51 protein-coding genes, 1 tRNA gene and 1 pseudogene (1 of these 53 only partly in view) are annotated in these 55408 nt (G+C 68.4%); 22 read left to right on the plus strand and 31 right to left on the minus strand.

Translation table 11 applies throughout. From position 1 onward, the window contains the following. Positions 1-4: 4 nt before the first annotated feature. The 7 genes from ABL843_RS26885 to ABL843_RS26915 all read right to left on the minus strand — a co-directional run bounded on the left by ABL843_RS26885 (position 5) and on the right by ABL843_RS26915 (position 8363). Complete coding sequence (locus tag ABL843_RS26885) at positions 5-973, minus strand: MBL fold metallo-hydrolase (RefSeq protein ID WP_019656255.1); 969 nt, start codon at positions 971-973, stop codon at positions 5-7. A 29-nt stretch (positions 974-1002) separates the two neighbouring features. Next, entirely contained in the window at positions 1003-1713 is a 711-nt protein-coding gene (locus ABL843_RS26890) for an ABC transporter ATP-binding protein (RefSeq protein ID WP_126023612.1), read from the minus strand. 20 nt (positions 1714-1733) lie between these two features. Further along, positions 1734-3524, minus strand: coding sequence for an ABC transporter permease subunit (locus tag ABL843_RS26895; protein WP_418117944.1), 1791 nt, complete (start codon positions 3522-3524; stop codon positions 1734-1736). Next, positions 3521-4444, minus strand: a complete 924-nt coding sequence (locus ABL843_RS26900; RefSeq protein WP_126023614.1) for a branched-chain amino acid ABC transporter permease — start codon at positions 4442-4444, stop codon at positions 3521-3523. The genes ABL843_RS26895 and ABL843_RS26900 overlap by 4 nt, the downstream gene beginning before the upstream one ends. Positions 4445-4523: 79 nt before the next feature. Then, positions 4524-5732 (minus strand): ABC transporter substrate-binding protein, encoded by a 1209-nt coding sequence (locus ABL843_RS26905; RefSeq protein WP_369660790.1) that lies wholly within the window; start codon positions 5730-5732, stop codon positions 4524-4526. 52 nt (positions 5733-5784) lie between these two features. Beyond that, positions 5785-6561, minus strand: coding sequence for an SDR family NAD(P)-dependent oxidoreductase (locus ABL843_RS26910; RefSeq protein WP_126023616.1), 777 nt, complete (start codon positions 6559-6561; stop codon positions 5785-5787). A 41-nt stretch (positions 6562-6602) separates the two neighbouring features. After that, entirely contained in the window at positions 6603-8363 is a 1761-nt protein-coding gene (locus ABL843_RS26915; protein WP_418117945.1) for an FAD-dependent oxidoreductase, read from the minus strand. A gap of 186 nt (positions 8364-8549) precedes the next feature. Between ABL843_RS26915 and ABL843_RS26920 the strand changes: the two genes are divergently transcribed. Further along, positions 8550-9347, plus strand: a complete 798-nt coding sequence (locus tag ABL843_RS26920; RefSeq protein ID WP_126023618.1) for an IclR family transcriptional regulator — start codon at positions 8550-8552, stop codon at positions 9345-9347. Positions 9348-9424: 77 nt separating this feature from the next. Here the strand turns inward: ABL843_RS26920 and ABL843_RS26925 are convergent, their stop codons facing one another. From ABL843_RS26925 to ABL843_RS26950, 6 genes are all read right to left on the minus strand, one after another. Further along, a complete protein-coding gene (locus tag ABL843_RS26925) occupies positions 9425-10171 on the minus strand; it encodes a lysophospholipid acyltransferase family protein (protein ID WP_126023619.1) in 747 nt (248 codons plus the stop codon). 17 nt (positions 10172-10188) lie between these two features. Beyond that, positions 10189-11475, minus strand: coding sequence for a dihydroorotase (locus ABL843_RS26930; protein WP_418117946.1), 1287 nt, complete (start codon positions 11473-11475; stop codon positions 10189-10191). A gap of 139 nt (positions 11476-11614) precedes the next feature. Next, positions 11615-12577 (minus strand): aspartate carbamoyltransferase catalytic subunit, encoded by a 963-nt coding sequence (locus ABL843_RS26935; protein WP_019656265.1) that lies wholly within the window; start codon positions 12575-12577, stop codon positions 11615-11617. Then, positions 12578-13078, minus strand: coding sequence for a bifunctional pyr operon transcriptional regulator/uracil phosphoribosyltransferase PyrR (gene pyrR / locus ABL843_RS26940; RefSeq protein ID WP_126023621.1), 501 nt, complete (start codon positions 13076-13078; stop codon positions 12578-12580). A gap of 139 nt (positions 13079-13217) precedes the next feature. Next, the gene (ruvX, locus tag ABL843_RS26945; protein WP_418117947.1) at positions 13218-13649 is read right to left on the minus strand and encodes a Holliday junction resolvase RuvX; all 432 of its coding nucleotides are present in this window, start codon (positions 13647-13649) and stop codon (positions 13218-13220) included. 124 nt (positions 13650-13773) lie between these two features. Then, positions 13774-14373: a YqgE/AlgH family protein gene (locus ABL843_RS26950; protein ID WP_301506141.1), complete on the minus strand. Its 600-nt coding sequence runs from the start codon at positions 14371-14373 to the stop codon at positions 13774-13776. On the opposite strand from ABL843_RS26950, the gene ABL843_RS26955 reads away from it, so the two are divergent. Continuing rightward, on the plus strand, positions 14374-15873 hold the full coding sequence (locus tag ABL843_RS26955; RefSeq protein ID WP_418117948.1) for a cryptochrome/photolyase family protein: 1500 nt from the start codon (positions 14374-14376) through the stop codon (positions 15871-15873). A 68-nt stretch (positions 15874-15941) separates the two neighbouring features. Here ABL843_RS26955 and ABL843_RS26960 read toward each other — a convergent pair whose 3' ends face one another. The 6 genes from ABL843_RS26960 to ABL843_RS26985 all read right to left on the minus strand — a co-directional run bounded on the left by ABL843_RS26960 (position 15942) and on the right by ABL843_RS26985 (position 26289). Further along, on the minus strand, positions 15942-22181 hold the full coding sequence (locus ABL843_RS26960) for an Hpt domain-containing protein (RefSeq protein WP_418117949.1): 6240 nt from the start codon (positions 22179-22181) through the stop codon (positions 15942-15944). Between the two features lie 184 nt (positions 22182-22365). Continuing rightward, positions 22366-24675 (minus strand): methyl-accepting chemotaxis protein, encoded by a 2310-nt coding sequence (locus ABL843_RS26965; protein ID WP_418117950.1) that lies wholly within the window; start codon positions 24673-24675, stop codon positions 22366-22368. Between the two features lie 42 nt (positions 24676-24717). Then, positions 24718-25251, minus strand: a complete 534-nt coding sequence (locus ABL843_RS26970) for a chemotaxis protein CheW (protein ID WP_126023626.1) — start codon at positions 25249-25251, stop codon at positions 24718-24720. 19 nt (positions 25252-25270) lie between these two features. Then, positions 25271-25636 (minus strand): response regulator, encoded by a 366-nt coding sequence (locus ABL843_RS26975; protein ID WP_093304503.1) that lies wholly within the window; start codon positions 25634-25636, stop codon positions 25271-25273. Continuing rightward, positions 25636-26034, minus strand: a complete 399-nt coding sequence (locus ABL843_RS26980; protein WP_093205631.1) for a response regulator — start codon at positions 26032-26034, stop codon at positions 25636-25638. The genes ABL843_RS26975 and ABL843_RS26980 overlap by 1 nt, the downstream gene beginning before the upstream one ends. An 84-nt stretch (positions 26035-26118) precedes the next feature. After that, positions 26119-26289: a rubredoxin gene (locus ABL843_RS26985; RefSeq protein WP_007838397.1), complete on the minus strand. Its 171-nt coding sequence runs from the start codon at positions 26287-26289 to the stop codon at positions 26119-26121. 111 nt (positions 26290-26400) lie between these two features. Here ABL843_RS26985 and thiD point away from each other — a divergent pair, with 111 nt between their 5' ends. The 3 genes from thiD (at position 26401) to ABL843_RS27000 (ending at position 29243) form a co-directional block, all read left to right on the plus strand. Continuing rightward, positions 26401-27363: a bifunctional hydroxymethylpyrimidine kinase/phosphomethylpyrimidine kinase gene (thiD, locus tag ABL843_RS26990; RefSeq protein ID WP_126023627.1), complete on the plus strand. Its 963-nt coding sequence runs from the start codon at positions 26401-26403 to the stop codon at positions 27361-27363. Positions 27364-27465: 102 nt separating this feature from the next. After that, positions 27466-28752 carry a glutamate-1-semialdehyde 2,1-aminomutase gene (gene hemL, locus ABL843_RS26995; protein WP_418117951.1) on the plus strand — a complete coding sequence of 429 codons (1287 nt, stop codon included), beginning with the start codon at positions 27466-27468 and terminating at the stop codon, positions 28750-28752. A gap of 5 nt (positions 28753-28757) precedes the next feature. After that, a complete protein-coding gene (locus tag ABL843_RS27000) occupies positions 28758-29243 on the plus strand; it encodes a hypothetical protein (RefSeq protein ID WP_126023629.1) in 486 nt (161 codons plus the stop codon). Positions 29244-29341: 98 nt separating this feature from the next. Here ABL843_RS27000 and purH read toward each other — a convergent pair whose 3' ends face one another. The 3 genes from purH to dusB are packed head-to-tail and all read right to left on the minus strand — an operon-like array spanning position 29342 to position 32286. After that, on the minus strand, positions 29342-30949 hold the full coding sequence (gene purH / locus ABL843_RS27005; RefSeq protein WP_418117952.1) for a bifunctional phosphoribosylaminoimidazolecarboxamide formyltransferase/IMP cyclohydrolase: 1608 nt from the start codon (positions 30947-30949) through the stop codon (positions 29342-29344). Positions 30950-30965: 16 nt separating this feature from the next. Continuing rightward, entirely contained in the window at positions 30966-31202 is a 237-nt protein-coding gene (locus ABL843_RS27010) for a Fis family transcriptional regulator (protein ID WP_007838304.1), read from the minus strand. Between the two features lie 19 nt (positions 31203-31221). After that, positions 31222-32286 carry a tRNA dihydrouridine synthase DusB gene (dusB, locus tag ABL843_RS27015; protein ID WP_184640821.1) on the minus strand — a complete coding sequence of 355 codons (1065 nt, stop codon included), beginning with the start codon at positions 32284-32286 and terminating at the stop codon, positions 31222-31224. A gap of 174 nt (positions 32287-32460) precedes the next feature. Here dusB and ABL843_RS27020 point away from each other — a divergent pair, with 174 nt between their 5' ends. Beyond that, complete coding sequence (locus ABL843_RS27020; RefSeq protein WP_126023632.1) at positions 32461-32931, plus strand: YqaA family protein; 471 nt, start codon at positions 32461-32463, stop codon at positions 32929-32931. Between the two features lie 15 nt (positions 32932-32946). On the opposite strand, the gene ABL843_RS27025 is transcribed toward ABL843_RS27020, so the two are convergent. The 4 genes and pseudogenes from ABL843_RS27025 to ychF all read right to left on the minus strand — a co-directional run bounded on the left by ABL843_RS27025 (position 32947) and on the right by ychF (position 35354). Continuing rightward, positions 32947-33621 (minus strand): glutathione S-transferase, encoded by a 675-nt coding sequence (locus ABL843_RS27025; protein ID WP_369660781.1) that lies wholly within the window; start codon positions 33619-33621, stop codon positions 32947-32949. Positions 33622-33683: 62 nt separating this feature from the next. After that, positions 33684-33869, minus strand: coding sequence for a hypothetical protein (locus tag ABL843_RS27030; RefSeq protein WP_126023634.1), 186 nt, complete (start codon positions 33867-33869; stop codon positions 33684-33686). After that, positions 33866-34236, minus strand: a pseudogene (locus ABL843_RS27035) (Zeta toxin family protein). The gene ABL843_RS27030 and the pseudogene ABL843_RS27035 overlap by 4 nt, the downstream one beginning before the upstream one ends. A 26-nt stretch (positions 34237-34262) precedes the next feature. Beyond that, positions 34263-35354, minus strand: a complete 1092-nt coding sequence (gene ychF / locus ABL843_RS27040; protein ID WP_126023635.1) for a redox-regulated ATPase YchF — start codon at positions 35352-35354, stop codon at positions 34263-34265. 209 nt (positions 35355-35563) lie between these two features. Between ychF and ABL843_RS27045 the strand changes: the two genes are divergently transcribed. The 6 genes from ABL843_RS27045 to rbsD are packed head-to-tail and all read left to right on the plus strand — an operon-like array spanning position 35564 to position 41635. Then, the gene (locus ABL843_RS27045) at positions 35564-36517 is read left to right on the plus strand and encodes a sugar ABC transporter substrate-binding protein (RefSeq protein ID WP_184640824.1); all 954 of its coding nucleotides are present in this window, start codon (positions 35564-35566) and stop codon (positions 36515-36517) included. Positions 36518-36555: 38 nt separating this feature from the next. Continuing rightward, the gene (locus tag ABL843_RS27050) at positions 36556-38154 is read left to right on the plus strand and encodes a sugar ABC transporter ATP-binding protein (protein WP_418117953.1); all 1599 of its coding nucleotides are present in this window, start codon (positions 36556-36558) and stop codon (positions 38152-38154) included. After that, positions 38151-39143 carry an ABC transporter permease gene (locus ABL843_RS27055; RefSeq protein ID WP_418117954.1) on the plus strand — a complete coding sequence of 331 codons (993 nt, stop codon included), beginning with the start codon at positions 38151-38153 and terminating at the stop codon, positions 39141-39143. The genes ABL843_RS27050 and ABL843_RS27055 overlap by 4 nt, the downstream gene beginning before the upstream one ends. Before the next feature lie 34 nt (positions 39144-39177). Further along, complete coding sequence (locus tag ABL843_RS27060; RefSeq protein ID WP_418117956.1) at positions 39178-40275, plus strand: LacI family DNA-binding transcriptional regulator; 1098 nt, start codon at positions 39178-39180, stop codon at positions 40273-40275. Then, positions 40272-41246 (plus strand): ribokinase, encoded by a 975-nt coding sequence (gene rbsK, locus ABL843_RS27065; RefSeq protein WP_418117957.1) that lies wholly within the window; start codon positions 40272-40274, stop codon positions 41244-41246. The genes ABL843_RS27060 and rbsK overlap by 4 nt, the downstream gene beginning before the upstream one ends. Next, positions 41243-41635, plus strand: coding sequence for a D-ribose pyranase (gene rbsD, locus ABL843_RS27070; protein WP_418117958.1), 393 nt, complete (start codon positions 41243-41245; stop codon positions 41633-41635). The genes rbsK and rbsD overlap by 4 nt, the downstream gene beginning before the upstream one ends. A 22-nt stretch (positions 41636-41657) precedes the next feature. Here the strand turns inward: rbsD and ABL843_RS27075 are convergent, their stop codons facing one another. Then, positions 41658-42545 carry an MOSC domain-containing protein gene (locus tag ABL843_RS27075; protein ID WP_418117959.1) on the minus strand — a complete coding sequence of 296 codons (888 nt, stop codon included), beginning with the start codon at positions 42543-42545 and terminating at the stop codon, positions 41658-41660. A 118-nt stretch (positions 42546-42663) separates the two neighbouring features. Here ABL843_RS27075 and ABL843_RS27080 point away from each other — a divergent pair, with 118 nt between their 5' ends. The 3 genes from ABL843_RS27080 to ABL843_RS27090 are packed head-to-tail and all read left to right on the plus strand — an operon-like array spanning position 42664 to position 46389. Continuing rightward, positions 42664-43791 carry an FAD-dependent monooxygenase gene (locus ABL843_RS27080; RefSeq protein WP_418117961.1) on the plus strand — a complete coding sequence of 376 codons (1128 nt, stop codon included), beginning with the start codon at positions 42664-42666 and terminating at the stop codon, positions 43789-43791. A 46-nt stretch (positions 43792-43837) separates the two neighbouring features. After that, positions 43838-44560: a DsbC family protein gene (locus ABL843_RS27085; RefSeq protein WP_184640831.1), complete on the plus strand. Its 723-nt coding sequence runs from the start codon at positions 43838-43840 to the stop codon at positions 44558-44560. After that, entirely contained in the window at positions 44560-46389 is a 1830-nt protein-coding gene (locus ABL843_RS27090; protein ID WP_418117962.1) for a M61 family metallopeptidase, read from the plus strand. Before ABL843_RS27085 ends, ABL843_RS27090 begins: the two co-directional genes overlap by 1 nt. Before the next feature lie 263 nt (positions 46390-46652). On the opposite strand, the gene ABL843_RS27095 is transcribed toward ABL843_RS27090, so the two are convergent. Then, positions 46653-47243 carry a DUF2325 domain-containing protein gene (locus tag ABL843_RS27095; protein ID WP_418117963.1) on the minus strand — a complete coding sequence of 197 codons (591 nt, stop codon included), beginning with the start codon at positions 47241-47243 and terminating at the stop codon, positions 46653-46655. Positions 47244-47379: 136 nt separating this feature from the next. Here ABL843_RS27095 and ABL843_RS27100 point away from each other — a divergent pair, with 136 nt between their 5' ends. Next, positions 47380-48159 carry an enoyl-CoA hydratase gene (locus ABL843_RS27100; protein WP_418117964.1) on the plus strand — a complete coding sequence of 260 codons (780 nt, stop codon included), beginning with the start codon at positions 47380-47382 and terminating at the stop codon, positions 48157-48159. 16 nt (positions 48160-48175) lie between these two features. Here ABL843_RS27100 and ABL843_RS27105 read toward each other — a convergent pair whose 3' ends face one another. Further along, positions 48176-49603, minus strand: a complete 1428-nt coding sequence (locus ABL843_RS27105) for a hypothetical protein (protein ID WP_418117965.1) — start codon at positions 49601-49603, stop codon at positions 48176-48178. Beyond that, positions 49600-50268, minus strand: a complete 669-nt coding sequence (locus tag ABL843_RS27110; protein ID WP_126023649.1) for a sigma-70 family RNA polymerase sigma factor — start codon at positions 50266-50268, stop codon at positions 49600-49602. Before ABL843_RS27110 ends, ABL843_RS27105 begins: the two co-directional genes overlap by 4 nt. 135 nt (positions 50269-50403) lie before the next feature. On the opposite strand from ABL843_RS27110, the gene ABL843_RS27115 reads away from it, so the two are divergent. The 6 genes from ABL843_RS27115 (at position 50404) to ABL843_RS27140 (ending at position 54604) form a co-directional block, all read left to right on the plus strand. Further along, on the plus strand, positions 50404-51936 hold the full coding sequence (locus ABL843_RS27115) for a VWA domain-containing protein (RefSeq protein ID WP_418117966.1): 1533 nt from the start codon (positions 50404-50406) through the stop codon (positions 51934-51936). A gap of 54 nt (positions 51937-51990) precedes the next feature. Continuing rightward, positions 51991-52067, plus strand: a tRNA-Met gene (locus ABL843_RS27120). A gap of 81 nt (positions 52068-52148) precedes the next feature. Then, positions 52149-52550, plus strand: a complete 402-nt coding sequence (locus ABL843_RS27125; RefSeq protein ID WP_165909670.1) for a DUF2946 family protein — start codon at positions 52149-52151, stop codon at positions 52548-52550. Between the two features lie 131 nt (positions 52551-52681). Beyond that, positions 52682-53299, plus strand: coding sequence for an SCO family protein (locus ABL843_RS27130; protein ID WP_418117967.1), 618 nt, complete (start codon positions 52682-52684; stop codon positions 53297-53299). Positions 53300-53345: 46 nt separating this feature from the next. Then, entirely contained in the window at positions 53346-53825 is a 480-nt protein-coding gene (locus ABL843_RS27135) for a copper chaperone PCu(A)C (RefSeq protein ID WP_418117969.1), read from the plus strand. 269 nt (positions 53826-54094) lie between these two features. After that, positions 54095-54604 (plus strand): hypothetical protein, encoded by a 510-nt coding sequence (locus ABL843_RS27140; RefSeq protein ID WP_418117970.1) that lies wholly within the window; start codon positions 54095-54097, stop codon positions 54602-54604. 231 nt (positions 54605-54835) lie between these two features. Here ABL843_RS27140 and ABL843_RS27145 read toward each other — a convergent pair whose 3' ends face one another. Continuing rightward, positions 54836-55408, minus strand: partial view of a long-chain-fatty-acid--CoA ligase gene (locus tag ABL843_RS27145; protein WP_418117971.1) — the 3' end only. It continues 1068 nt past the right edge of the window; only the last 573 of its 1641 coding nucleotides appear in the window; the start codon falls outside the window, past its right edge; its stop codon occupies positions 54836-54838.

The raw sequence follows: 55408 nt of genomic DNA on the forward strand, positions 1-55408 counted from the left end.
GAGGTCATCCCTCCAGCTCGTTCCACATTTCGATGTCGCGCTCGGCGGTCCAGATGCGGGGGTGGACGTGACCGGTGGCCTCGTCGTAGGCGCGCGTCACGTCGAACGGCATGCAGTGATCGAAGATCACCCAGTGGCCGTACGTGGGGCGCAGCGCCGCCACCGTCTCCTTGTAGATCGCGTTCAGCGTCTTGCCCTGCGCCACGCCGTTGTTGACCAGCGTGTACACGTCGGAGATGAAGGCGCGCGTGGAGGCGATGGCCTTGCGCACGTCGGCGGCGTTCTCCAGCGCGGCGCCGCGGCCGGGCACCAGCTTCTCGAAGCCGAAGCCCGCGAGGCGGTCGAGCGTGGCGGGCCAGTCGCGGAAGTAGCAGTCGCCTGCGTAGGCGGTGCTCTGGTACTCGACGAGGTCGCCCGCGAAGCAGATCTTCTGGTCTTCGAGGTAGGCGATGGTGTCGCCCTTGGTGTGGCCGCGGCCCACCTGCGCGATCTTCACTTCGAGCTTCTTGCCCAGCCACACGCTCATGGTGCCGTCGAAGGTCATGGTGGGCCAGGTCAGGCCCGGCGGCACCGACTCGACGTTGCGGAACAGGCGCGGGAAGCGGCCGATCTCGCTGGCCTTGTCCTGCTCGCCGCGCTCCACGATCAGGTCGTAGGTGTCGCGGCTGGCGATGATCTGCTCGGCGCCCTCCTTGAAGTAGGCCGAGGCACCCAGCACGCGCACCGCGTGGTAGTGCGACAGCAGCACGTACTTGATGGGCAGCGGCGTCACTTCGCGGATGCGGCGGATCACGTCCTGCGCCATCGCGGGCGTGGCCTGGGTGTCGACCACCATCACGGCCTCGTCGCCGATGAAGATGCCGGTGTTCGGGTCGCCCTCGGCGGTGTAGGCATAGGCGTTCTCCGAAAGCCGGGTGAACGAGACCTTCTTTTCCTCGAGGTCGGCGTGGCTGGCGAATTTCTTGGTGGTCATGGGCGTTCCTTTGAAATGAGCGATGCGAGTCAATGCGTGCCGAGGTACGCGGACTTCACCTTGGGGTTGTCGAGCAGCTCGCGGCCGGAGCCTTCGAGCGTGATGCAGCCGGTTTCGAGCACGTAGGCGCGGTCGGCCACGCCCAGCGCCTGCTTGGCCATCTGCTCGACCAGCAGGATCGTCAGGCCCGAGCTGCGCAGCTGGCGGATGGCGTCGAAGATGTCCTTGATGATGAGCGGCGCCAGGCCCAGCGAGGGCTCGTCCAGCAGCAGCAGGCGCGGCTCGCTCATGAGCGCTCGGGCAATGGCCAGCATCTGCTGCTCGCCGCCCGACAGCGTGCCCGAGGGCTGGTGCTGGCGCTCCTTCAGGCGCGGGAAGCGCGCGAACTCGCGCTCGATGCCGCGCTCCACGAAGGCCTTGTCGCCGCGGCGCGAGTAGGCGCCGAGCATCAGGTTCTCGCGCACCGTCTGGTCCGGGAACACGCCGCGCCCCTCGGGCGACAGCGCCACGCCCAGGCCCACGCGCCTGTGCGAGGGCACGTGCGTGCAGTCGTTGCCGTCGATCAGCACGCGGCCCTCGGCCACGGGCTCCAGGCCGACGATGCTCTTGAGCAGCGTGCTCTTGCCGGCGCCGTTGGCGCCGATGATGGTGACGACCTCGCCCGCGCGCACTTCCAGGCTCACGCCCTTGACAGCCTCGATGGCGCCGTACGAGACCTTCACCGATTCGATTTTCAGCATGATGGTTTCGGTCTTTCTGCTCAGGCGGGCATGGCCGTGGCCAGCGCCTCTTCTTCTTCGTCGTCCACGCCCAGGTAGGCCTCCACCACGCGCGGGTTGGCCTGAACCTCGGCGGGCCTGCCCTCGGCGATCTTGATGCCGTAGTCGAGCACGATCACGTGGTCCGAGATCGACATCACCAGGTCCATGTGGTGCTCCACCATCAGGATCGACACGCCGCACTTGCCGATGCGCAGCAGCAGCTCGCCGAGCTCGGCGGTCTCCTGCGGGTTGAGGCCCGCGGCCGGTTCGTCGAGCAGCAGCAACTGCGGCTCGGTGGCCAGCGCGCGCGCCAGCTCCACGCGGCGCTGCAGGCCGTAGGGCAGGCTGCCCGCGGGCCAGTGCGCGAGGTGGCCGAGGTCGACCAGGTCGAGCAGCTGCAGCGCGCGCTCGCGCGTCGCCTTCTCCTGCCGGTTCGCGGTGGGCCAGGCCACCAGCGACGACAGGAAGCCGTTGCTCATGCGGCTGTGGCGGCCGAGCATGACGTTGTCGAGCACCGAGAGATCCGCGAACAGGCGCAGGTTCTGGAAGGTGCGGCCCATGCCCATGCAGCAGATGGCATGAGCCGGCTCGCCCACGATGTTGCGGCCCAGGAAGCGGATCGAGCCCGCGTCGGGTTCGATCACGCCGGTGAGCATGTTGATCATGGTGCTCTTGCCCGCGCCGTTCGGCCCGATCAGCGCATGGATGTGGCCGCGCTGCAGGCGGAAGGACACGTCCTGCGCCGGCTTCACGCCGCCGTACGACTTGGTCACGCCCTGCACCACCAGCAGCTCGCCTTCGCCGCCGGGGCCGATCTGCCCCGGAACGCTGTTGCCGCCGGCGCCCTCGCCGCGATGGCGCGACTTCATGAACCATTTGTTGAAGAGGCCCACCACGCCGCCCGGCATCACGTACAGCGCGAACAGCAGCAGGAAACCGTAGAGGAAGTGCTGCGCCGAGGGCCAGCGCGCGAGCAGCGCGTCGGTCAGCGTGAGCAGCACCGCGCCCACCAGCGGGCCGTACATCGAGCCCGCGCCGCCGAACAGCACCAGCAGAAGGATGAAGATCGACAGGTGGAAGGTGATGAAGTCGGAGTTGATGTACTGGTTCTGCTGGGCCACCAGCGCACCCGCGATGCCGCAGGTGACGGCCGCGACCACGAAGGCCATGACCTTGGCGCGGTACACGCGCACGCCCACGGAAGACGAGGCGATCTCGTCCGCCTGCAGCGACAGCAGCGCACGGCCGAAGCGGCCGTTGAGCAGGTTGCGCAGCAGCAGGTGCAGCGCCGCGCACAGCACGATGCCCAGGATGACCCACTGCGTGGTATCCAGCGGCGCGCCCTTCCAGGTCAGCGGGCGGATGCCGTAGATGCCCTGGGCGCCGCCGAACACGTCGGTCCACTCGCCCACGAGCTTCTCCACCACGATGCCGAAGGCCAGCGTGACCATGGCCAGGTACGGCCCCTTCACGCGCAGCGAGGGCAGCGCGATCAGCACGCCGCACAGGCCCGAGATGACGGCGGCCAGCGCGAGCGCGAGCCATGGGTCCATGTCGGTGCGCGAGGTCAGCAGCGCCACGCCGTAGGCGCCTGCCGCGAACAGCCCGGCCTGGCCCAGCGATTTCTGCCCCGCGTAGCCCACCAGCACGTTCATGCCGGCGGCGCAGAGGTAGTAGACGCACATCATGAAGGCGATGCGCAGGTAGTAGTCGTTGCCCGACATCGAGACGATGCCGCAGAGCACCGCCGCGACCAGCACCACGGCGAGGGGATGGGCGAGGCGCTTCATACCTTCTCCACCGTCGAGCGGCCGAACAGACCCGTGGGGCGGAAGGCCAGCACCAGGATGACGAGCGCGAACACCGCCACCTCGCGCCACTGCGCCTGCCAGAGGTTGACCATCGACTCGAGCACGCCGAGCAGGAAGCCGCCGATCACGCAACCGCGCGGGTTGCTCAGGCCGCCGATCATCGCGCCCGAAAATCCTTTCAGGCCTACGGTCAGCCCCATGAAGAGCGAGGCCTGCGCGATGGGCGCGAGCAGGAAGCCCGAGAGCCCCGCCAGCGCCGAGCTGACGACGAAGGCGCCGATCATCATCGCGTTGGTGTTGATGCCCATCAGGCTGGCGACGTTGCCGTTCTGCGCGACGGCGCGCATGGCCTTGCCGATCATGGTGCGGTTCATCACGCGGTCGAAGCCGAACATCACGACCACCGCCACGCCCAGCGTGAGCAGCTCCTGCGGGCGCACGCCCACGCCGAACATGCGGATCACTGTGTCGCCCACCGGCGCGGGCACCACCACCGGCTTCGGGCCCCAGATGGCAAGCCCCACGCTCTGCAGGATCACGCCGAAGCCCAGCGTGCTCATCACCCACGCCATGCCGGGGCGGCCCGCGAAGGGGCGCACGCCCAGCACGTAGAGCAGCCAGCCCAAGAGGCCCATCACGCCGAGCGCGGCCAGCAGCGCGAACAGCTGCGCGCCCGCGCCGGGCACGGCGTCGCCGAAGGTGGTGGAGCTCAGCGGCTTGCCCAGCACCAGGAACAGGGCGCTCATGCCGATGAAGGCGCCGGCCGAGACGAACTCGCCGTGCGAGAAGTTCAGCGTCTTGGTGGTCGTGAACGTGATGCTGAATCCCAGCGCCACCAGCGCATAGGCACCGCCGACGGCGAGCCCGCTGATGAGCGCCTGCAGGAGCGCTTCAACCATGGTGTGTATCTCCGTTGCGAGACGGCGCCAGCTGCCGCGCGGGCACGCCGGTCGCTTCGCCTCTTCTTTTCTGTCTTGCTTACTGCTTGAAGTCGGCCGGCTTCAGGCCCTGGATCAGCGCGTCGGTGTAGGGCATCAGCTTGCCGTCCTTCCAGCGGATCCAGACCAGGTCCTTGGCGGTCAGCGCCTCGTGGTTGGTCTTGCTGAAGGGCTTGTCGTAGGTTTTGAGCACGCCCTGCACCGGCGTCTTCAGGTCTTCGAGCGCCGCGCGCACCGCCGCGCCGTCGGTGCTGTTGGCCTGCTTCATGGCTTGCGCCAGCAGCTGCATCGAGTCATAGCCGTGCAGCGCGAAAGAGAACGAGCCCGGCGCCTTCAGCTTGGCACCGATGCGGTCGAAGAGCTTCTGCTGCGCGGGCGTGCGGGTCTCGCTCACGGTGCGCATGAAGATCGGCTTCTCGGCGAGCTGCTTGCCGGCCGCGTCGTAGAAGGTGATGTTGTCGGCGGCCCAGGAGGTGAGCGTCAGGGGGAAGTAGTTGATCTTCTCCATGCTGCGCACCAGCTGCGCGATGGGCGTGCCCTGCGCCCACACCACCACGGTGTCGACGTTGGCGGCCTTCATCTTGCTCAGCTGCGAGGTCATGTCGGTGTCGCCGACGCCGAAGCGCTCGGTGGCGGCGATCTTGATGTCCTGCAGCTTGGCGATCTCCTCCATGTCCTTCAGGCCGCCCTGGCCGTAGCCGGTGGTCTCGGCCATCAGGCCCACCACCTTGGAGCCTGCGGTGTTCTTCTTCACGTAGGCCATGAGCGCGGCGACCTGCTCGCGGTCGACCATCGAGACGCGGAACATGTAGTTGTCGGCGCCGGGGCTCATCGGCTTGGTGATGTCGGTGCCCGAGCCCACGTTGCCCAGCACCGGAATCTTCTTCTGGTTGGCGATGTGCTTCCACGCCATCGCGTTGCCCGAGTTGGTGGGGCCGAAGACAGCAACCACCTTCTCGTTGTCGATCAGGTCGCTCATGTTCTGGATCGACTTCGGCGGCGCCGAGACGTCGTCGCGCGTGACCAGCGCCAGCTTCTTGCCGAGCACGCCGCCTGCGGCGTTGATGTCGGCGATGGCCGCTTCCATGCCCAGCACCGCGGCCTGGCCGCTCTGGGCCGAGGGCGACGCGGAGAGGTCGCCGTTGTAGCCGACCTTGATGTCCTGCGCCATGGCACCGGTAGCGCCGGCCGTGAAGGCGGCGAACGCGGCCGCGGCGAGCAGCGTCTTGTACAGACGGATGGTTTTCATTTTTTGTCTCCTGAGGTTGACGGACGGGGAAGCGGAAAAAACAAAAGGGGGCTCAGACGGCGAGGAAGCCGCCGTCCACCGGCAGCACGATGCCGGTGACGTAGCGCGACATGTCGCTGGCCAGGAAGATCACCGGGCCCACGAGGTCTTCGGTCTGGCCGACGCGGCCCATGGGGATGCGCGTCATGAACGACTCCAGGCGCTGCGGGTTCTCGCGGGTGGCGGCGGTCATGGGCGTCTCGATCACCCCGGGGGCCAGCGCGTTGACGCGCACGCCGGCGGGCGCCAGCTCCTGCGCGAGCGACTGCGTGAGCATCTTGATCGCGCCCTTCGACGGCGAGTAGCCCAGGCTCGCGCCCTGCCCCGCATAGGCGGCGATGGAGGCGATGTTGATGATCGAGCCCTTCGTCTGCTTGAGCACCGGGATGAAGGCCAGCGTGGTGTTGAAGGTGCCGTGCACGTTCACGTCGATGGTCTTCTTCCAGTTGGCAGCGGCGTTGGGGCTGCTGGTGTTCTCGCGGATGATGATGCCGGCGTTGTTGACCAGCAGGTCGACGTTGCCGATCTCCTTGCCCACGCGCTCGGCCAATGCCTGGCAGGCTTCGGGCGCGGTCACGTCGAGCACGAAGGACCAGGCCTCGCCGCCCGCGTCGCGCACCAGCTGCGCGGTTTCGCGCACGGTGGCGTCGTTCATGTCGGTGACGACCACGCGCGCACCGGCCTGCGCCAGGCCCAGCGCGAGCGCGCGGCCGTTGCCCTGGCCCGCGCCGGTGATGAAGGCCAGGCGGCCTTCGAGCAGGCGGGGTGCGACGGTGGATGGAAAGGCCATCGGTGTCTCCTTCTCTCTATATATGTGTGGGTGTATGACGCTCAGGCAGCTCGGCTGACCGGCACGGCCTCGCGCTGCTCCACCTTCAGCTGCGCCGCGGCCTTGGCTTCGGCCTGCGCGACCTGCAGGCCGGCGACATAGCCGAAGGTCAGCGCCGGGCCGAGGGTGATGCCGGCGCCGGGGTAGTTGCCGCCCATCACGCTGGCGGCGTCGTTGCCCACCGCGTAGAGGCCCTTGATCGGCTGGCGGTTGGCGTCGAGCACGCGGGTCTTCTCGTCGGTGACGAGGCCGGCGAAAGTGCCGATGTCGCCGATCACCAGCTTGATGGCGTAGTACGGGCCGTTCTCCAGCGGCGCGACGCAGGGGTTGGGCGTGATGTTGGCGTCACCCTGGTAGCGGTTGTAGGCCTTGCTGCCCTTGCCGAAGGCGGGGTCGTCGCCGGTGCGCGCGCCCTTGTTGAACTCCTGCACGGTGGCTTCGAGCGTGGCGGGCGCGATGCCGAGTTCCTTGGCCAGCTCGCCGACGGTGGCGCCACGCTTGAGGTAGCCGCTCTTCAGGTGCCGCCCGATGGGCAGCGGCGCGGGCGCGACGCAGCCCAGGCCGTAGTCGCGCAGCGCCTTGTGGTCGCACAACAGCCAGGCCGTGACCTCGGGCTCGCCCTCGCAGGCCTTGACCATCGCCTGCACGAAGTCGTGGTACGAGTTGCCCTCGTTGGTGAAGCGGCGGCCCTTGGTGGTGACGGCGATCACGCCGGGCTTGGCGCGGTCGATGAAGTGCGGCATCACGCCCTTGCTGCCGTCGGGACGCGTGGTGACCGACGCGGGCACCCACGCCGCGGCATGCGGGATGGTGCCGTCGACGCGGCCGCCCACGGCCTCGGCCAGGCGCAGGCCGTCGCCGGTGTTGGTGGAAGGCGATGGCGAGTAGTGCTCGCGGCCGGTGGGCGCATGCGGAAAGAGCTGCTTGCGGCGTTCCACGTCGTAGGGGAAGCCGCCGCAGGCCAGCACCACGCCGCGCTTCGCGACCACGCGCACGTTCTGGCCTTCGTGCTGCACCACCGCGCCGGAGACGCCGTCGTACTCGACCACCAGCTTCTTCACCGGCGACGAGAGCCACACGGGAATGTTCTTGTCCATCGCGGCCTTGGCCAGGCGGCCCGCCAGCGCATTGCCGTTGGTCAGCGTCATGCCGCGGCCGTGGCGCAGCACGTCGAGGAAGTGGCGGCTCAGGCGCTTGGTCACGTACCAGAACGAGGTCGGCGACTTGAAGGCCCGCATGAAGTGTTTGATCTCGGGGCCCGAGCCCAACATCATCCCGAACACGGTGAGTTCGGGCAGCGGCGGCGCCAGCTGCTTGATGCGCTTGCCGAGCTCGCGGCCGTCGAACGGGCGCGTGACCATCGAGCGGCCGCCCTGCTGGCCGCCCGGCGCCTCGGCGTGGTAGTCGGGGAAGACGGCCGGCATGTCGAACTGCACGCAGGTGTTGCGCGTGAAGAAGTCGATGGCCTTGGGCCCCATCTCCAGGAAGGCGCCGACGCGCGCGGCGTCGAAGTGCGTGGTGGCCTCGTGCTTCATGTATTCGAGCGCGGCGCCTTCGGGCTCGTGGATGCCCTGCTCCGTGGCCAGGCGCGTGCCCGGAATCCACAGCCAGCCGCCCGAGCGCGCGGTGGTGCCGCCGAAGCGCGGCTCCTTCTCGACCACCAGCACCTTCAAGCCCTGCGAAGCCGCCGTGACCGCGGTGGCCATGCCCGATGCGCCGCTGCCGACGACGAGCACGTCGCATTCGAAAGTGTTCTGTTCCATGTCTCTGCCTGTTCGCGTGTTTGTGTAAGACCTAAGTTGCGGCTCAGTTTAGGCAGCGACATTGATATGGTCAAGTCTCTTCGTTACTATCAGATGATCAATCATCATCGATTGAATGCGACCATATCAGTAGAAACCCCGATGGCTATACTCGCCCCCACCCTCACTCCCCACGCCGGGCGCCCCATGGAAAAGCCAAGACGTGGCATTCAGTCCGTCGAAATCGGAACGCAACTGCTGGTGGCGCTCGGGCGCCACGTGGCGCCCATGGCGCTGCGCGACCTGGGCAAGGCCGCGGGCGTGCCCGTCGGCAAGGCGCACCCCTATCTCGTGAGCTTCCTGAAGGTCGGCTTCGTGGTGCAGGACAGCGCGGGCCGCTACGAGCTGGGCCCGCTGGCGCTGCAGCTGGGGCTGGCCAAGCTGCAGCGGCTCGACCCGATCAAGGAGGCGTCGCCGCTGATCGAACAGCTCGCGTCGGAGACCGAGCAGAGCATCGCGGTGGCCGTGTGGGGCAACTTCGGGCCGACCGTGGTGCGGCTGGAGGAGCCGATCCATCCGCTGCACGTGAACCTGCGCACCGGCACCGTCATGTCGCTGGCCTACACCGCGACCGGCCGGCTCTTCGCGGCCTACCTGCCGCCCAAGGTAGTCGAGAAGATGATGCTGGAGGACCTGGCGCGCACCCGCCCCGCGGACGGCCGCGGCGCCACCGCCGAGCTGTCGCGCGCCGAGATCGAGGCCCTGCTGGTCGAGACGCGCCTGCACGGCATGTCGCGCACGCTGGGCCAGCCGATCCCGGGCATCGACGCCTTCTGCGCGCCGGTGTTCGACTCGACCAACAACCTGGTGCTGGGCATCACCGCCATGGGCCCTGAGGCTACCTTCGACCGCGAATGGGACGGCCGCGTGGCCGTGCCGCTGAGGGCCTGCGCGCTGGAGATCTCGCGCCGGCTGGGCTTCGTGCCTACGGGCGAGCAGGCCTGATCGCGGGTCTTCACCGGCTTCCCGGCAAAAGAAAAAGGCGCTTCGTCGAAGCGCCTTTTTCTTTTGGTTCCGGCCGGTCAGTGCGTCTCGCGGCGCAGCTGCTGCACGTCTTCATGCAGCGAATGCGCCCATTCGCGCCGGTCGCGGCCATGCGGGTCCTGCGGCTCGCCGAAGCGCACGATGGCCAGCAGCGGCGGCGCGCGCAGCGTGTTCCACAGCGAGACGACGAGGTTGTCGTCGTCGATATAGCGCGGCGCCTGGCTGGTCTCGCCGGTGGCGGCGTCGGCGAAGCGCAGCGCGGCGGGCAGCACCGGCGCGCCCGAGGAGATCGACGCCTGCAGCAGGTTCGCGTGGAATGGCAGCAGGCCCCGGCCGTCGCTGGTCGTGCCTTCGGGGAACACGCCGATCAGGTCGCCGTTGCGCAGCGCGTCGGTCATGTGGTGCACCACGCGCAGCGCGTCGCGGCGGCGTTCGCGCTCGATGTAGAGCGTGCCCGAGCCGTTGGACAGCGTGCCGATCAGCGGCCAGCCCTTCACGTCCGACTTAGACACGAAGCGCACGTGCCGCGCTGCATGGATGGTCGTGATGTCCAGCCACGAGAGGTGATTGCAGATCAGCAGCACCGGCCCCGTGGGCGGCGGCGTGCCCTGCACCACCAGCGTGATGCCCATGAGCTCCAGCATGCGCCGCGACCACGCCTGCACGCGCGCGTTGCGCTCGGCCTGCGTGAGCTTCGGGAAGGTGAAGCGGATCGTCCACCAGCCCGAGGCCGCGTGCGCCACCGCGCGCGCCAGGCGCCAGCAGGCTTTCAGCGAATGAAGCATCGGCGCCCGGGCCCCTCTCAACCGTGGACGATGCGGCCGGCCACCAGCGTGTGGCGCGCGCGGCCCTGCAGCGGGTAGCCGGCAAAGGGCGTGTGCTTGCCCTGGCTCCTGAGCGCGCCGGGCTCCACCTGCCATTCGAGCGTGGGATCGGCGATGCACAGGTCGGCCACGCCGCCTTGCTGCAGCCGGCCGATGCCGGCGCCCGCATCGGTGGCGCCCAGCAGGCGCGCAGGCGCAGCGGTGACGACCTCGATGGCGCGCGCGATGCCCGCGCCGCTGCGCTCGCCCCAGCGCAGCGCCAGCGGCAGCAGCAGCTCGAGCCCGGTGGCGCCCGCCTCGCTCTCGGCGAAGGGCAACGTCTTGGCGTCGGCCTCGACCGGCGTGTGGTCGGACACCAGCGCGTCGATGGTGCCGTCGGCCAGCGCGGCCGAGAGCGCGTCGCGGTCGCCCTGCTGGCGCAGCGGCGGGTTCAGGCGGGCGCGGCTGTCGAAGTAGCCGATGTCGGTGTCGGCCAGGTGCAGCGAGTTGATGCTGACGTCGCAGGTGATCGGCAGCCCCTGCGCCTTGGCCTGGCGCACCAGCTCCACGCCGCGGGCGCTGGAGATGCGGCACAGGTGCACGCGTGCGCCGGTTGCTTTCATCAGCTCGACGATGGTGAAGATGGCGATGGTCTCGGCCGACACAGGCACGCCCGCCAGGCCCAGCCGCGTGGCCAGCGGGCCGCTGGCGGCGACGCCCTTGCCGAGGTCGCGGTCCTGCGGGCGCAGCCACACGGTGTAGCCGAAGGTGCTGGCGTAGGAGAGCGCGCGCTGCAGCACCTGCGTGTCGCCCAGCGGCACGTCGGCCTGGCCGAAGCCGATGCAGCCGGCCTCGGTGAGCTCGGCCATCTCGGTCAGCACGCCGCCGGCCAGGCCGCGCGTGAGCGCTCCCAGCGGGAACAGGCGCGCGGCCTGCAGCTTCTCGGCGCGGAACTTGAGCATCTCGACCAGACCCGGCTCGTCGAGCACCGGGTCGGTGTCGGGCGGGCACACGAGGCTGGTCACGCCGCCCGCGATGGCCGCGGCCATTTCGCTTTCGAGCATGCCTTCATGCTCATAGCCGGGCTCGCGCAGCCGCGCGGCGAGGTCGACGAGGCCCGGCGCGACGATGCAGCCCGTGGCGTCGATGGTGCGTTCGGCCTTGAAGCCTGCCGGAATGCTGCCGCCGATGCCGGCGATCTTTCCGTCGGCGATGGCGATGTCGGCCTGCTTGTCGATGCCCGACGCGGGGTCGACGACGCGGCCGTTGGCGATGTGGATGTTCATGCGTCTGTACTTCCAGTGACAGTCATGGCCTTTTCGGGAAACACCGTGGAACCGGCTTCGCCGGGCCACTGGTGTTGCCCCCGGCAGAGGGTTGGCGAAGCGACACGAAGTGCGCGAAGACTGGGGGCGAGCAACATTTCTATGCTTCGTTACCTGCGACGATGCTCATTACCGCCATCCGGACCGCGATACCGAAAGTGACCTGCGGAAGGATCACGCTCTGCTTGCCGTCGACCACGGCGGAGTCGATCTCCACGCCGCGGTTGATGGGGCCCGGATGCATCACGATGGCGTCGGGCTTGGCCAGCTGCAGCTTTTCCTGCGTGAGGCCGAAGGTCTTGAAGAACTCCTGCGACGAGGGCAGCAGCGCGCCGCTCATGCGTTCGTTCTGCAGGCGCAGCATGATGACCACGTCGCAGTCCTTGATGCCCTCTTCGAGCGTGTGGCACACGCGCACGCCCATGCCGGCCATGTCGCCGGGCACCAGCGTCTTGGGGCCGACCACGCGCACTTCGGCGCAGCCCAGCGTGGTGAGCGCGTGGATGTCGGAGCGCGCCACGCGCGAATGCAGCACGTCGCCGACGATGGCGACCGTGAGGTTCGAGAAGTCTTTCTTGTAGTGGCGGATCGTGTACATGTCGAGCAGCCCCTGCGTCGGGTGCGCGTGGCGGCCGTCGCCGGCGTTCACCACGTGCACGTGCGGCGCGACGTGCTGCGCGATCAGGTAGGGCGCGCCCGACTCGCTGTGGCGCACGACGAATAGGTCGGCCGCCATGGCGCTCAGGTTGGCGATGGTGTCCAGCAGCGACTCGCCCTTGGTGGCCGAGGAGCGCGCGATGTCGAGGTTGATGACGTCGGCGGAGAGGCGCTTGGCCGCGATCTCGAAGGTGGTGCGCGTGCGGGTGCTGTTCTCGAAGAACAGGTTGAACACGCTCTTGCCGCGCAAGAGCGGCACCTTCTTCACCTCGCGGTCGCTCACGCTCGTGAAGTTGGCGGCCGTGTCGAGGATGTGCGTGACGATGTCCTTGGGCAGGCCCTCGATCGACAGCAGGTGGATCAGCTCGCCGTTCTTGTTGAGCTGGGGATTTCGCTTGTAGAGCATTTACTTGTTCTCCTCCACCTTGAGGCTGAAGGCACCGTCGTTGGCGCGTGCGAGGGCGAGCAGTTGCGTGTCGGGCAGCGCCAGCGTCGTGGCGGCGAAGTCGGCGGCCACGGGCAGTTCGCGGCCGCCGCGATCCACCAGCACCGCGAGGCGCACGCTGGCCGGACGGCCGAAGTCGAACAGCTCGTTGAGCACCGCGCGGATGGTGCGGCCGGTGTAGAGCACGTCGTCGAGCAGCAGCACGTCGGCGCCGTTCACGTCGAAGGGCAGCGCGGTCTGCACGCTGGCCGAGAGGCCGCGGCGCGAGAAGTCGTCGCGATGCATCGCCGACGAAATGATGCCGGGCGCGCCGGGCAGGCCCAGGTCCTTCTGCAGCCGCTCGACCAGCCATGCGCCGCCGGAGGTGATGCCCACCAGCTTCGTTTCGGGGCGCATCAGCGGCTTCACGCCGGCCAGCAGGTCGAGATACAACGCCTCGGCGTCAGGAACGACAGAACTCACGATGATTGCTCCACGGCAAGGCAAGGGAAACGGAAAGTTCGGGGAACACCGTGGAACCGGCTTTGCCGGGCCACCGGTGTCGCCCCCGGCGAGGGGGTTGGCGAAGCGACACGAAGCGCGCGAAGCCTGGAGGAGAGCCTCATTCCTGGAGACTCCTCAGAAATTGCTCCAGGATGATGCAGGCCGATGCCGCGTCGGCATCGCGGGCGCCTGACGACAGGGCCTCGGTGGTGCTGTAGCGCTCGTCGACCTCGAACACCTGGAGATTGAAACGGCCGCGCAGTTGGCGCGCGAACTTCTGCGCGCGGCGGGTGTTCTCGTGGGCGGCGCCGTCGGGGTGCCAGGGCACGCCGATCACCAGCGCGTCGGGCTGCCATTCCTTGATGCGCGCCTCGACCTGCGCGAAGCGCGCGTCGCCCTCGGCCTTGATGGTCGGCTGGGGCGTGGCGGTGCGCAGCAGCCGGTTGCCGCTGGCCACGCCCGTGCGCTTCAGGCCGAAATCGAAGGCCAGGAAGCTCTGAAAATGGGCGGGAACAACTGCAGGTGCCGGGGGCTGGGCACTGTCAGACATCGCCGGTCCAGTCACAGGGACAGGGGGCCGCCGCGCACGGCCGCCCGAAGCGGCCGGCCCGCCCCCGGAAGGGGGTTGGCGAAGCGACACGAAGTGCGCGCAGCCTGGGGGTGAGCCGAGTTCATCATGCGTGTCCGGCGTCGGGAGAGAGCTTCCAGGCCTCCAGGCCCAGCAGCATCAGCGCCTTGTCGTAGCGCTGCTCGATCGGGGTGTCGAAGATCACGGCCGGGTCGGCGCCCACGGTGAGCCAGCTGTTCTCGGCCAGCTCGGATTCGAGCTGCCCTTCGCCCCAGGCCGCATAGCCCAGGGAAACCAGCACCTTGCGCGGGCCCGCGCCGGTGGCCAGGGCCTCCAGCACGTCCTTGGAAGTGGTCATCTCGAGCCCGCCGGGGATGGTCATGGTCGAGGCGTAGACGGATTCCTCGGGCTTCTCGGCCTGGGCGAAGACCGGCTCGTGCAGCACGAAGCCGCGCTCGGTCTGCACAGGGCCGCCCTGGAAGACGGGGGCTTCGCCCAGTTCGGGGCGGGCCAGGTGCAGCTCGATCTTCTCGAACAGCACCTTGAGGTTGATGTCGCTGGGCTTGTTGATCACCAGGCCGAGCGCGCCGCGCTCGCTGTGTTCGCAGAGGTACACGACGCTGCGGTTGAAAGTTTTGTCTTCCATCCCGGGCATCGCTATCAAAAAGTGATGCGTGAGGTTCATCGGGGCAGAATCGGCGGCCATATGCCTCCGATTTTACTGGCCGTCGACAAGACCTATCCCAAAGGGCTCATGTGGTTCCGCCGCGACCTCCGTGTGGACGACAACGCCGCCCTCTACCGGGCGCTGCGGGCCTGCCGTCAGGTGCTGTGCGTCTTCGTGTTCGACAAGGCGATCCTGGACGCCCTTCCCACGGCCGACCGCCGGGTCGAATTCATCCGCGAATCGCTGGTGGAGCTCGAGGCCGAATTACGCTCACTGGGCGGCGGGCTGATCGTGCGGCACGCGGTGGCGGCGCAGGAGATCCCGGCACTGGCCCGCGAGCTGGAGGTGCAGGCGGTCTTCGCCAACCGCGACGACGAGCCCGACGCGCTGGAGCGTGACGCCAAGGTCTTCGGCGCGCTGGCCAATGCCGGCGTGACCTTCCACACCTACAAGGACTCGACCGTCTTCGACCGCGACGAGGTCATGACCAAGACCGGCCAGCCCTACACGGTGTTCACGCCCTACAAACGGGCCTGGCTGGCGAAGCTCGATTCCTTCTTCCTCAAGTCGTACCCGGTACGCAGCCACGCCGACGCGCTGGCGCCCTCGCCGCAGGCCTACGGCGAGCCGGTGCCCGCGCTGCGCGAGATCGGCTTCGAGAAGACCAACCTGTCGACGCTGGAGATTCCCACCGGCACCCGAGGCGCCGGCCAGCTCTTCGAGGACTTCTTCGAGCGCATCGACCGCTACGACGAGGCGCGCAACTTCCCCGCCGTGCGCGGGCCCAGCTACATGGGCGTGCACCTGCGCTTCGGCACGGTGTCGATCCGGCAGATGGCGAGCCTGTCGCACCAGCTTTCGCTGCAGGGCAACACGGGCGCGGCGACCTGGCTGAGCGAGCTGATCTGGCGGGAGTTCTATTTCCAGATCCTGGCGCACTTCCCGCACGTGCACAAAGGCGGCGAGTCGAAGAGCTTCCGCCCCGAGTACGACAAGATCCAGTGGCACCACGGCAAGCACGCCGACCAGCTCTTCGACGCCTGGTGCAACGGCCGCACCGGCTATCCGCTGGTGGACGCCGCCATGCTGCAGATCAACCAGAGCGGCTACATGCACAACCGCCTGCGCATGGTGGCCGCGAGCTTCCTGTGCAAGGACCTGGGGCTGGACTGGCGCCGCGGCGAGGCCTACTTCGCGCTGCACCTCAACGACTTCGAGCTGGCCTCGAACAACGGCGGCTGGCAGTGGGCCAGCTCCAGCGGCTGCGACGCCCAGCCCTACTTCCGCATCTTCAACCCGGTCACGCAGAGCGAGCGCTTCGACCCCGAGGGCAAGTTCATCCGCCGCTACCTGCCGCAGCTGGCGGGGCTGTCGAACACGGCGATCCACGCGCCGTGGCTGGCCTCGCCGGTGGAGCTGGAGGCCGCCGGCATCAAGCTCGGCGAGACCTACCCGAAGCCGGTGGTCGACCACGCCGAGGCGCGCGAGAAGACGCTGCAGCGCTACGGGGTGGCGCGGGCGAAGGCGCTGCAGAAGTAGAAATAGAAAGAACCGGAAAAAGAAAAGGGCCTTCGAGAAGGCCCTTTTCTTGGATGGAGCGCGGCGCGTCAGGCGGCAGCCGCCAGCGCCGGCTCGCTCGTGTACGCCCGCACCAGGCGCAGCAGCTCCTCTTCCGAGTACGGCTTGCCGAGGTAGTGGTTCACGCCCAGCGTGCGCGCGTAGTCGCGGTGCTTCTCGGCGATGCGCGAGGTGATCATGATGATCGGCAGCTCGGCCAGGGCCGCGTCGGCGCGGATGTTGCGGGCAAGGTCGAAGCCGTCCATGCGCGGCATCTCGATGTCCGACAGCACCACCGCCGGGCGTTCCTGCTGAAGCCGTTCGAGCGCCTGCAGGCCGTCGGCCGCGAGGGACACGCGATAGCCTTCGCGCTGCAGCAGGCGCTGCGTGACGCGGCGCACGGTGATGGAGTCGTCCACCACCAGCACCAGCGGGATCTGCGGCACCACCGGTGCCAGCGCCTGCGACGGCTCCTGCGGTGCGCCGTGCTCGACCGCAGTGGTCGCGGCCTGCGCCGCCGAGGTTGCCGCGATCGCGGCTGCGGCCTGGCGCTCGCGCGCCTGCTCGCCATGCACCGCGGCCAGTGCCACCGGGTTGTAGATCAGCGCCACCGCGCCCGAGGCCAGCACCGAGATGCCGGCCAGGCCAGGCAGCCGCGCCAGCTGCGGGCCGAGGTTCTTCACCACGACTTCCTGGTTGCCCAGCACTTCGTCCACGTGCAGGGCGACGCGCTGCGCCGCGCTTCGCACGACCACGATGGTGTTGTTCTTGGCCAGGCCGTGCTCGCTGCGGGTGGACGCCTGCAGCAGCGCGCCGGTCCAGTAGAACGGCACGTGCTCGCTGCCGAAGGGATGGCTGTTGTTCAGGTAGGCGGCCTCGAGGTCGGTCGAGCCCACGCGCTGCACCAGTTCCACCAAGTTGGACGGCACGCCGATGGACACCTCGCCCGCGCGCAGCATCACCACGTGCGTCACGGCGGTGGTCAGCGGCAGCACCAGCTTGAAGGTGGTGCCCTGGCCCTGGGTGCTGTGCGTCTCGATGCGGCCGCCGAGCGCCGCGATCTGCGCGCGCACCACGTCCATGCCGATGCCGCGGCCGGCGAGTTCGGAAACCTGCCCCGCCGTCGAGAAACCGGGCTTGAAGATCAGCTCGGTGGCCTCTTCGGCCGTGAGTTCCTGGTCGGCGCCCAGCAGGCCCAGCGTGCGGGCACGCTCGGCGATGCGCTTGTGGTCGAGGCCGGCGCCGTCGTCGCGGAAGCTCACCGACACGTCGTTGCCTTCGTGGTGCAGGTCGATGACGATCAGGCCGCTGGCGTCCTTGCCGGCCTTCTCGCGCACGGCCGAATCCTCGATGCCGTGGGCCACGCAGTTGCGCAGCAGGTGCTCGAAGGCGGGCGTCATCCGGTCGAGCACGCCGCGGTCCATTTCGATGGAACCGCCGACGATGTCCAGGCGCACCTGCTTGCCGGTGTCCTTCGAGGCCTGGCGCACCACGCGGTAGAGGCGGTCGGAGATGCCTTCGAACTCCACCATTCGCGTGCGCAGCAGGCCGCGCTGCAGTTCGCGCGTTTGGCGCGCCTGCACGCTGAGGTCGTCTTCCGTCGCCTGCACCGTCTTCTGAAGGGTGCGCTGCACGGTGGCCACGTCGTTCACCGACTCGGCCATCATGCGCGTGAGCTCCTGCACGCGGGTGAATCGGTCGAACTCCAGCGGGTCGAAGCTCTGCTGCGAGTCCTTGGCCTGCGCGAGGCGCGACTGCATCTGGCTTTCGGCCTGCACTTCGATGTCGCGCAGCTGCTGGCGCAGGCGGTCCAGGTTGCCCGTGAGGTCGGACAGCGAGCCGCGCAGCTGGCCGAGTTCGGCCTCCAGGCGCGAACGCGTGATGATGACCTCGCCGGTCTGCGCGACCAGGCGGTCGAGCAGCTGGGTGCGGATGCGCACCGCCTGGCCGGTCGCGGCACGCAGCGGTGCCACCAGGGCGGCCGGCGCGGGGCGCGGCTGCAGCGTGGCAGGGGCGTCGGCCGCTGCCGCTTCGGGAGCCGCAGCGGCTTCGGCGGCGGGCTGGTCGTCCAGGCTCGCCACGGAGGCGGCGGTCTCGTCGTTCGCCGGCACGCCGGCTTCGGGCGCCTGGGATGCGACGGTGACGGGCGCCGCCGAGGTGGCCGCGGCCACGATCTGGGCCAGCTCGACCTGCGTGGCGTCGTCGGCCGCGCGCAGCGCGTCGAAGGTGGCCTGCAGGGTGTCGAGGCGCATCAGCAGCTTCTCGATGTCGGCCCGCTCGGCGCCCTGGGAACCCAGGACCTCGATCTCGGACTCCATGCGGTGCGCGCGCTCGCCCAGGCGCATGGCGCCGGCCAGCCGCGCGCTGCCCTTGAGCGTGTGCAGCGTGCGCAGCACCGAGGCACGCGGCGCGCTGTCGTCGGGGTGGTGCGCCCACTGGCGCAGCGCTTCGCCGAGCTGGGGCAGCAGTTCAGCCGCCTCTTCCTCGAAGATCGGGAACAGGTCGACGTCGACCGCGTCGGCCAGGTCGATGGCGTCCTCGGAATCGTCCAGCGCCACGTCGGCGACCGGCTCGCTGACCACCACCTGCGGCAGCGGACGGGCTTCGGCGCGCATGGCCACTTCGGTGGGCATCGGCGAGTTGGCGATGTCGCGCAGCGCCTGCAGCGTGCCTTCCGCCGGATCGCGCAGCAGGCCGACGGCGAACTGGTGCAGCAGGCGGCGCAGTTCGTCGGCCGCGGCCACCAGCACCGTGCCCTGCTCGCGCGTGCCGCTGCCCTGCATCTGCAGGTGCTGCAGCGCGGCCTCGAACAGGCGGGCCATGCCCGACAGGCTGTGGAAGCCGACGGTGGCCGAGCTGCCGGCCAGCGAATGGGCCAGCGCAATGGTCGAGTCGGGCATGCGCTCATGCGACTCGAGCGCCCACTCGCCGACATCGGTGGCGAGCTGGCGGGACCATTCGTCGGCCTCGTTGAGGTAGACGTTGTAGAGCTGGATGCCGATGCGCAGCGGGCCGATGACCTTGACCTGGTCGTCGGCGCTTTCCTGCGGCACTGCAGGAGCGGCGGCTTCGATGGCTTCGACGGGCTGAGCCGCCTCGACGCTCGTCACAGGTTCCGGCGCCGGGGCCTCGACCGCATCGGCGACGAGGATCTGCGCCTCGGCGGGAGCGGCCGGTGCCTCGAAGATGGGCACGAGGGCTTCCTCGGCCGCAGCCACCGGGGCAGGCTGGGGTTCGGCTTCGGGCTCGACCGCCAGTTGCGGCTCGGGCACGGCGACCGGCTCTTCCACCGGCAGCGGAGCTTCCACCGCCTCGACCACTTCGGGAACGGAAACGTGCTCCGGCTCGACGACGGGTTCCGCAGCCTGCACGGGCAGCGGCTCGGGCTCCCATTGCAGATCGGGCAGGCCGGCGGTGGTGGGCACGGTGGCGGCGATGGGTTCGGCCGCGGGAGCCGGCGGAGTCGCCAGTTCGGCGGGTTCCTGCTTGAGTTCGACGGTCGCGGGCGTCCTGGCGGGCGGCGCGAGGAAGTCGAACATCTCGCCGCTGGGCAGGACCAGCGGCGCGGGTTCTTCGGCCTGCGGCTTGGCATCGAAGTCGATGAAGTCGGTCGACGTGAAATCGTCGTCGGCCTCGGGCGTGCCGGCCTTCGCGGGCTCCGGCACCTGCCAGTCCAGGGTCTGGAGCGGCGGGATCTCGGGGGCCGCGGCCGGTGCAGGTGCCTGCACGGGCGCCGGAGCCTGCGTGGTGAACGACAGGTCCGGCAGGTCGGGCAGGCGCAGGGGCGGCAGTTCCGCCGCGACTGGTGCGGGCGCCACTGGCGCGGGAACTTCGAGCGGCGCGGGCGCGGACATCGGCGCCTCGGCGGCGATGTGGCGCGCGGCGACCGCCAGGGCCTCCGCGTCGGCCATGCGCACCGGCGGGGGCACGGGCTCGCCGGCCAGCAATGCATTGGCCACGCGGCTGAACGGCGCGGACTTCCAGCCCTGCGCGGAGCCCGCGGCGATGGCTTCGACCCACTGGCCGAAATCCTTCATCGTGCGTTCGGTGCCTTCCAGCAGCGCCGGCGTGGCGGGGCGCTGGTCGGCCAGCCAGGTGTTGAGCACCTGTTCGAGCGACCATGCGGCATCGCCGAACTCGGTGAGGCCGACCATGCGCGAGCTTCCCTTGAGCGTGTGGAAGGCACGCCGCAGGATCGTGAGCTCCTCGGTGTCGTCCGGGTAGCTGCCGAGTTCCTCGATGGCGGCCAGGCCGTTCTGCACGACCTCGCGCGCCTCTTCGAGGAAGATGTTCTGCAGGTCGTCTTCTTCGAGCTCGGTGACTTCGGTGTCGGGCAGCTCGGCCGGGCCGGTGATCTTGTGGGTCCAGCTGTCGGCCTTCTTGCTGAATTCCTCGATCGGCGAAGGCTTGGCCTTGGGCGCGGCGAGCGCCGCGAGCTTGGAGGCGATCTGCGCGTCGACTTCCTCGATGCTGAGCACGGCCTCGGCGGCGGGCGCCTGGCCCGCGGCGGCGCCCTCGCCGCTCTCGGCCTCGGCAGCCTGGCGGCCCATCAGCGGCTTGAGCTCGCCCGCCTCGGCGTCGAACACGAACAGGCGCTTGGCCAGCGCGGGCTGGTAGCCCAGCATGTCGATCAGGAAGCCCAGCGCGCCGAGGTTGTTGCCCAGCGCGTCGAAGCCGGCCATTTCCTCGGCCGGCGAGGTGCTGACGAGCATCGCCTCGACGTCCTCGCGCATGCGCTGGACGGTGAGCGCGGCCTGGTCGAGGCCGAGCACGGAGAACACGCCGCGCATCTGCATGAGCTGCGTCGGCACGGTGCGCAGCAGGCCCTTCTCGGCCGGGCGGCGGAAATACTGGTCGAGCGACTTCTCGAGTTCGCTCAGGTGGCTGCGCAGCTCGTCGACCACGGTGCCCATGGTCTGGCGGTCGCTCACGCGGCGGTAGAGGTCCTCCATCCACGGCTCGAGCGGCTCGGAGTGGCCGCCGGCGCGCACGCGCTCGATGCGGCCCGCGAGCTGCAGCGTGCGGGCGGTGAGCTGGGGATCGCTCGGGTCGAGGTCTTCGAGCGCGGCTTCGAGGTAGAGCACCGAGGTGGCGACTTCCATCGCGAGCTCGGTACCCGGCGCCTGGCCGGAACGCACGGAGGCCTCGACCGCGTGGGTCAGGGCCTGCACCATCGGCAGGCTCGGCGGATGCAGCTTCTGCAGCGATTCGCCCAGCTGCGCGAAGGTGTCCGCCACCTGGCGGGTGCGGGTGATGTCGCCGCCCGAGAGCGCCGACCACATTTCCTTGGCGGTCTCGATACGCTTGCGCGCTTGCTGCAGCACGAGCGGATCGAAGCGGCCGAACTGCTCGACGTTGTAGTCGACGCGCTGTTCGCCCGAGATGCCCCAGGCGGTGCGCACGGTGCGCAGCGTGGCGGCATCGTCGCCCGCGGCGGGCACGGCCTGCGCGCAGAAGAAGAGCAGGTCCTGGCCCAGCCGGTCGGACACGAGGCTGTCGCCGCGCGCGAGCGTGGCGTATTGCAGCAGCACACGGGAGGCGGCGCGCTTGACGTAGGCGTCGGGCTGGATCAGCCCCGCTGCCAGGGCCTCGAAAAAGCCCGCGGCCAGGGTCCAGAAGCTGGAGACGCGAGGCAGCAGCGCGCCGCGGCCGAGGCCCAGGCACAGCGCATGCAGCCGGCGCGCGGCCTGCGTGTCGCCGCTCTTGACGAGTTGCAGCACCTCGCGGTCGAGGCGCGAGCGCACGGCCGGGTCGTAGGCGACGGCAGCCTGCGTGACCGCGGGCTTGATCTCGACCCAGCGCCAGGCGGTGCTCCACAGGTCGGCCGGGTGCACGCGCTCGTTGCCGACCAGTTCCAGGACGTCGCGGTACTGCGGAAACAGCGCGACCGACGACACCGGCTTGCCGGCCAGCAGCGCGCCGAGGAAGTCGGTGACGGCGAAGCCTGCACGCTCGATCTTGAGCACCGCGGCTTCGGTGCAGCGCTGCGGCTCGGCGATGAAGCCCTGCACCGCGAACTCGATGGCGCCGAGCACCAGCGCGGGCGAGGAATGCCCCACCATCTGGAGCGCGCCGACGGCCTGGTGCAACTGCTGGCGGGCCATCTGCAGCGGACCGGCCTCGGGCTCGGACGCGGCGGCATCCACTTCGCGAACGAAGCGCCGCAACGACTTGCCTACACCGTCAAGGGATTTCTGGATTTCTCCCAGCACCCAGGCCAGCGGCCCGAGGTCTTCGGTGACCGGCGTGTTGCCGGCGTGAGGGGCCGTGGCAGGGGTTTGAATCGACACGTTGGGTGCTCGCCGTTCTTTGACTGTCAGTTTTTCAATGGGCGCGATGCGCCCCGAATGCACAAGGCCGTCGCGGCCACTTCACGAAACACCGCGGAACCGGCTTTGCCGGGCCGCCGGTGTTGCCCCCGGAAGGGGGCTGCCGCAGCGACACGAAGTGCGCAAAGGCTGGGGGAGAGCGTCATCACGCAATCTTGAAACGGGCGACCGATCGGCGCAGTTCTTCGGCCATCTGCGAGAGTTCGCGCACCTGCTGTGCCGTGGTACGCGTACCTTCTCCGGTCTGTTCCGTCACCGCGAAGATGTGCTGGATGTTCGCGGCCACCACGTTGGCCGAATCGGCTTCGCGGGAGGCGGATTGCGAGATCTGCTCGATCAGGTCGGCGAGTCGGCGCGACACGCGGTCGATCTCGGACAGCGCGGTACCCGCGTTGTCGGACAGCTTGGCCCCTTCGACCACACCCTGCGTGGAACGCTCCATGGCGCCCACCGCGTCCTGCGTGTCGGTCTGAATCGCCTTCACCAGCGCCGAGATCTGGCGCGTGGCGTCCGCGGAGCGTTCGGCCAGCCGCTGAACTTCTTCCGCCACCACCGAGAAGCCTCGGCCGGCTTCACCGGCGGACGCGGCCTGGATGGCTGCATTCAGGGCCAGCACGTTCGTCTGTTCGGTAATGTCCGAGATCAGCTCGGTGATTTCACCGATCTCCTGCGACGACTCGCCCAGGCGCTTGATCCGCTTGGAGGTTTCCTGGATCTGGTCGCGGATGGAGTTCATACCGCCGATGGCGTTCTGCACGGCCTGCAGACCCGACGACGCAGCCTGCAGCGACTGGCGCGCCACGGTGGCGGACTCTTGCGCCTGGGTGGACACGCCGTTGATTCGCTCGGCCATGGTCAGCACCGACTGGCCGGTTTCGCGAATCTCGCGCAGCTGTTCGGTCGATGCCGCCAGCAGCTCGGTCGAGGTGCTTTCCACCTGCGACGTCGTCTGCGCCACGCGGGTCGCCGTGTTCTGCACGTTGCCCACCAGCAGCCGCAGTTCTTCCACCGTGTAGTTCACCGAGTCGGCGATGGCGCCGGTGATGTCCTCGGTCACGGTCGCTTCCTGTGTCAGGTCGCCTTCGGCCACCGTCTGCAGTTCGTTCATCAGGCGAAGAATGGCGGCCTGGTTGGCGTTGTTCACGCGGCTGGCTTCTTCGGAAGCCTGCTCGGCGGCCAGACGTTCGCGTTCGGCGACGGCGGCACGTTCGCGGCCTTCGCGCACCTGTACGAAACCGATGGCGCCGGCAAGTGCCAGGGCGGCCAGCGACAGCACGAACAGCAGCACGATGGTGCCGGCGCCCAGGCCGGTGCGGGCGGAGAGCTTCTCCTGCAGGTCGCCCAGCGACTTACGCAGCGGCTCGCTGTCGGTCAGGATCGATGCCTGCGCTTCGCGCGCGGCCACCAGGCCCTGCAGGTTGCCCAGAATGGCCGATGCCTGCGTGCGCATCTGTTCGTAGGTCTTCAGGATGGCTTCGAGCTGCTGGCGCGTCTGCGGGTCCTTCGAGCCGGGGAAGCGCTGCTGCGCATTGCCGTCGAGCAGGCCGCGAGTGGTTTCCTGGAAGGTGTTCAGGTCCTTGCCCAGCAGGAACACGGCGTCCGGGTTCACACCCTCGACCGTGAAGAACTCGTTGGTCGACTTGCCGATGCGCTGCGTCAGCATCACGAGTTGGCCGGCGGCCGAGATCTCGGGCAGCGTGGCGTTCTGCTGCATCTTCAGCGAGGCGACGGTTTCCGTCATCTCGAGCAGCGTGGACGACTGCTGGTTGATGTCGCGCAGAGCGGCACCCACCTGCGTCAGGATCTGGCGCTGGGCCAGCACGACCTTGGCGCTGGCGTCGGCACGGGTGACGAGGGGATTGATCTTGTTCATCTCCTCGTCGTACTGGTTGCCCACGCGCTCCAGGCGCAGCGAGTCGTCGCCGTTGGTCAGGCCCTGCACGCGGCGCGTGAGGTCGTCCGCGGCGTCCTTCACTTCGACGAAGGCCGAGGCGCTGCCCACGAGGGCCTGCGAGATCGACTTGGCCAGACGCTGCGACTGCATCAGCGACTGGCCGGTGGCCGCCACCTGCTGCGCGAGGCGTTCGGCGCGAAGGATCGCGGAGCCCGCCACCAGCAGCAGCAGCAGCACCACGATCGCCAGCATGATGGCCAGGATACGCTGCTGCTTCGCGGGGTTGGAGCCCGCGCGGCCGCCAGTGGCGTCGGGCGCGACTTCGGCAGGCGCGGCGCCGGGCTCGTTGGCTGCGTCGCCGCCGCCGGGCAGGTCGACGTCGCCGAAGCTGGTGTCGGGGGCCGCGGAGCCCTTCCTGGCGAGGCGCACGGTTTTCTCGTCCGGAACCTGGACGGTATCGACATCGTCGAGCGATATCGAACCGGAGCCATCGACGCGGGCCTTGTCGTTCCCGTTGTTCACGGGCAGTAATTTCTTGAACTTGTCGGCGATCGAGCTCACGGTCGGTCCTTCAGGTGGTTTCCGGTACGGCGTGCGGCGGCACTACGCACCAATGCTCAAAAACTGGGGTTGCTGCGAAAGCGCCTGCAGGTTGACTTCCTGCCAGCGCTCCCCCGCTGCATCGGTAAACAGATGCCCGTGCCAGGCAGGTGCTTCTGCGCCAGGAGGCTCGGATGCCGTGAAGGCCTCCGCCCCCCGCAACCCCGCCAGTCGATCGACCAGCAAAGCGCAGTTGACTTCGAGCAGCTCGTTGAAAGCAACGAGCCGCGACTGGATGCGCGCCGCCTCGGTGGCGGCCAGCGCGACAGGAACGCCGGTGGCGAACGCCGCAAGCTGCACGACGCCGTAGAGGCCGCCGCGCAGGTTGGCAACGCCGAGGAACCACGGCTGCGTGTAGGGCACGGGCTGCGGCGGCGTCCAGGGAAAGATCTCGCCGGCGTGTCCCAGCGGAAAGAGGTATTTGCCCTCGCCGGCCTCGACCGCCAGCCAGGTGGCGGCCACCCCCGTCGTGCGAGCGGCCTGCAGGCGGCTCGCCAGCCGGGACTGGAAGGCTCTCAGAGCATCGCGATTCGCCATGGACTCGGCAGGCTTTCGCTCAGTTCAGGGCGCTGATCTTGGACATCAGGTCGGCGGCGTTGACCGGCTTCACGATGTAGTCGCGCGCGCCCTGGCGCATGCCCCAGACGCGGTCGGTCTCCTGGTTCTTGCTGGTGCACAGGATGATCGGGATCGCGGCGTACTTCGGGTCGCGGGCGATGGCGCGCGTGAGCTGGAAGCCGTTCTGGCCGGGCATGACCACGTCCATGAGGATCAGGTCGGGGTGCTCTTCCTCGAGGCGGCGCATGGCGTCGTCGGCGTTTTCGGCCGTCTTGACGGCGAAGCCGTTCTTCTGGAGGAGGTCGGACAGGAACACCAGTTCCGTCTTGGAGTCGTCGACGACGAGGATTTTTCGAATGGGCATTACTGCACTTCCTGTTGAACGGTGCCAAACTGCTGCACGGCCTGCAGCAGTTGGTCTTTGGTGAAAGGCTTGGTCAGGTAGTCCTGGGAACCGACCATGCGGCCGCGTGCCTTGTCGAATACACCGTCTTTCGACGACAGCATGACGACCGGGACGTTGGAAAAGTGGGCGTTGCGCTTGATGATGGCGCAGGTCTGGTAGCCGTCCAGGCGCGGCATCAGGATGTCGCAGAAAATCAGATGCGGCTTGTGGTCGTTAACCTTGGAGAGCGCGTCGAAGCCGTCTTCGGCGAGAAGAACCTCGTGCCCACCCTGCTTCAGAAAAATCTCGGCACTGCGCCGGATGGTGTTGCTGTCGTCGATGACAAGCACCTTGTAACCAGATCCATTCGGGCCCATTGCAAACGCTCCTGCTCATGAGACTTGGAAGCCCGCCGCGCCGAACATCGACGCAGACCGCGTAGCTCTATCTATGCCATGCTTTCAGATTTCAACCATTTCGAAGTCTTCCTTGCGCGCACCGCACTCAGGACAGGTCCAGTTCATCGGAACATCGGCCCAGGCCGTGCCTGCCGCGATGCCATCTTCCGGTACACCAACCGCTTCGTCATAGATCCACCCACAAATCAGGCACATCCAAGTTTTCGTGTTCATCGGAGCTTAAAGTCCTTGTTCATTAAATGCAACGAGTGTATCTATGCGTATCTCTCTGGCAGACTGTAAACGTCGCGCCTATGCCACCATCCAGAGGATTCCGCACGGCGTATGACCATCTACTTACTTCCAGCAGACGACGCCCGCAAACCGGGCGATCTTAACGACCCCTCGCAGGATGCCGGCGAGCCGGCCGAGCACGACCTGAATCCCCCCTGCGTGCTGGTGTTCAATGCCAGCGATCCCAGCGGTGCGGGCGGGCTGGGCGCCGATGCCCTGGCCATGGGGTCGGTAGGCGCACACATCCTGCCCGTCGTCACGGGCGCCTACGCCCGGGACACAGCCGAGATTTTCGATCACTTCCCCTTCGACGAGGAGGCCATCGCCGAGCAGGCACGCGCCATCCTGGAGGACGTGGAGGTACAGCTGATCAAGGTTGGCTTCGCCGGCACCACCGAGGCGCTGAGCACCATCGCGGAAACCGCCGCCGACTATCCGGAGGTGCCCGTGGTGGCCTACATGCCCAACCTTTCCTGGTGGGACGAGAACCTGATCGAGCCCTATCTGGACGCTTTTCGCGAGCTCGTCCTGCCTCAGACGACAGTGTTGGTTGGAAACCACAGTACCCTGTGGCGCTGGCTGCTTCCGGACTGGAACGGCGACCGTCCGCCCGGCGCGCGCGACATCGCCAAGGCCGCCGGCGAGTTCGGCGTGCCCTACACGCTGGTCACCGGCCTGATGCTGCCCGACCAGTTCATAGACAACGTGCTGGCCTCGCCGCAGTCGGTGCTCGCCAGCGAGAAGTACGAGCGGCTCGAGGCCGTCTTCGCGGGCGCGGGCGACACCCTGTCGGCCGCGCTGGCCGCCCTGCTCGCCAGCGGCACCGACCTCGTGGCAGCGACCACGGAAGCGCTGGCCTACATGGACCGCTGCCTCGACGCGGGCTTCCGGCCGGGCATGGGCCACGTGCTGCCCGATCGCCTCTTCTGGGCCGAGCCCGAGCCGGAGGAAGGCGACGACGATCCCGACGCCCCGCCGGACTTCGCCCTGCCCCCGCACGACACCCGGCACTGAAAATGTTGCTCGCCCCCAAGGCTGCGCGCACTCCGTGTCGCTTCGCCCCTACCGGGGCGGCCGTGCGCGGCGGCCCCCACTGAAAACCTCTGCTGAGTCCCGATGCCAAGTACTGATCGCAACGACATTCTTTTCGAGCGCGCCCGCGCCGTGATTCCCGGCGGCGTGAACTCGCCCGTGCGCGCCTTCAAGGCCGTGGGCGGCACGCCCCGCTTCGTCCAGCGCGCCCAGGGCGCCTATTTCTGGGACGCCAACGACAAGCGCTACATCGACTACATCGGCTCCTGGGGCCCGATGATCCTGGGCCATGGCCACCCCGCCGTGGTCGAGGCCGTGCAGAAGGCCGTGCTCGAAGGCTTCTCGTACGGGGCGCCGACCGAGCGCGAGGTCGAACTGGCAGAGGCCATCCTCGCGCTGGTGCCGTCGATGGAGATGGTGCGGCTGGTCAGCTCCGGCACCGAGGCCGCCATGAGCGCCCTGCGCCTGGCGCGCGGCGCCACCGGCCGCAAGAGCATCGTCAAGTTCGAAGGCTGCTACCACGGCCACGCCGACGCGCTGCTGGTGAAGGCCGGCTCCGGCCTCGCCACCTTCGGCAATCCCACCTCCGCCGGCGTGCCGCCCGAGGTGGTGCAGCACACCATCGTGCTCGAGTACAACAACCTGCAGCAGCTGGAAGAAGCCTTCGCGCTGCACGGCAAGGACATCGCCTGCCTGATGATCGAGGCCATCGCCGGCAACATGAACTTCGTGCGTGCCACGCCCGAGTTCGCGAAGCGCTGCCGCGAGCTCTGCACGCAGCACGGCGCCCTGCTGGTCTTCGACGAGGTGATGACGGGCTTTCGTGTGGGCCTGCATGGCGCGCAGGGCGTGCTGGGCATCAAGCCCGATCTCACGGTGCTCGGCAAGGTCATCGGCGGCGGCATGCCGCTCGCGGCCTTCGGCGGCCCGCGCGCGATCATGGAACAGCTCGCGCCGCTGGGGCCGGTCTACCAGGCCGGCACGCTGTCGGGCAACCCGGTGGCCACGGCCTGCGGGCTCGCCACGCTGAAGGAAATCGCGAAACCCGGTTTCTACGAAGCGCTAGGCAAGAAGACACGCTCGCTGGTCGAAGGGCTCAAGGCCGCCGCGGCGGCCGAAGGCAAGCCCTTCAGCGCCGACAGCGAAGGCGGCATGTTCGGCTTCTTCCTGATGAAGGACCTGCCGCAGAACTATGCCACCGTGATGACAACCGACAACGCGAAGTTCAATGCGTTGTTTCACGGTCTGCTGGATCGCGGCGTGTATATTGCGCCCGCGCTTTACGAAGCAGGCTTCGTGAGCGCGGCACACAGCGACGACGACATCGCCGCCACCATCGAAGCCGCACGACAAATCTTCAGGACACCCTAGCCATCATGAACTTCCTGCGCACGCTGCCGGCCTTGAGCATCGCTCTTCTCATTCCCGGCTTCGCAGCGGCGCAGGACTCGTCCTTCGATCCGAAGAACATCTGGATCAACCCCGGCTTCTATTCGGCCCACTTCGACAGCGGCAAGGGCCTGGAGAACGTCAACCAGGGGCTGGGCTTCGAGTACCCGCTGAACGACACCTTCCGCGTCACGGCGGGCACCTTCCGCAACAGCGACCGCAGGCAGTCGAACTACGTCGGCCTGTATGCGCTGCCCTTCGAGTTCTACGGCGTGAAGTTCGGTGCGGTGGTGGGCGGCTTCGACGGCTACCCGAACTACCGCAACGGCAACTGGTTTCCCGCCATCCTTCCGGTGGCCGCCATCGAAGGCAAGAACTGGGGCCTGAACATCGCCTACGTGCCGACCATCAAGAACCGGCTGTACGGCGCCGTCACCTTTCAGCTGAAGTACCGCTTCGGCAACCACGAGTAGCGGCAACTGAACCGCCGCCGCCCAATGAAAAAGCCGGCACGCTGCCGGCTTTTTTCGTGGAGGCCGCCCTGCCTTGCAGGACGGCCGCGCCTTCCCCGTCAGTGACGGAAGTGGCGCACGCCCGACAGCACCATCACCACGCCGCGCTCGTCGGCGGCGTCGATGACTTCCTGGTCGCGCATCGAGCCGCCCGGCTGGATCACGCAGCTCGCGCCCGCGTCGACCACCACGTCGAGGCCGTCGCGGAACGGGAAGAAGGCGTCGCTGGCCACGGCCGTGTCCTTCAGCGAAAGGCCCGCATGCTCGGCCTTGATGCTGGCGATGCGCGCCGAGTCGAGGCGGCTCATCTGGCCCGCGCCCACGCCCATGGTCATGCCGTTGGCGCAGAACACGATCGCGTTGCTCTTCACGTACTTGGCGACCTTCCATGCGAAGAGCAGGTCCTGCAGCTGCTGCGGCGTCGGCTGCTTCTTGCTGACCACCTTGAGGTCGCTGGCGGCGAGCTCGTGGTTGTCGGCGGTCTGGATCAGCAGGCCCGAGCCGACGCGCTTGACGTCCATGGCGTTGCGGCCGTTGTCCCAGTCGGTCGTGCCGCCCTTGGGTAGCGCGATTTCGAGCACGCGCACATTGAGCTTGGCCTTGGTGGCCTGGAACACCTCGAGCGCCTCGGGCGTGTAGCCGGGCGCCATCAGCACCTCGACGAACTGCTTGGCGATCTCCTGCGCGGTCGCGCCGTCCACCGGACGGTTGAAGGCGATGATGCCGCCGAAGGCCGAGGTCGGATCGGTCTTGAAGGCCTTGGAATAGGCCTCGGCTGCGTCCTTGCCGATGGCCACGCCGCAGGGATTGGCGTGCTTAACGATCACGCAGGCGGGCACGTCGAAACTCTTCACGCATTCCCATGCCGCGTCGGCATCGGCGATGTTGTTGTAGCTCAGCTCCTTGCCCTGCAGCTGCTTCGCCGACACCAGCGAGCCGGGCGCCGGATGCAGGTCGCGATAGAACGCGGCCTGCTGGTGCGGGTTCTCGCCGTATCGCAGGTCCTGCACCTTCACGAAGCGGCCGTTGCTCTGCGCCGGGAAGAGCGAACGCTTGGGCGCGGGCTGGCCGATGCTGGCGTCGAAGTCGATGGCCGAGAGGTAATCGCTGATCGCGCCGTCGTAGTCGGCGATGCGGTTGAACGCGGCCACCGAGAACGCGAACTTGGTCTTGTCGCTGAGCTTGCCGTTCGCCTTCAGCTCGGCCAGCGCCACGGCGTACTGCGAGGAGTCGGTCAGCACGCCCACGTCCTTCCAGTTCTTGGCCGCGCTGCGCACCATGGCCGGGCCGCCGATGTCGATGTTCTCGATCGCGTCTTCCAGCGTGCAGCCGGGCTTGGCCACGGTGGCCTCGAACGGATACAGGTTGACCACCAGCAGGTCGATGGTGTCGATGCCGTGTTCCTTGATGGCGGCGACGTGCGCGGGCAGGTCGCGGCGCGCCAGCAGGCCGCCATGGATCTTCGGGTGCAGCGTCTTCACGCGGCCGTCGAGCATTTCGGGAAAGCCGGTGTGGTCGGCCACCTCGGTGACGGGCAGGCCCGCATCGGCGAGCAGCTTGGCGGTGCCGCCGGTGGACAGCAGCTTGATGCCCAGCGCATGCAGTGCCTGTGCGAATTCGAGAATGCCGGTCTTGTCGGAAACGGAGATGAGTGCTGTCTGGGCCATTGGATATGCCGTGGGGTTATTTCAAGAGTTTGTGTTCGACCAGCTTCTTGCGAAGCGTGTTTCGGTTCAGGCCCAGCCATTGCGCGGCCTTCGATTGATTGCCCTCGGCGCGCGTCATCACGACATCGAGCAGGGGTTTTTCGACCACGCGCACGAGCATCTCGTACATGCCGTCGGGTTCGGTGCCGCGCAGATCGCGAAAGTAGCTGTCCAGACTGGTGCGCACGCAGTCCTCGATGTGTTTCTTGCTCATTGCTTCTTCTTTTCCTCTCTCAATGGACGGCGCAGGCCGCCTCCTCTTCTTCGCCCGGCACGTCTGCGTCCGCCGGGCGTTGCACGGGCATGCGGTCCATGTGGTCCGCCAGCCCGTCGAAATAGTCGCCGACCGCGCGCAGCTGCTCGGCACAGTCCTCGATGGTGTTCATGCGCGCGCGAAACGCCTCGCCGTCGGGCAGCGTGCGCACGTACCAGCCGATGTGCTTGCGCGCCGTGCGCACACCGCTGTAGTCGCCGTAGAGCGCATAGTGCTCCACCAGATGGTCGAGCAGCAAGCGGCGCACTTCCACCACCAGCGGCGGCGCGCGGTGCGTGCCGGTTTCGAGGAAGTGCGCGATCTCGCGGAAGATCCACGGCCGGCCCTGCGCGGCCCGGCCGACCATCACCGCGTCGGCGCCGGTGGCCGCGAGCACGTCGCGCGCCTTCTCGGGTGAATTGATATCGCCGTTGGCCACCACCGGCACGCGCACCGCGGCCTTCACGGCGGCGATGGTGTCGTACTCGGCGAAGCCCTTGTAGCCCTGCTCGCGCGTGCGCCCGTGCACGGTGAGCATCTGCACGCCGGCGGATTCGAAGTCTCGCGCCAGCTTCACCGCGTTGCGGTGCTCCAGGCTCCAGCCGGTGCGCATCTTGAGCGTGACAGGCACGCCGAAGGGCTGCGCGGCGTCGACCACGGCCTGCACGATCTCCAGCGCCAGCGGCTCGTCGCGCATCAGCGCAGAGCCCGCCCACTTGTTGCAGACCTTCTTGGCCGGGCAGCCCATGTTGATGTCGATGATCTGCGCGCCGCGCTCGATGTTGTAGACCGTGGCCTCCGCCATCATGGCCGCGTCGGTGCCGGCGATCTGCACCGCGATGGGGCCCGGCTCGCCGTCGTGGTTGGCGCGCCGAGAGGTCTTGAGCGAACCCCAGAGTTCCTTGCGCGAGGTGACCATCTCGCTGACCGCGTAGCCCGCGCCGAGCTCGCGGCACAGCATGCGGAAGGGCCGGTCCGTCACGCCAGCCATGGGCGCGACGAACAGGCGGTTTTCCAGCGTGTGGTTGCCGATCTGCAAGGTCATTTGGAAGGGGAGCGTGCGCGTTCGGCTGCTGAAAAATGAGGCACGATTGTAGCCACGCCGCATTTCAGCGACTGAAACGATTTGCGCCTCGGTACCCCGTACAAATACCGGTGCGCGCCGGGGCTTTCTCCCACGCGGTTGCGGCGCGGGCGCTGCCTATACTGCGCCGACCCTATGCAAGCCTGGCTCGACTCCCTCCTTGCCCTGCTGGCGCTGCCGCAGGTCGGCCTCTCCACGCTGTTCGTTGCGGCCTTCGTCTCGGCGACGCTTCTGCCGGTGGGCTCCGAGCCATTTCTCTTCGGCCTGCTCAAGCTCAACCCCGACATGTTCTGGCCCGCCATCGCGGTCGCGACAGTGGGCAACACGCTGGGTGGCGCGGTCGACTGGTGGATGGGCTACGGCGCGCACAAGGTGGCCGACAAATACTCGCACTCGAAACATCATGTGCGCGTTCTGGGCTGGCTCGAGAAGCTCGGCCCGAAGGCCTGCCTGCTGAGCTGGCTGCCGCTGGTGGGCGATCCGCTGTGCGCGGTGGCGGGCTGGCTCAAGCTGCCGTTCTGGCCATGCGTGGCATATATGGCGATCGGGAAATTCCTGCGCTACGTCACGATGACGGTCGCGCTGCTGTACGTCTTTCCATCCTGAAGCCGCCGCCTCGGCTCAGTTCAGCAGCTCGTAGGGCCCGCCGCGCTCCAGCGCGCGCTTGTACGCAGGACGCGAGTGGATGCGCTCAAGGTACGCCATCAGCTTCGGCCGCTTCGCATCGAGCCCCCCACGCGCCTGCGCGGCCTCGACCACGAAGCTCATCTGGATGTCCGCGCCCGTGAACGCATCGCCGGCGAACCACTCGCTCTTGCCGAGCTCGGCTTCCATGTAGTTCAGATGGTTGGCGATGTTCGGATGGATGAACGCCGACTTCGTCTTCGCCGCAATCGCCTTGGCCACCGGCCGCGCGAAGAAAGGCATCCTGCTCGTCTCGATGCGGTCGAAGATCAGCTTCATCAGCAGCGGCGACATCGCCGTGCCCTCCGCGAAATGCAGCCAGTAGCGATAGCGCACCGCCTCCAGCGAACCCGCGGCGGGCGCAAGGCGACCGTTGCCGTAGCGCTCGATCACCGTCTCGATGATCGCGCCCGACTCCGCGAGCGTCAGTCCGTCATCCGTCGTGACAACCGGTGACTTCCCCAGCGGATGAACGGCCCGCAGCGAAGCGGGCGCCAACATGGTCCGCGGATCGCGCTGGTAATGCACGATCTCGTAGGGCAGCTCCAGCTCTTCGAGCAGCCAGAGCACGCGCTGCGAGCGGGAGTTGTTGAGGTGGTGGACGGTGAGCATGGGGCGGGGCCTGGAAGAAGACAGGGCGCGCGGAGTCTATCCAACAACCCCGCGCCGTCGATTCACTTCACGCCGGCTTTGCGCAACTCGTCGGCCGTGACACGGACCGGCTTCTGGTCTCGCTGCACCACGATGGCGGTGTTGGTGCGCACTGCGGCTTCCCGCGCCGCCCGCGCGGCGCGCCGGATCGCAATCAGCGAAGCCGCAAGATCCTTGTCCTTAGCTTGTGCCAGTTGCTCATTGGTCATGGTGCTTCTCCCCATTCGATGAGTGCCGGCTCTTCACCGGCGTTGTCGTACAGAGCCCAGGCATCGACCGCTCCGCGGTAGCTGTCGTCGAAATTCCTGCGCCCCGACACGAAGCGACGGCGAATCACGTCTTCAGGAATGTGATGACCACCCTGGCGAACACGCTCCGCCACACGCGCAATCGCAGCATCAGCCGACCGGCCTTGATGGCTTCCGCTTCCGGAGCGAAGGGAGACAGTCCGGCTGCGATCAGATCCGCATTGATGAAACGCGAAACCTGCGCCTCCTGCGGAAGGAAGGCGCGGGCGAAGGTAGTCTTGCCCGCGCCGTTGGGGCCCGCAATGATGACGATCTTGGGACGGCTCATCAGAGGGGCATTTCACCCGGCGGGAATCAGGAACTGAACAGGAAGTTCATCACGTCGCCATCCTTGACGACGTATTCCTTGCCTTCCGAACGCATCTTCCCCGCGTCCTTCGCGCCCTGCTCGCCCTTGTAGGCGATGTAGTCCTCGAAGGCGATGGTCTGGGCGCGGATGTAGCCCTTCTCGAAGTCGCCGTGGATCACGCCTGCCGCCTGCGGACCGGTGTCGCCGATGTGGATGGTCCAGGCGCGCACTTCCTTCACGCCGGCGGTGAAGTAAGTCTGCAGGCCCAGCAGCTTGAAGGCCGCGCGGATCAGGCGGTTCAGGCCCGGCTCTTCCTGGCCGATCTCGGCGAGGAACATCTTCTTGTCCTCGTCGTCCATCTCGGCCAGGTCGGCTTCGATCTTGGCGCAGATGGCGACCACGGGCGCGCCCTGCTTGGCGGCGTATTCGCGCAGGCGGTCGAGGTACGGGTTGTTCTCGAAGCCGTCTTCCGACACGTTGCCCACGAACATCGCGGGCTTGGCGGTGATCAGCGTGAAGCTCTTGACCAGCGGGCGCTCTTCCTTGGTGAACTCGAGCGCGCGCACCGGCGTGTTCTCGTTCAGCGCGGCCTGGCAGCGCTCGAGCAGGCCGACCAGCTTCTGCGCGTCCTTGTCGCCCGAGCGGGCCACCTTGGTGTGGCGGGCCAGCGCCTTCTCGACGGTGGCGAGGTCGGCCAGGCACAGCTCGGTCTGGATGACTTCGATGTCGGAGATCGGGTCGACCTTGCCGGCCACGTGGACGACGTTGTCGTCATCGAAGCAGCGCACCACATTGACGGTGGCATCGGTCTCGCGGATGTGGGCCAGGAACTTGTTGCCCAGGCCTTCGCCGGTGCTGGCGCCGGCCACCAGGCCGGCGATGTCGACGAATTCGACGATGGCGGGCACCACGCGCTCGGGCTTGACGATCTCGGCGAGCTGGTCGAGGCGCGGATCGGGCACTTCCACCACGCCCACGTTGGGTTCGATGGTGCAGAAGGGATAGTTCTCCGCCGCGATGCCGGCCTTGGTCAGCGCATTGAAAAGAGTGGATTTACCGACGTTGGGCAGGCCGACGATGCCGCATTGCAAACTCATGGGAGGTCCTCTTGGATAACCGCGAATTTTAGGCGAGCATGGTTTGGCGCCCGCCGGACAGGTCTTCGAACAGCATTCGAGCCCACGGATGCATCAGGGTAAGACCCAATCGGCAAACGTTTGCGCAAACGTTTCCCTCAGTTAACATCGGCGCCCCGGCAAAGACCGGCGCACCCGTTCCGATCAACCTATCCCAGGAGACATCCACCATGAAGTTCACCCGCCGTACCCTGCAAAGCGCTGCCGCACTGACGCTGCTGGGCGCCATGGCCGGAACGCCCGCCTTCGCGCAGGACAAGCCCAAGGTCGCGCTGGTCATGAAGTCGCTCGCCAATGAGTTCTTCCGCACCATGGAAGACGGCGCCAAGGCGCACCAGAAGGCCAACGCCTCGAAGTACACGCTGGTGGCCAACGGCATCAAGGACGAAACCGACACCGCCGCGCAGATCAAGATGGTCGAGCAGATGGTGGCGCAGAAGATCAACGCGCTGGTCATCGCGCCGGCCGATTCGAAGGCGCTGGTGCCGGCCGTGAAGGCCGCCATCGACAAGGGCATCCTGGTGGTCAACATCGACAACCAGTTCGACGCCGCCGCGCTCAAGGAAAAGGGCATCCAGGTGCCCTTCGTCGGCCCCGACAACCGCGCCGGCGCCAAGCTGGTGGGCGACGCGCTCGCCAAGGAACTGAAGGCGGGCGACAAGGTCGGCATCATCGAAGGCGTGTCGACCACCTTCAATGCGCAGCAGCGCACGCTGGGCTACCAGGACGCGATGAAGGCCGCCGGCGTGACGGTGGTGGGCGTGCAGTCGGGCCAGTGGGAAATCGACAAGGGCAACACCGTGGCCGCCGGCATGATGCGCGAGCACCCCGACCTGAAGGCGCTGCTCGCGGGCAACGACAGCATGGCGCTGGGCGCCGTGGCCGCCGTCAAGGCCGCCGGCAAGACCGGCAAGGTGCTGGTGGTCGGCTACGACAACATCGGCGCCATCAAGCCGATGCTGAAGGACGGCCGCGTGCTCGCCACCGCCGACCAGTTCGCCGCCAAGCAGGCGGTGTTCGGCATCGAGACCGCACTGAAGGCCCTCGCAGAGAACAAGAAGCAGTCGGAAATGCCCGCCGAGGTGAAGACCGACGTGGTGCTGGTCACCAAGGACTCCAAGTAAGAAACCGGAAAGAGCAGACGTTGACAGCATCCGCCGCCATGAATCTCACAACGGCCCTGCCCGTGCTCTCCCTGAGCGCCATGGGCAAGGACTACGCGGCGCCGGTGCTGGACGACGTCTCGCTCGTGCTCAACCCCGGCGAAGTGCTGGCCCTCACGGGCGAGAACGGCGCGGGCAAGAGCACGCTGTCGAAGATCGTCTGCGGCCTGGTGCAGCCCACGCGCGGCCGGATGCTGCTCGACGGCAAGCCCTTCGCGCCCACCTCGCGCCGCGACGCGGAGCGCCTGGGCGTGCGCATGGTCATGCAGGAGCTCGGCCTCGTCACCACGCTGTCGGTGGCCGAGAACCTGCTGCTCGACCGCCTGCCCAACAAGACCGGCTGGATACGCAAGGCCAGGCTGCACGAGCTGGCCGCGCGCCAGCTCGCCAAGATCGGCATGCAGAACATCGACCCGGCCACGCCCGTGGCGCGGCTGGGCATCGGCCAGCAGCAGATGGTGGAGATCGCGCGCAACCTGCAGGACGACACGCGCGTGCTGGTGCTCGACGAGCCCACCGCCATGCTCACGCCGCGCGAAACCTCGCACCTCTTCGAGCAGATCGACCTGCTGAAGGCGCGCGGCGTGGCCATCGTCTACGTCTCGCACCGCCTCGAGGAGCTTCAGCGCATCGCCGACCGCGTGGCGGTGCTGCGCGACGGCAGGCTGGTGGATGTGCGCGCCATGGCCGGTGTGCGCGAATCCGAACTGGTGCAGCGCATGGTGGGCCGTGCGGTGCACGAGCACGAGGGTCGCGACCGCCGCGTGGCGGGCCCGGTGCTGCTGAGCGCGCGCGGCATCGGCCGGGCGCAGGTCGTTCGCGACGTCGACATCGACCTGCGCGCGGGCGAAGTCATGGGCCTGGCCGGCCTGGTCGGCTCGGGCCGGACCGAGCTGGTGCGCCTGCTGTTCGGAGCAGACCGCGCCGACCGCGGCGAGATCACTCTGCATGCCGATGGCCAGGCCACCCACCACGTCCGCAAGGGCTGGCGCTCGCCGATGCAGGCGATCCGCGCGGGCATCGGCCTGGTCACCGAAGACCGCAAGTCGCAGGGCCTGCTGCTGCCGCAGTCGATCCGCGTCAACGCCACGCTGAGCGACCTGGGCGCGATCTCGCACGCCGGGTGGCTGCGCGGCGCCAAGGAACGCGGCATCGCGCGCAAGCTGGTGGAACTGCTGCGCATCCGCTCGCGCAGCATCGAACAGCCGGTTTCCACGCTCAGCGGCGGCAACCAGCAGAAGGTGGTTTTCGCGCGCTGGCTGCACCGCGAATGCAAGGTGCTGCTGTTGGACGAACCCACGCGCGGCGTGGACGTGGGCGCGCGTGCCGACCTCTACGCCGAACTCGACCGCATGACCGACGCCGGCAAGGCGCTGCTGATGGTGTCCAGCGACCTGCGCGAACTCATGGCCATGTGCGACCGCATCGGCGTGATGAGCGCCGGGCGCCTGGTCGCGGTGTTCGAGCGCGGAGAATGGACCGAGCAATCGCTGCTGGCCGCGGCATTCAGCGACGCGACAGGACACGCAGCAGCAGCCAATCCGCCGACGGTATCCCCCGTTTCCGATCCGATCCCGGTCACCGCCGACACACCATGAACGCCGCCTCTACGACATCCAACACGCCGCCCGCGCCCTCCGCGCTGAAGGGCCAGCTCGGCACCTACCTGGGCCTCACGGTCGTGCTCGTGGGCATGATCGCCCTCTTCGGCTCGCTCAGCGAATACTTCCTGACGCGCGAGACCTTCGTCTCCATCGCCAACGAGATTCCCGCGCTGGCCGTGATGGCGGTCGGCATGACCTTCGTGCTGATCATCGCGGGCATCGACCTGTCGGTGGGCTCGGTGCTGGCGCTCAGCGCCGCCGTCACCGCCGCCGCCATCCTCGAATGGAAGCTCTCGGTGCCGCTGGCCGCCGCGCTCGGCCTGGCCACGGGCCTGGTCTGCGGCACGGTCACCGGCGCGGTGTCGGTGGCCTGGCGGCTGCCGAGCTTCATCGTGTCGCTGGGCATGCTCGAAGCGGTGCGCGGCGGCGCCTACCTCGTGACCGATTCGCGCACGCAGTACGTGGGCGACGCCATCTCGGGCCTGGCCGCTCCGTGGATCGGGGGCATCTCCGCCGCCTTCGTGCTGGCGGTGGTGCTGGTGGTCATCGGGCAGATGGTGCTCACGCGCACCGTGTTCGGCCGCCACGTGGTGGGCATCGGCACCAATGAAGAGGCGATGCGGCTGGCCGGCGTCGATCCGCGGCCCATCCGCATCATCGTGTTCGCCGTCACCGGGCTGCTGGCCGGGCTCGCGGGCCTGATGCAGTCGGCCCGCCTCGAAGCCGCCGACCCGAACGCGGGCGTCGGCATCGAGCTGCAGGTGATCGCGGCCGTGGTCATCGGCGGCACCAGCCTGATGGGCGGGCGCGGCTCGGTCGTCAACACCTTCTTCGGCGTGCTGATCATCGCGGTGCTGGAAGCCGGCCTCGCGCAGGTGGGTGCCAGCGAGCCGAGCAAGCGGATCATCACCGGCGCGGTGATCGTGGTGGCGGTGATCATCGACACGCTGCGCCAGCGCCGCGCGGAACGCCGGCTGGCCTGATCGCCGCCGCCCATCCAGCAAGAGGAATAGAACCATGGCCACCATCAAGGACGTCGCGCTGAAGGCGGAGGTGTCGGTCACCACCGTCTCGCATGTGGTCAACGACACGCGCCACGTGAGCGCCAAGGTGCGTGAGCGGGTGGAGCTCGCCATCCGCGAGCTGGGCTACGTGCCCAACGCGATGGCGCGCAGCCTCAAGAGCAACACCACCTCGACGCTGGGCATGCTGATTCCCAACAGCTCGAACCCCTACTTCGCGGAGATCGTGCGCATCGTGGAAGACCGCTGCTTCGGCGCCGGCTACACGCTGGTGCTGTGCAACACCGACGACGAGCCCCGCCGCCAGAGCGTCTACCTGCAGGTGCTGGCCGAGCGCCGCATCGACGGGCTGATCGTGGTGTCGACCGGCGAGAGCGGCGACAACGACCTGGCGAAGCAACTCAATGGCCTGCGCGTGCCGACCGTGCTGGTCGACCGCGAGATCGCCAACCCCGTGTGCGACCTGGTCGAGACCGCCCACATGCAGGGCGGCCTGCTCGCCGTGCGGCACCTGCTGTCGCTGGGCCACAAGCGCATCGCCTGCATCGGCGGGCCGGTGGGCGTGATGCCCAGCGAGCAGCGCATCGAGGGATGGCGCATGGCGCTGGCCGAAGCCGGTGCCGCGCCCGGCATCGCCAGCACCGATTCGCTGCTGTGGCGCGGCGGCTTCACCAGCCAGGGCGGCTACGAGGCGATGCACGCCATCCTGCGCACCGAGCAGAAGCCCTCGGCCGTGTTCGTCTGCAACGACCTGATGGCCATCGGCGCATTGCGCGCGGCGCACGAGAGCGGCGTGCGCGTGCCCGACGAACTCTCGATCGTCGGCTTCGACGACATCGAACTCTCGGCCTACACCAGCCCCGCGCTCACCACCGTGGCTCAGCCCAAGGAGCGCATCGGCGCGCTGGCGGTCGACATGCTGCTGGAGCGCGTGGGCGGCAAGCGCCGCGACGCGCGCAAGGTGGTGCTGCAGCCCGAGCTGTGCGTGCGCGCCTCCACTGCGCGCCACGCGAGCTTCCGCGAAGCCCCCGCTCTTGCACCGGCGGCCGCCGAAACGCCCTCCCCGCAACCCCGAAAGTCCCGCACCTCGTGAGCCTGAAGCCTTCTTCCAGCAACACCGACGGCCGTGCCGCGTCACCGCGCATCGTGGTGTTCGGCAGCCTCAACATGGACCTGGTCGTGCGCGTGCCGCACGCGCCGGCCGCGGGCGAGACCCTGCTGGGCCATTCGATCGCCGACATTCCCGGCGGCAAGGGCGCCAATCAGGCGGTGAGCTGCGCGCGCCAGGGCGGCAGCGTGCGCATGATCGGCTGCGTCGGCGACGACGCGCACGGCAAGGCGCTGCGCGATTCGCTGGAACGCGACGGCATCGACACCGCTTCCCTGCGCACCGTTGCGGGCGAGCCCACCGGCACGGCGCTGATCCTGGTGGAGGACAGCGGGCAGAACCGCATCGTGATGATCCCCGGCGCCAACGCCCGGCTGGAGGCCGACGAGGCCGCGCTGAAGCAGCAGGTGCAGGGCGCCGCCTTCCTGGTGGCGCAATTCGAGACGCCGCTCGATCAAGTCGCGCGCGCCATCGCGGTGGCGCACGAGGCGGGCTGCAAGGTGCTGCTGAACCCTTCGCCCGTGCAGGCCATCGCCGAGCCTCTGTGGCCGAAGATCGACACGCTGGTCGTCAACGAGATCGAGGCACAGACGCTTTGCGGCCAATCCGCCGACAGCCCCGAGGAGGCCGCGCAGGCCGGCCAGGCACTGCGTGCCAAGGGCATCGCGCGCGTGGTCGTCACGCTGGGCTCGCGCGGCGCGGTGGCCGTCGATGCCGACGGCGCGCGCCACCATCCCGCGCCGCAGGTGCAGGCGGTCGACACGACGGCGGCCGGCGACACCTTCCTGGGCGCGCTCGCCGTCGCGCTGGGCGAAGGCCAGGGCTTCGACGAGGCCGTACGTCTCGGAATCCGCGCAGCGGCGCTGTGCATCCAGCAGCCGGGCGCCCAGCCTTCCATTCCGCAGCGCGACGCCGTGCTGCGCAGCCCCATGCCCCCCGACTGGATCAAGCTTTGAAACGCACCACCCTGCTGCACGCCGAACTCTCCCACGTGATCGCCTCGCTGGGCCATGGCGACATGCTCGTGCTCGGCGATGCCGGCCTGCCCATTCCCGACGGCCCGCGCCGCATCGACCTTGCGGTGGCGCGCGGCGTGCCGACGCTCGACGAGGTGCTGCAGGCGGTGCTGTCGGAGATGCAGGTGGAAGCCATCGTGATTGCCGACGAAGCGCTCGGCGATGCGAAGAAGCTGCCCGGCTGGTATCCGCAATCGCTGGGCATCGAGCCCCAGACGGTGCCGCACGAGGAATTCAAGCGCCGCACCGCGAAGGCCCGCGCCATGGTGCGCACGGGCGAATGCACGCCCTACGCGAACATCATCCTGATCGCAGGGGTGAAGTTCTGAGGCGCCAACCGGGCGCCGACTTTCATTCGAACTTGTAGTTCGCGCCCACCACCTGCCCGACCTTGAGCGTGTGCTCCACGCCCTGGATCACGATGCAGTTCATGCCGAAGGTGATGCCGCCGTCCACGCGCGCGTCGGCGCGGTAGGTGCGCAGCGTGTTGCCGACTTCCGGGCTGCTCAGCGCGGTCGCCGGGTCGATGTCGGGAATCGGGCAGCGCGTGCAGGGCTTGACGGGGCGCAGTTCGGCCTCGCCCTCGCCGGTCGTGATGTGCAGCGCGTCGACGCGGTCCTCGTCGTGCGACTCGATGCCGGCGAGCACGATGTTCGGGCGGAAGCGCTCGATGCCCACGGCGCCATGGCCCTGCGCCGCGAGACGGTCGTTGAGCTCGGCGAGCGAGCCTTCGCTCGCCACCAGCAGCGCGTAGCCGTCGGCGAACTGCGTCTGCGCCTCCACGCCGTCGGTCCACTTCATGCTCGACAGGCGCCTGTGCTCGGGGTCGAAGCGCACCAGGCGCAAGGTCTGCGGCTTGCCGGGCTCCGAGAGGAAGTCGCTGAACCATTGCGCGGCGATGTCGCCCATGTCGTAGGCGGCGACTTCGTCCTTCCACACGCGAACCCACACCGGCTTCTCGACCCGGTCGAAGGCCAGGTGCAGCGCCAGCATGCCGGGCGCGCGCAGCACCACTTCGGTGTGCTTCATCTGCGGCTTGATCAGCGCCATGCGCGGCAGCTGCCGCTGGGTGACGAACTCGCCCTCGGCGTCGACCACCATCCAGGCGCGGTCGAACTCCAGCCCCGTCTCGGTCAGCAGCATTTCGGGAAGCTCGACGCCGGCGCAGGATTTCACTGGGTAGACGAACAGGCGCGAGATGGTGGCCTGGAGATCGAAGGCGGGCTGGGAAGCGGACACGGTGGGGTTTCCTTGGAATTCGGCCGCGATTGTCCCGTATCGCAGCGGCGGCAAGACCTTGGGCCACCGGGAAAAGACCCCGGGTCCGCGCCGGACGGGCAACTCCTACAATCCTTCGATGGCTCTCCCCCCAGAAGTTTGCATTCGCGGCGCCGGCATCGTCGGCCGTACGCTGGCCCTGCTGCTCGCACGCGAGCGCGTGCGCGTCGCGCTGGTGGTGCCGCCGGCCGCGCAGGGCAAGGAAGACATCCGCGCCTACGCGCTCAATACCGCCTCCCGCGCGCTGCTCGAATCGCTGCGCGCCTGGCCCGACGCGGCCCATGCCACGGCCGTGCGCGAAATGCTGGTGCATGGCGACGAAGGCGGCCGGGTGCAGTTCAGCGCCGCGCGCCAGAAGGTCGATGCACTGGCCTGGATCGTCGACGTGCCCGCGCTCGAAAAGCAGCTGGCCGACGCTGTGCGCTTCCAGCCCCAGATCGAAGTCGTGGCCGAGCCCGTGGCCACGCCGCTGACCGTGGTGTGCGAGGGCAAGGCCAGCACCACGCGGGAGGCCCTCGGCGTGAGCTACGAGGTCACTCGCTATCCGCAGCACGCCATCGCGGCCCGGCTGGAAGCAGCGCAGTCGCACGACGGCATCGCGCGCCAGTGGTTCAACGACAAGGGCGAGGTGCTCGCGCTGCTGCCGCTGGACGGCACGCACGGCAGGACGGTCGCGCTGGTGTGGTCGGCCGACCAGCTGCGAGCGCCCGAGCTTCTCGCGCAAGGCGACGAAGAGTTCGCCGCCGCGGTCACCGAGGCCAGCCACAACGCGCTCGGCGCGCTCCGGCTCACCAGCGAGCGCTCCGCCTGGCCGCTGGCCCGCGCCATCGCCGACCGCTGGACCGGTGCCATGCCCGGCCAGCCGAACCGCTCGTGGGCGCTGGCGGGCGACGCCGCGCACACGGTGCACCCGCTCGCCGGCCAGGGCCTGAACCTGGGACTGGCCGACGCCGCCGAACTGGCCTGCGTGATCAAGAACCGCGACTACTGGCGCAGCGTGGGCGATGCTCGGCTGCTGCGCCGCTACGAGCGCGCCCGCCGCACCGACGTGCTGCAGATGAGCCTCGCGACCGACGGGCTGCAGCAGCTCTTCGCGCACGACCTGGGCCCGCTGCAGGCCTTGCGCAACTGGGGCATGCGCGGTTTCGACCGCACGCGCCTCGTCAAGCACTGGATCACCGCGCAGGCCATGGGCCTGAAGGCCTGAGGCCCTACCCCTTCGACTGAATCCCGACCGAACAAACGGACTTCCGATGACACTCGTACGCAACCTTCTTCTCGCCGCCTGCACGCTCGGCGCGGTCGTGGCCGCCACCGCGGGCGAAGCCGAGATCCGCAAGAACCTGCCCTCGCGCATTCCGCAGTTCCCGGCCATCGACGAGGTGTCGAAGTCGCCGGTCCCGGGCGTGTACGAAGTGCGCGTGAACGGCTCGCAGATCTTCTACACCGACGAGCAGGGCAACTACCTCTTCCAGGGCAACCTGATCGACGTGAAGGCGCGCAAGAACCTGACCGAGGAGCGCGTCGAGAAGCTCAGCGCCGTCGCCTTCGACCAGTTGCCGCTGAAGGACTCGATCAAGATCGTGCGCGGCAACGGCAAGCGCAAGCTGGCCGTGTTCGAAGACCCGAACTGCGGTTACTGCAAGCGCTTCGAGAAGGACATGAAGACGGTCGACAACGTCACCGTGTACCTGTTCCTGTACCCGGTGCTCGGCCCCGATTCGAACGTCAAGTCGCGCGACATCTGGTGCAGCAAGGACAAGGGCAAGGCCTGGAGCGACTGGATGGAATCGAGCACCCGCCCGGCCACCGCGCCCTCGAGCTGCGACGTGACCGCGCTGCAGCGCAACGTCGACTTCGGCCGCAAGTACAACATCACCGGCACGCCCACGCTGATCTTCAGCGACGGCACGCGCACGCCGGGTGCCATTCCCGCGGAGCAGGTCGAGAAGCAACTCGCCGCGTCGTCCAGCTGATGGCGACGAAGGCCCCAGCGCGGCACGCGGCAGGCGTGCACTACCGCGTCGAATGCGCCGACCCGCACGCGCATCTGTTCGGCGTCACCCTCACCATCGACGCGCCCGCCGCGCAGCAGCGCGTGTCGCTGCCGGTATGGATTCCTGGCAGCTACCTGGTGCGCGAATTCGCGAAGAACCTGCAGGGCCTGCGCGCCACGCAGGGCCGCCGCAAGCCGGTGCAGACGCAGCTCGACAAATGCAGCTGGCTGGTCGAATGCACACCCGGGCAGCCGCTGGTGCTGAACTACCAGGTCTGCGCGTACGACAACTCGGTGCGCACCGCCTGGCTCGACGCCGAGCGCGGCTTCTTCAACGGCACCAGCGTGTGCCTGCGCGTCGAGGGACAGACCGAATCGCCGCACGCGATGGAGATCGTCGCGCCCGCGCATGTCGATGGCGACAGCCCGCGCTGGTCGTGCGCCACCGCGCTCGTGCCGCTGAAGGCCGACAGGCACGGCTTCGGCAGCTACATCGCGTCGGGCTACGACGAGCTGGCCGACAGCCCGGTGGAAATGGGCGCCTTCTGGAGCGTCGACTTCGAAGCCTGCGGCGTGCCGCACCGCTTCGTGGTGGCCGGCGCAGCCGCCTCGTTCGACGGCGACAGGCTCATCGCCGACACCAAGGCCATCTGCGAGGCCGAGATGCGCTTCTGGCACGGCGACAAGGTCGGCAAGCGCGGCGGTGCGAAGCCGCCGATCGACCGCTATGTGTTCATGCTCAACGTGGTCGACGACGGCTATGGCGGGCTCGAGCATCGCCATTCCACCGCGCTGATCTGCAACCGGCGCGACCTGCCGCAACTGGGCGAGAAGAAGAAGCAGCCCGATGGCTACACCACGCTGCTGGGGCTCATCAGCCACGAGTACTTCCACACCTGGAACGTCAAGCGCATGCGGCCGGCGGAGTTCGCGCGCTACGACTACAGCCAGGAGAACTACACACAGCTGCTGTGGTTCTTCGAAGGCTTCACCAGCTACTACGACGACCTGCTGCTGCGGCGCGCCGGGCGCATCGACGACGCGGGCTACCTGCGGCTGCTGAACAAGACCGTCAACCAGGTCATGCAGACGCCCGGCCGGCTGGTGCAGCCGGTGGCCGACGCGAGCTTCGACGCCTGGGTCAAGTACTACCGCCAGGACGAGCAGACGCCCAACAGCACGGTGAGCTACTACACCAAGGGCGCGCTGGTGGCGCTGTGCCTCGATCTCACGCTGCGCCACGAAGGCAAGGGCACGCTCGACGACGTGATGCGCCACCTGTGGAAGCACAGCGAGGGCGGGCCGATCAGCGAGGAAGACATCGCAGCCGCGCTCGAAGCCGTGGGCGGCCGCTCGTACGGGCAGGAACTGGCGCGCTGGGTGCATTCGACGGAAGAGCTCCCGCTCTCGCTGCTGCTGCGCTCGCACGGCGTGGCCACGCTCGAAGACCCGTCTCAGCCGGCGCAGGCGCTGGGCCTGCGCGTGGCCGAAGCCAACGGCGGCGTGCAGGTGAAGGTGGTGCTGCGCGGCGGCGCCGCCGAGAAGGCCGGGTTCTCTGCCAACGACGAGTGGATCGGCATCGAGCTGCCCGCATCCGGCAGGAAGAGCCAGCAGCGACCGGCGCAGGCCTGGCGCATCGCCAAGCTCGACGACCTGGCGCTCTACCTGGGCGATGCCACGAAGTGCACCGCCATCGTGGCGCGCGACCGCAAGCTGATCAGGCTACCGCTGGCGCTGCCGACCGGGGTGACCACCTGGCGGCTGTTCTCGCACGATGCCGGCAAAGTGACGGGCTGGCTGGGCGGATAGGGCCTGTTCACACTATTTCCGGGGTCGCGTTGGCGTTACAAGGGGCTGGCTGCAAGGCGCCCGCGCGCAGCAAGGCTTTCGCCTTGCAAGCGCGGGCAACGCCGCAGACGGCCCCTTGTAACGCCAACCCTGCGGGAAGGGCAGCCAGGGCGGGCCACTCGGCGTTGCACTCCTAGCGTGTGCTCATGCACACGCGTCGTCGCGCGCCTTGATTGGCCCGCCCTGTCTGCCCTTCGCGACCCCGGAAATAGTGTGAACAGGCCCTAACCGTTTTCTCCTGCCACCACGGGGTGGCGCACGAACATCATCGGCTGGGGTTCGCCCACCAGCACGCAAGGCTTGCCGGTGCGCCGGCAGTGGTCCTGCACGCGCCAGTAGGCGCCGTGGCTCACGCACCCGGTCTGGCAGATCACGAGATCGGCCGCGCGCAGGCTGGCTTCGAGCGCGGCGTCGTCCGCCTCGTCGCCGCCGTCGTGATGCAGGTAGCGGCCACCGGCGATCTCCACCAGCTGGCGCGCGAGCGAGGTCGGCGCCTCGTCGCCCTGCCCCACGCACAGCACCGCCTTCTCGCGCAGGTCGGCCGGCGCAGGTGCCCCCGACGGCTTCAGGTGGCGCTTGCTGCCCGGCATCAGCAGCGCATGCAGCCGCTTCGGCAGCGCGCCGCCCGCGGAGGCTCGCGCCGCGAGTTCCTCGCGCACGATGGCGATGGCCGAATCCCGCGCCACCAGCGCGCCGCGCAGCCGCACGATCTGCGCTTCGAGCTTTTCGACCAGGGCTGCCTGCTCGACCAGCAGGCGCGAGCAGCGCTCCTGAACGCGGGCATAGGCCCGCAGCAACACGGCATGTTCTTGCATCGGGAACTCCATGGCGGGCATTCTAGATGAGAGCAATTCTCAATTGAAGCAATCCGCAGCGGATCACCCCGCCGGCCATGCTGGGTATAGTGAAGCGCGTTTTTTCTTCCCCTTTCCCGTTCCCCCCGGAGACACCATGAGCTACGAAAACATCGAAGTGCGGACCGAAGCAGGCAAGGTCGGCATCATCACCCTCAACCGCCCCAAGGCCCTGAACGCGCTGAACGACGCGCTCATGACCGAGCTGGGCCAGGCGCTCAAGGCCTTCGATGCCGACGACGCCATCGGCTGCATCATCCTCACGGGCAGCGAGCGCGCCTTCGCCGCCGGCGCCGACATCGCGGCGATGGCCAAGTACAGCTTCATCGACACCTACAAGGGCGACTACATCACCCGCAACTGGGAAACCATCCGCTCCATCCGCAAGCCGGTGATCGGCGCGGTGGCCGGCTTCGCGCTCGGCGGCGGCTGCGAGCTGGCGATGATGTGCGACTTCATCATCGCGGCCGACAACGCCAAGTTCGGCCAGCCCGAGATCAAGATCGGCGTGATCCCCGGCGCCGGCGGCACGCAGCGCCTGCCGCGCGCGGTGGGCAAGAGCAAGGCCATGGACATGGTGCTCACCGCCCGCATGATGGACGCGGCCGAAGCCGAGCGCGCCGGCCTCGTCAGCCGCGTGGTGCCTTACGAGAAGCTCGCCGACGAGGCACTGGGCGCGGCGCTGGTGATCTGCGGCTTCTCGCAGATCTCGGTGATGGCGGCCAAGGAATCGGTCAACCGCGCCTTCGAGAGCGGCCTGAGCGACGGCGTGATGTTCGAGCGCCGCCTGTTCCACGCGCTGTTCGCCACGCAGGACCAGAAGGAAGGCATGGACGCCTTCCTGACCAAGCGCCAGCCCGACTTCAAGAACGCCTGACGGCGGAATTGCTCCGTCAGCGCTGCAGCAGCGAACGCAGCGCGTCGAGCGCCTGGGCCGGCGGCGTGCCGACCAGCGCCGCACCGCCGGGCTGCGGCGTCCAGCGCACCTGGTCGCCGGCGATCTCCATCACCGCGACCAGCGACTTCCCCCGATAGAGCTCGAGCCGCGCCTCCACCGGCGCGGCCAGCGGCTCGTCGGGCGCCGTGGCCGATCGCGCCACGGTGCCCACCAGCGCCGCCAAGCCTTCGATGTTGCCGCGCTCGCGCCGCACGCTCTCGCCGTTGCGCGTGAAGCCCAGGGAAGTCCATCGATCCAGCGCCGAGAAAGGCGCCGCGGTCCGCGGCGCGATGGCCTTGGCCGCTGACGGGGCCGGTGCGGATGGACGCACCGCGCCGGAGGCACCCGCGCCGACGTTGTCCTGCTGGGCGAGTGCAGGCGCGGAATCCTGGAGCGGTTCGCGATACGCCGGCGCGGCGCCGGGTGCGGGCGCAGGAACGACGGCGGCCGGCGGCACTGCCGGGGCGACCGCGGCGGGCGCACCCGCCGCGTAGGCACGGCGCCGCTGTTCACCCTCCGCCTGCGCTTCACGACGCTCGTCGCGCGCGATGGGCGCGGGCAGCGGTGCCGGCGCAGCCTGCTCGGCCACGGCCGGAGGCGGCGGAGCCGGTGCGATCGATGCAGACGGCGAGACGGGAGCCGGAGCAGCCGGGGCAACTGGAGCAACAGGTGCGGCAGGCGCCGCCTGCAGGAGCGGGGGCGCCGGCTCGGCTTTCGGTGCGGCATCCGCGCTCGCCGTGTTGGCGGTCTCCTTGGGCGCCCTTTTGGCTGAAGAGTCTGCCGACTCGCGCGCGATCCTGGCGCGCTGTTCCGATTCAGGTGCAGGTGCAGGTGCTGCGGGCGCTCTGGCGGGAGCAGGCGCCGCTGCTGCGGGCGCTGCCTGCGTCTCCGCCTGTGCAGTGGCTGCCTCTGCTGGAGGCGCGGCTGGCTTCGGTGCAGCCGGTGCGGCAGGCGCGGCAGGCGCGGCCGGGGCGGTTGGTGCTGGTGCAGGCAGCGCTGCAGGTGCTTGTGCCGGCGCCGGCGCAGTCGCTTCGCCCACCCGCGCCTCGCCATCGAGCCGCGCATCCGGCACGGGCTCCTTGTGCCAGAGCACCGTCACGAAGGCGGCAACCAGCACGGTGGCGAACGCGGCATTCCACGGCATGCGCGCATGCGGCCCGCCGCCACCGAAGAGACGGCGCCACCAGGGCGCTGCGCTCGCGTTGTTGGCCGCGGGGCCTGCGTTCGCAGGCGCGGCGGCGAGGTTGTGCGCCATCTTCAGGATCGCCTCGCGCGTGCGCGGATGGGGCGTGGCCTCGCTGTCTGGCGCATGGTCGAGCGCGCGGCGCAACGCCGGGTCGCGCAGGTCGTCGAACCTGGAGTTGTCGTTGTTGCCGCCGCTCATGCCCGCTTCTCCAGCACCGACAGGTAGCGTTCCATGCAGCCGCGCAGTTTCTGCAGGCCGTAGCGCAGCCTGCTGCGCACGGTCTCGAAGCCGATCTCCAGGCTCGCGGCCAGCGCCTCGACGGTCAGGCCGTCTTCGTGATGCAGCAGGAACGCGGCGCGCTGCTCGGCCGGGAGTTCGTCCAGGCAGGCGAGCAGGCGGCGGCCCGCGGCGCGCCAGAACGCGAGCTCCTCCGCCGAGGGATGCGACGCCGCATCGGCCGCCGCGCCGCGCACGCCGTGTTCGAGCGTGGGCACGGGGCTGTCGTCATCGTCCGCATGCGCTTGGAGCGTCACTTCGCGCCCGCTCACGCGCAGGCGGTCCATGGCCAGGTTGTGCGCGATGGTGAAAGCCCAGGTGCGCCACGTCGCGCCCTGCGGCGAGAAGCTCTCGCGCGCCGAGATGATCCGCACCCAGGTGTCCTGGAACACTTCGTCGGCCTGCGCCGCGAGCCGCGCACCCAGCAGACGCTTGACGAAGCGGAACAGCCCGCCCTCGTGGCGCGCATAGAGCACGTCGAACGCGGCAGCGTCGCCCTGCGCGTAGGCCAGCATCAACTGATCGTCGGGCATGGCCTGGCGCTCGGGGGCGTTCTTGGCTGAAGGGGCGCGGGGAAGCGCGGACATCGGAGGATTTTCACCCGAGCTTGTACGGGCGAAGAGGCGCACCGGGGTTCGAGGCGGCAAAAAATTCGCGGCCGGCTAACCCCGACGGCGCAAGCAGGCCGTATCAGCCAGCACCCAACCACCCGGAGTGCTTCCATGACCCAGCCTTTCGTTTACCGGTTCAGCCGCCCGCTCGTCGTGCTGCTGTGCGCCCAGCTGCTGCTGGGCGCCAGCGGCGCCACCGAAATGCCCGCCATCGGAAGCTCCGTGCGCTGGCCGACGCCCGCGCCCGACAGCCGCACGCTGCCGACGCAGACGGTGCCGAACTTCGATGCCCCTTCCGCCACGCACTGCGCACGGCCGGTACGGACCTACGAGACGCCGGGCATGCCGCGCGTCTCGGGCGCGCGGGAAGAGCGCAGGTACGCCGAGCTGTCGAAGGAATACAGGGCGAGCCCTGCGGTCGTGCCTTCGCCCACGACGCCAAAGCCGATGGCGACGCCAGCGGCCAAGTCGGCACCGGCTGGAGCGGCTCTCGCGGATGCCATCGCGGAGGCGCCGCCGGCCCCGGTAGCACCCGTCGCGCCCGCCCCCGCGGCTCGCGCGGCCGGCGAGCTTCAAGCGCCTGTGCAAGCCCAGCGCCCGGCCAACGAACCCGTCACCGCCGGCATGGTCGACGACAACGCCGACTTCAGCGAATACCTGGCCTTCCACGGCCGCACGCAGGTCCCCCATCGGGAGCGCGACATCAGCGTGCGCTACCTGCTGCAGGTGCGCGATGCGCGCGGCGCGGTCGTGCCCGATGCCGAAGTGGCCGTGCAAGCCGCCAACGGCGCCGCCATGTGGGCCCGCACCGATGCGGGCGGGCGCGCGTGGCTGCATCCGAACGCCTTCGACAAGGCGCACAGCGCGGTCTATGAAGTCACCGTGCGCAAGAACGGCCGCCAGAGCACCGTTTTTCTGCAGCGCGGCCAGAAGAACGCGGTCGACGTGGTGCTGGGCGGCAAGCCGGGCGCCGTGCCCGCGCGCGCGAGGCTCGACCTGGTCTTCCTGATCGACGCCACCGGCTCGATGGATGACGAGATCGCCAAGCTCAAGGCCACCCTGCGCACCATCGCCGACCAGGTCGCCCGGCTGCCCAGCCGCCCCGACACCTGCTTCGGTCTCGTGGCGTATCGCGACCGCGGCGACGAGTTCCTCGTGCGCCGCCACGACTTCACCAACGACCTCGACGGCTTTCAAGGCGTGCTCGACGCGCTGCGCGCCGCGGGCGGCGGCGACTACCCCGAGGCGATGAACGAGGCGCTCAACGAAACCGTCCACAAGCTGAGCTGGCGCGGCAACGACACCACGCGCCTCGTGGTGCTTCTGGCCGACGCGCCGCCGCACCTCGACTACGGCGGCCCGCAATACGACGACGACATGGTCGCCGCGCTGGGCAAGGGCATCAAGGTGTTCAGCGTGGGCGCATCGGGCCTGGACAAGCAGGGCGAATACATCCAGCGCCAGATTGCGCAGTACACCGGCGGGCGCTTCGTGTTCCTCACCTACAAGGACGCGGCCAACCCGGCGAGCGGCCCGGGAACGCAGACCGTGCACGACGTCGGCAACTATTCTGTGCAGACGCTGGACAAGCTGATCGTGCGGCTGGTTTCCGAAGAATTGGGCAGGTTGCCGTCGGGTGGTTGAGCGGCCGCAAAAGTCTGGGCTATAATCGCGGGCTCGGTGAGCAACACACCGAACGGCTCTTTAGCTCAGTCGGTTAGAGCGATGGAATCATAATCCACAGGTCCGCGGTTCGAGTCCGTGAAGAGCCACCAAAACAACCGAAAAAGCCTTGCAGGTCAACGACTTGCAAGGCTTTTTTCTTTGCCGCGCGAGGCTGGCCGATAATCCGGACGATGCCTGCGCCACCCCTTCGACCCACGCCTGACCGCCTCGGCAAGGGATTGCGGCGCCCGGCCGCCGGGCTGATCCGGTGGGTGCTGCTGTGGTTCGCGCTGTCGCTCGGCGCGGCCGTCGCCTCCCCGCTCGTGCATCCGCAGGCGGTGGAACTGGTCTGCTCGAACGCCGGATCGCTCAAGGCCATCGTGCACACCGACGACGGCGCGCAGGAGCTGGGCGCAGGCCACATGGACTGCCCGCTGTGCGTGCTCACCGGCGCCCCGCCGGCGACCACGCCCATCGTCGAGCTGCCGGTGCTCCCGCCAGCGGCCCGCGTGCCACGGCCGACTCCGTCCGCGCACATCGCAGCAGCCACCGCGGCGCCGCTGCCGGCACGCGGGCCTCCCTCGCTCCTCTGAGGCTTCTTCCCCAGTTCCCGCACGCGTGATGCCGCGGCGGGCCTCCATACGAGGCCTGTCGCTCATCCATCGCATGCGCTTGTGCAACGAATCCATCGGCGCCCGGACAGGCGCCGGAGCGAGTCCATTCAATGACCAGAAAAGAATCCATCCAGCCGACGCGTCGCCGCCTGCTGCTCTCAGGCGGCAGCCTCGCCGTGCTCACGACCCTCGCGGCCTGCGACAAGGTGCTGCCCACCCGCTTCAACGGCGTCGACATCACCGGCGCCAGCTACGCGACAGACTTCCGCCTGACCGACGCCGACGGCCGCGAGCGCACGCTGGCCGACTTCAAGGGCAAGGCCGTGATGATGTTCTTCGGCTTCACCCAATGCCCCGACGTCTGCCCCACCGCCCTCGTGCGCGCGGCCGAGATCAGGAAGCTGCTCGGCAGCGACGGCGAGCGCCTGCAGGTGATCTTCGTCACCATTGATCCCGAGCGCGACTCGCCCGTCGTGCTCAAGGCCTACACGCAGGCCTTCGACCCGAGCTTCATCGGCCTGTACGGCGACATGCAGCGAACCAGCGAGACCGCGAAGGACTTCAAGGTGTTCTACCGGAAGGTGCCCACCGGCTCCTCGTACACCATGGACCATTCGGCCTTCAGCTATGTGTTCGACCCCAAGGGCAAGATCCGCATCGTGCTGCGCCACGAGCAGAGCGCGCAGGAGTGCGCCGAAGACCTGCGCAAGATCCTGCGGTCCGCCTGAAGGCCTGCGCCATCGCACACAGATTCAAACCAAGGAGATCAAGATCATGAAGAACCGTATCGCACACATCCTCGCCATCACCAGCGCCGCGCTGCTCACCGCGCATGCGGCGAACGCGCAGGTCACCGTCAAGGACGCATGGGTGCGCGCCACCGTGCCGCAGCAGAAGGCCACCGGCGCGTTCATGCAGCTCAGCGCCGCGAAAGACACGAAGCTGGTCTCGGCCAGCTCGCCCGTCACGCCGGTCGTCGAAGTGCACGAGATGGCCATGCAGGACAACGTGATGCGCATGCGCCAGATCCCCGAGCTCGAGCTGCCGGCCGGCAAGACCGTCGAGCTCAAGCCCGGCGGCTATCACGTGATGCTGCTCGACCTCAAGCAGCAGGTGAAGGAAGGCGACACCGTACCGCTCACGCTCACCTTCGAGGGCAAGGACGGCAAGCGCGAAACGCTGGAGGTGAAGGCGCCGGTGCGGGCGCTGAATGCCTCGGCGCAGCCCGCGGGGCATGGCGGGCACAAGCACTGAATCCGCCCCGCGCGGCCAGCCACCCTTGCGCCTGGACAGGCCAGAGGGAATACCCTTTTTCGGTGATGGCGCTCACCCCCGGAGATCAGAAGAATTGTTGACAAATATTCACAATCCATCCCCTCGCCGGCCGGCTCCTTCGTGGGCCGGGGTTCCCCGGGGCGCATGAGTTGTCCAGGGTGCCGGGAGGCGATCTCGCCGTCCCGGCTCCGGCTGGCCGGCACGGCGCGGCATCGAAGGCCGAGGGAGGTGATCACAGGGGTCCTTCAGTGCCGCTCAGATACCTTCTCCATCTGGAGCATGCCAACCTGCCGATGCACGTGACCGACGCGCAGGACGTGCGGCGCGTGTCCGTCCTGAAGGCCACCGGCCTCATCGAAGCGGCCATCGATCCGGCCTTCGACACCGACCACGGCAGCTACAGGCTGGCGCAGGCGGCGCTGGTGGTCTGCATCACGGAGGAAGGGCATGCCGAGATCGAAAAGCTGCGCGGCCACCGCGGCGGCACCGACCCGGCATCGAGAAGAAAGAAGGCGAAGACGCGCCTGGAGCCACTGGACTACCTGCGCGCCATAGAACGTTCGGCCTTCCCCCTGCGGGTGGAGGACCCGCAGGAGATCAGCTGCGTCGACGTACTGAAGCAGGCCGGGTTCGTCGATGCGGCCATCAGCCCCGGGCTCGCCTGGAAGGACGCTGGCGGATCGCCGCAGGAGCTCGCCGTGATCCGGCGCATCACACCGTTCGGACGGGCGCAACTCGCGCGTGGCGCCGCCAAGTAGTTTCGCGGCATCCGGAAGATCGCGAACGGGCCGGCATGCGCCGAGCCCTCCGGTTTGCATACATTCGCGCGTGCCCTGGGCCTTTGGTCTACACGCGGCGAGCACACCGATCCGGGTGCCTATTCAAGAGGCAACGTGGTGGGAAGCCACGCCAGTTCTCGCTCCACCTCCCAGCCTCCACCCACAACTCACAGAGTTGTCCACAGAAAAATCTAACAAGTCACTGAACTGTCAAACGGATGTCGTCGCAACGTAACCTTTGAACTGTTCGCGCAGCCTTGTCTTCAGCAATTTGCCGGTGGCCGTATGCGGCAGGCTGTCGACGAAGACCACGTCTTCCGGTAGCCACCATTTCACGACGCGCTCGGCGAGGAATGTGAGCAGTTCCTCGCGAGTGGCTTCCATGCCCGCACGCTTCACCACGATGAGCAGCGGACGCTCCTGCCACTTCGGATGCGCGATGCCGATCACCGCCGCCTCGGCCACCGCGGGGTGCAAACTCGCCGCGTTCTCGAGATCGATGGACGAGATCCACTCGCCGCCCGACTTGATGACGTCCTTCGCGCGATCGACCAGCTGCACATAGCCGTCCTCGTCGATGTTGGCCACGTCGCCCGTCGGAAAGAAGCCTTCGGCGTCGAGCACCGATCCGCCCTCGCCCTTGAAGTAACCGCTCGCGATCCACGGACCGCGCACGTGCAGATGGCCGAAGGCCTTGCCGTCGTGCGGCAGGCGCTGGCCGTCCTCTCCCACGATCTTCAGCTCCACGCCCCATACGCCGCGGCCCTGGCGCATCTTCACGCG

Origin of the sequence: Variovorax sp. 350MFTsu5.1 (assembly GCF_048302515.1) — a bacterium.
GTDB lineage: Bacteria > Pseudomonadota > Gammaproteobacteria > Burkholderiales > Burkholderiaceae_C > Variovorax > Variovorax guangxiensis.

What these genes read in the sequence shown, in the direction of transcription:
- ABL843_RS26885 (WP_019656255.1), bottom strand. Translation starts at nt 973, where the DNA reads ATGACCACCAAGAAATTCGCCAGCCACGCCGACCTCGAGGAAAAGAAG.
- ABL843_RS26890 (WP_126023612.1), bottom strand. Translation starts at nt 1,713, where the DNA reads ATGCTGAAAATCGAATCGGTGAAGGTCTCGTACGGCGCCATCGAGGCT.
- ABL843_RS26895 (WP_418117944.1), bottom strand. Translation starts at nt 3,524, where the DNA reads ATGAAGCGCCTCGCCCATCCCCTCGCCGTGGTGCTGGTCGCGGCGGTG.
- ABL843_RS26900 (WP_126023614.1), bottom strand. Translation starts at nt 4,444, where the DNA reads ATGGTTGAAGCGCTCCTGCAGGCGCTCATCAGCGGGCTCGCCGTCGGC.
- ABL843_RS26905 (WP_369660790.1), bottom strand. Translation starts at nt 5,732, where the DNA reads ATGAAAACCATCCGTCTGTACAAGACGCTGCTCGCCGCGGCCGCGTTC.
- ABL843_RS26910 (WP_126023616.1), bottom strand. Translation starts at nt 6,561, where the DNA reads ATGGCCTTTCCATCCACCGTCGCACCCCGCCTGCTCGAAGGCCGCCTG.
- ABL843_RS26915 (WP_418117945.1), bottom strand. Translation starts at nt 8,363, where the DNA reads ATGGAACAGAACACTTTCGAATGCGACGTGCTCGTCGTCGGCAGCGGC.
- ABL843_RS26920 (WP_126023618.1), top strand. Translation starts at nt 8,550, where the DNA reads ATGGAAAAGCCAAGACGTGGCATTCAGTCCGTCGAAATCGGAACGCAA.
- ABL843_RS26925 (WP_126023619.1), bottom strand. Translation starts at nt 10,171, where the DNA reads ATGCTTCATTCGCTGAAAGCCTGCTGGCGCCTGGCGCGCGCGGTGGCG.
- ABL843_RS26930 (WP_418117946.1), bottom strand. Translation starts at nt 11,475, where the DNA reads ATGAACATCCACATCGCCAACGGCCGCGTCGTCGACCCCGCGTCGGGC.
- ABL843_RS26935 (WP_019656265.1), bottom strand. Translation starts at nt 12,577, where the DNA reads ATGCTCTACAAGCGAAATCCCCAGCTCAACAAGAACGGCGAGCTGATC.
- ruvX (WP_418117947.1), bottom strand. Translation starts at nt 13,649, where the DNA reads ATGTCTGACAGTGCCCAGCCCCCGGCACCTGCAGTTGTTCCCGCCCAT.
- ABL843_RS26950 (WP_301506141.1), bottom strand. Translation starts at nt 14,373, where the DNA reads ATGGCCGCCGATTCTGCCCCGATGAACCTCACGCATCACTTTTTGATA.
- ABL843_RS26955 (WP_418117948.1), top strand. Translation starts at nt 14,374, where the DNA reads ATGCCTCCGATTTTACTGGCCGTCGACAAGACCTATCCCAAAGGGCTC.
- ABL843_RS26970 (WP_126023626.1), bottom strand. Translation starts at nt 25,251, where the DNA reads ATGGCGAATCGCGATGCTCTGAGAGCCTTCCAGTCCCGGCTGGCGAGC.
- ABL843_RS26975 (WP_093304503.1), bottom strand. Translation starts at nt 25,636, where the DNA reads ATGCCCATTCGAAAAATCCTCGTCGTCGACGACTCCAAGACGGAACTG.
- ABL843_RS26980 (WP_093205631.1), bottom strand. Translation starts at nt 26,034, where the DNA reads ATGGGCCCGAATGGATCTGGTTACAAGGTGCTTGTCATCGACGACAGC.
- ABL843_RS26985 (WP_007838397.1), bottom strand. Translation starts at nt 26,289, where the DNA reads ATGAACACGAAAACTTGGATGTGCCTGATTTGTGGGTGGATCTATGAC.
- thiD (WP_126023627.1), top strand. Translation starts at nt 26,401, where the DNA reads ATGACCATCTACTTACTTCCAGCAGACGACGCCCGCAAACCGGGCGAT.
- hemL (WP_418117951.1), top strand. Translation starts at nt 27,466, where the DNA reads ATGCCAAGTACTGATCGCAACGACATTCTTTTCGAGCGCGCCCGCGCC.
- ABL843_RS27000 (WP_126023629.1), top strand. Translation starts at nt 28,758, where the DNA reads ATGAACTTCCTGCGCACGCTGCCGGCCTTGAGCATCGCTCTTCTCATT.
- purH (WP_418117952.1), bottom strand. Translation starts at nt 30,949, where the DNA reads ATGGCCCAGACAGCACTCATCTCCGTTTCCGACAAGACCGGCATTCTC.
- ABL843_RS27010 (WP_007838304.1), bottom strand. Translation starts at nt 31,202, where the DNA reads ATGAGCAAGAAACACATCGAGGACTGCGTGCGCACCAGTCTGGACAGC.
- dusB (WP_184640821.1), bottom strand. Translation starts at nt 32,286, where the DNA reads ATGACCTTGCAGATCGGCAACCACACGCTGGAAAACCGCCTGTTCGTC.
- ABL843_RS27020 (WP_126023632.1), top strand. Translation starts at nt 32,461, where the DNA reads ATGCAAGCCTGGCTCGACTCCCTCCTTGCCCTGCTGGCGCTGCCGCAG.
- ABL843_RS27025 (WP_369660781.1), bottom strand. Translation starts at nt 33,621, where the DNA reads ATGCTCACCGTCCACCACCTCAACAACTCCCGCTCGCAGCGCGTGCTC.
- ABL843_RS27030 (WP_126023634.1), bottom strand. Translation starts at nt 33,869, where the DNA reads ATGACCAATGAGCAACTGGCACAAGCTAAGGACAAGGATCTTGCGGCT.
- ychF (WP_126023635.1), bottom strand. Translation starts at nt 35,354, where the DNA reads ATGAGTTTGCAATGCGGCATCGTCGGCCTGCCCAACGTCGGTAAATCC.
- ABL843_RS27045 (WP_184640824.1), top strand. Translation starts at nt 35,564, where the DNA reads ATGAAGTTCACCCGCCGTACCCTGCAAAGCGCTGCCGCACTGACGCTG.
- ABL843_RS27050 (WP_418117953.1), top strand. Translation starts at nt 36,556, where the DNA reads ATGAATCTCACAACGGCCCTGCCCGTGCTCTCCCTGAGCGCCATGGGC.
- ABL843_RS27055 (WP_418117954.1), top strand. Translation starts at nt 38,151, where the DNA reads ATGAACGCCGCCTCTACGACATCCAACACGCCGCCCGCGCCCTCCGCG.
- ABL843_RS27060 (WP_418117956.1), top strand. Translation starts at nt 39,178, where the DNA reads ATGGCCACCATCAAGGACGTCGCGCTGAAGGCGGAGGTGTCGGTCACC.
- ABL843_RS27080 (WP_418117961.1), top strand. Translation starts at nt 42,664, where the DNA reads ATGGCTCTCCCCCCAGAAGTTTGCATTCGCGGCGCCGGCATCGTCGGC.
- ABL843_RS27085 (WP_184640831.1), top strand. Translation starts at nt 43,838, where the DNA reads ATGACACTCGTACGCAACCTTCTTCTCGCCGCCTGCACGCTCGGCGCG.
- ABL843_RS27090 (WP_418117962.1), top strand. Translation starts at nt 44,560, where the DNA reads ATGGCGACGAAGGCCCCAGCGCGGCACGCGGCAGGCGTGCACTACCGC.
- ABL843_RS27095 (WP_418117963.1), bottom strand. Translation starts at nt 47,243, where the DNA reads ATGCAAGAACATGCCGTGTTGCTGCGGGCCTATGCCCGCGTTCAGGAG.
- ABL843_RS27100 (WP_418117964.1), top strand. Translation starts at nt 47,380, where the DNA reads ATGAGCTACGAAAACATCGAAGTGCGGACCGAAGCAGGCAAGGTCGGC.
- ABL843_RS27105 (WP_418117965.1), bottom strand. Translation starts at nt 49,603, where the DNA reads ATGAGCGGCGGCAACAACGACAACTCCAGGTTCGACGACCTGCGCGAC.
- ABL843_RS27110 (WP_126023649.1), bottom strand. Translation starts at nt 50,268, where the DNA reads ATGTCCGCGCTTCCCCGCGCCCCTTCAGCCAAGAACGCCCCCGAGCGC.
- ABL843_RS27115 (WP_418117966.1), top strand. Translation starts at nt 50,404, where the DNA reads ATGACCCAGCCTTTCGTTTACCGGTTCAGCCGCCCGCTCGTCGTGCTG.
- ABL843_RS27125 (WP_165909670.1), top strand. Translation starts at nt 52,149, where the DNA reads ATGCCTGCGCCACCCCTTCGACCCACGCCTGACCGCCTCGGCAAGGGA.
- ABL843_RS27130 (WP_418117967.1), top strand. Translation starts at nt 52,682, where the DNA reads ATGACCAGAAAAGAATCCATCCAGCCGACGCGTCGCCGCCTGCTGCTC.
- ABL843_RS27135 (WP_418117969.1), top strand. Translation starts at nt 53,346, where the DNA reads ATGAAGAACCGTATCGCACACATCCTCGCCATCACCAGCGCCGCGCTG.